Below are 57,671 nucleotides of genomic sequence, written 5' to 3' on the forward strand. Positions count from 1 at the left end.
AAAAATCAGTTGAATTTACGGAAGGCATTCAAACTGCTGGAAATGGAACAAAAAATTTAACTAATGGTGCAGGAAAACTTTCAGGTGGAATTGGTCAATTGAATGATGCCGGGAGTCAACTGTTATCTGCATCAAAAGATTTAAAAGCAGGGACAGATGCATTATACGATGGAATTAATTCAGCAAGTACAGGAATTTCAACAATCAATGGAAAATTACCTGAATTGATTGAAGGAACCGACAAAGTCAAGAATGGGATTACAAGTGTTCAGGCACAACTACCGAATCAATTGGCAAGTGGCTTGAGCAGTCAATTGCCGGCTCTTGTCAAACAATCGAGTATCGCTTCCGCAGATGAGATGGCAAATCAATTGGCAGACTTTATCATTCAATATCAACAACAACAATTGGCCGCACTGCAACCATTGATTCAACAACTCCCGCCCGAACAAAGAGAACAGTTGGCTGGATCCGTTGATCGAACAGCATTAGTGAACCAACTTAAGCAACAAATTATTGCCGGAATTAACAATAACAGTAGTTCAACAAATACGAATGAACTTACCGGGCAATTGGCTGCTCAAATTAAGGCGTCAACAGATCCGGTATTTAATCAGCTAACTGCCGGTCTTCAACAAGTACAGGAAGGTCAAAAAGCATTACAAACCGGTATTAGCCAGCTGGATCAAGGTTCACAGCAGCTAAAACAAGGTGCTTTACAATTAAGCAATGGCCAAAATCAATATTTATCAAGTTTTGGTTTATTTACGCAAAAATTAGGTGAAGCCAAAGCAGGTGCTGATCAATTAGCTTCAGGTGCCAATCAATTGAATGCCGGCATGGGTCAATTAGTTGATGGCTCCGGTCAATTAAGTTCTGGTGCAGGTCAATTGGCAGAAGGTTCCGTTCAACTTGCTGACGGTACAAATCAATTGCAAGCCGGTACCGATGAGTTGAATAAAAAATTAAGTGAAGCTGCTGATGAAGCAAGTTCACTGCATGCCAATGATAAAACGTATGATATGATGGCAAGCCCTGCAGAAGTTGACTCGGCGCATATCAATAAAGTACCGAATTACGGTACTGGTTTTGCACCATATTTTATATCATTAGGTTTATTTGTCGGTGCATTATTGTTAACCATTATTTTTCCATTGGTTGACTCGGCAGGAATTCCAAAAAATGGTTGGAGTTGGTTTGTAAGTAAATTGGCAGTAATGGTAACGATAGGAGTCATTCAATCGTTATTCATTGCAACGCTCGTTTTGTATGTCTTGGATATTGATGTACAAAATGTTCCGCTATTTTACTTATTTACGATTTTTACCAGTTTAACGTTTATAACACTAATTCAATTCTTAGTTACTTTGGGAGGCAATCCGGGACGTTTCATTGCAATTTTGATTTTGATTTTACAGTTAACATCAAGTGCAGGTACATTCCCGTTAGAAGTAATACCGAAAGCTGTCCAATTCTTTAATCCGCTTTTACCGATGACTTACAGTGTGAAAGGATTTAAAGCAGTCATTTCAAGCGGAGATTACAGCTTTATGTGGCAAAATGCCGGTATTTTAGCGATATATATTATTGGTTCGATGTTAATTTCACTCGGCTATTTTATCTGGAAATTTAATCAAAAATACAAAAACAATGAAGCCGAACATCATCACAGCTTAGCAGTTTAATAGAAAATAAAGGTCTTTCCATAAGAGAACAATATTTGTTCTTAAAGGAAAGGCCTTTTTTGATACAAGACCGTTAAAGCTAATGGAGAAACACTGATATTCAGCTCTATAAAAAATGATATATCAATTGAAGCGAGTGCTAATTGTTTAAACACTCATCGACAGAGAAACTAAAATAAGTCCAATCGGCTTTATTACACAAAATGAAGATGAAACAAACCCAAACCGTCCAAAAGACACTCCTCGACGCCCTTCATTGAAATCTACCGTTCTATCGTTTTTTATCTATATTTTATACTTTCGCTATACTGAAAAAAGCTGTATTAGACCAGCCTTTCAATCGAAATATTTTCGGTTCGTTTTAATGCAATCCATGTACGACCGTCATGTATTTGGATTGAAACCGGTTGTTGAAAGAATGCGGACAAATTTGTTTCCGTCAAAATTTCATCTGTTTGACCGGAAGCGATAACTTCTCCACTTCGTAACAAAAGAGTGTGTGTAAATACGGGCAAAATTTCTTCTACATGATGCGTAACATAAATGAGCGTCGGTCCCCCAGGTTCATTTGCTATTTTTTCAATAAATCTTAGAAATTGTTCCCTTGCTATTATATCCAATGCGGTACAAGGTTCATCCAAAATTAATAGCTCAGGGGATGCCATCAATGCCCGTGCAATTAGAACCCTTTGCTGTTCACCTTGAGATAATGACTCATAGTTCTGATTCATAAATTTTTCACAAGCTAATAATTTCATTAAATAATGGGCTTTTTCTATATCGTTTTCCTGTACCGTGTCATACAACCCAATCGATCCGAATTTCCCGCTTAATACAATGGATAATACCGAATCACTTGGCCGAAATCGCTGTTGAATGGAAGAACTAACCCAGCCGATTTTCTTTCGTAATTCCGGGATATTTGTTTGCCCAAAAGTTTGATCCAGTACACGGACACGCCCCTCTGTTGGCCAAAGGTATCCGTTAATAATTTTTAATAAAGTTGTTTTTCCCGAACCGTTTAAACCTAAGATACTCCAATGTTCCCCTCGAGTAACTGCCCAAGAAACATTTTTTAAAATTGTTTTTCCTTCTCTTTTAAGCGAAATGTTTTCCAGTGAAATCAATCGTAGTTCCCCCTGACATTTTTTGAAAATGGAAAATAGCAGAACTTATTTGTTTTGAATGTAAATAATTATAACAGAAAAATCGGGCGATAAGGCAATGGGAGATCCTTCGTTTTTGATTTTTTCACATTGGGCTCTCTAAGTTCTGAAATCATATTTCAACATAGTTGGAAAGATTAAATGACTATTTTTCTATGTATCTTTAAAAATTGGGAAGTCAAGCATAATAACAAGTAATTTGGCTTTCCAAAAATGGCAAGAAATCCTACAATAGGAATAGTTGGACCACTCAATCGACCAACAACCGGATAATGAAAATAATGAAACAAAGAAACGAATGAACTGTTTTTCTTGGAGAATTTTAGGGGATTATATTTATCCGAGGGGGAAATGACATGTGGAATAATACAGAAGTAACCAAAAAACTATCAATCAAATTTCCGATTATACAAGCAGGAATGGCCGGGGGGATCACGACTCCTGAACTTGTTGCCGCTGTATCAAATGCTGGTGGTCTTGGGATGATCGGGGCGGGTTATATGACTCCGGAAGAATTAGAGTCGAATATTCAAAAAGTAAGGGACTTGACTTCTAAATCCTTTGGTGTCAATCTGTTTGTCCCTGAAAAACCTGATGTCTTACAGGAGGAAATTGAAAGTGCAAATCAGCTGCTGGAACCTATCCGGCAAATGTTAGGAATCGAAAAAAAGAATGATGTTCCGCAAATCGATACCGCTGTTTTTGATGAACAGATTCAAATCGTCTTAAAATATGAAGTACCTGTTTGCAGTTTTACGTTTGGCATTCCTCAGAGAGAAATTATTGATAAATTAAACAATAACGGCATTATCACAATTGGAACAGCCACAACAGTCAAAGAAGCAATAATGAATGAAGCGGCTGGAATGAATATGATTGTGGTCCAAGGTAGTGAAGCCGGGGGACACAGGGGTAGTTTTGCAGAATCCTTTGACCATTCAATGATCGGAACAATGGCGCTTATTCCGCAAGTGGCGGATCAGGTTTCTATTCCTATTATTGCAGCCGGCGGTATCACGGATGGCAGAGGAGTTTTAGCTTCTCTAGTATTGGGAGCGAAAGCAGTTCAAATGGGGACAGCCTTTGTTACCTGTAAAGAAAGTGGAGCAAATGAACTGCATAAAAAAGCAATATTAAACGCTACCGAAGAACAGGCAGTCATCACTAGGGCATTCAGTGGTAAGCCAGCCAGGGGATTGAACAATGCGTTTATCAAAAAAATGAAAGAGCACGAGACTACTTTGCCAGCCTATCCAATTCAAAACATACTTACACAAGATATCCGGTCAGAAGCCGTAAAACAGAAAAATAAAGAGTTTATGGCGCTTTGGTGCGGACAAAATCCTCGATTAAGCAAAAATTTGCATGCTGCTGAATTAATTGAAATGATAACAAATCAAGTAGAGACCATTATAAATAAATTTTAATTAATAAATGGGTGATTATGGAAGCGGGATGGGTATTCAATTATGTAATATTATATGGTAAGATTTCAAAAACAAATAACAGTATACTTTTCCCTTTAAACCGATCATGCATCCCATCATATATATAAGGTAAACGAATATGGGAGTCGAATTCATTGGAAAAGGGATTGAAGGCTGGGGAGAAATGGTATCCGGTACAAAAACCCGTACGGTAGTAGCCGGTGCCTATGAAATAGCTGATAGAATTATTGGACGCAATCCTTTAGAAATTGAAAAAATTTGGCAAGAACTTTATCGGGTATTTTTCAGAGGCGGCCCAATTAACATGACGATTATTTCCGGTATTGAAATGGCGCTCTGGGATATTAAAGGAAAATACTACAATGCACCAATTTATGAGTTACTTGGCGGATCTGCCAGAGATAGAATTAAAGTATATTCGTGGATCGGCGGGGATCGCCCGGCTGATGTAGTAAAAGATGCACAAGATCGTGTGACCCGAGGCTTTGACTCCATTAAAATGAATGCAACTGAAGAATTACACTATATTGATTCTTTTAAAAAAATTGATGCAGTTGTAGAAAGAGTCGCTTCTTTAAGAGATACATTTGGAAACGACTTAAATATCGGTGTCGACTTCCATGGTCGTGTTCATAAACCAATGGCAAAAATTTTGGCAAAAGAATTGGAACCATATCGCCCGATGTTTCTGGAAGAAGTTGTTCTACCTGAGAACGAAGAAGGTTTTGTCGAAGTGGCAAAACATGTATCCACTCCGCTTGCAACCGGTGAGAGATTATATACACGCTGGGGCTTCAAAAATATCCTAAACAGCGGTGTTATTGATATTATTCAACCTGATGTTGCCTTAGCGGGCGGTATTTTAGAAACTAGAAAAATTATTGCGATGGCCGAAGCGTATGATATTGCCGCAGCACCCCATGCACCATATGGCCCAATTTCATTAGCTGCCACTTTACAAATAGATGTTTGCAGCCCGAACGTATTCATTCAAGAACAATCACTGGGAATTCATTACAATAAAGGCTTTGACTTGCTCGACTTTGTAAAGAACAAAGAGATTTTCCAATACAAAGATGGTTATGTTGATATCCCGACAAAACCAGGTTTGGGACTTGAAATTGATGAAGACAAGGTAAAAGAAGTATCTGCTGAAGGTCTTTATTGGACAAATCCTAACTGGAAAAACTACGATGGTACAAAAGCTGAGTGGTAAGCTCATTTAGGCCTAGAAAAATGATAAAAAGAATTTGAGAGAAAACGAATCCAATAAGGGTTCGTTTTCTTTAGCTAATAGGAAAGTATAAATTTTTCAATTTCTACTTTCCTAACGCATAAGTGCACTGAAAGACTTCGGTAGCATTACCTCGCAAGCGAAAATGTTTTTTCGCTGAACTACGGCTCTGCCATCGCCTTAAGGCTCGGCAGTCGCCGAGTTTTCTTTATAAGTTCAATTTTTGCTCAATATTTTTCCGTAAAACTTATCTCAATTCATTATAATGAATCTTAGGAGGTGTTAATGGATGAAGGTAAATTATCCGCTAAAAAGTTCTGCTGCAAATATAAAAGAAATAAAGGAAATCTTAAAACCATTTGGTGGGAGATGTGCCAAAATTGTAGATAGCACACTTGAATATCAAATAAAAGAAGAAAAGCAAGAAGAAGCGTATCGTATGTTAAAAGATAAAGGGTATATCGATTAAAATCAGGAACAATGTTCCTGATTTTAATCCAGTATAAGCGAACAATGCAATATTTTCCAAGTTTTTGAGTAGGATGCTCTCTTTTTCACAGCTACAAATTTTTTAAAGCTTCTTCAATCGTTGTATCTCCTGATATAATATCAAATGAACGGCGGAACGTGCTGTCTTCGTTTAAAACAGCGACTACTGTTTTGGCTACATCTTCTCGGGGGATTGCCCCTCTTTGGAGATTTTCCGCAAGCTGTACCTTCCCTGTACCCGGTTCGTTGAGCAATGCACCCGGGCGTACAATTGTATAATTCAACGAACTTGAAACGAGCATTCGGTCTGCATAGTGTTTGGCAACCATATAGGGTTTAATTGGACTGTCTATCCAACTTTCCCGGTTATGCGCTTGGATGGCACTGACCATTACATAACGATTTGCTCCAACTTTTTCTGCCGCTTCCATCGATTTTACCGCACCATCCAAGTCAACAAGCAATGTTTTATCCGGACCTGTTTTACTGCCGGAACCCGCTGAGAAAATAACAGCATCGCAGCCTTCCATTGCCTTTGCAAGATCATCCACATTGCTTTCTAAATTGGCTACGACGGAATCCACCCCTGATTGTTTAAAGGTTTCAGCCTGCTGTTCATTACGCACCATTGCCTTTATTGAATGTTCATTGCTCATCTGCAATAAATTTACGATATGTCTGCCCACTTGACCGTTGGCACCGATTAAAAATACTTTCATTCATATCTCCAACCTTTCAATAGAGTATAGGCACTTATATTATTTCAAAAGTTGATACCCATAATCAATCATGAGGCTTTATTCCGTCAAGCAGCAGCAAAATCCTCACAAGTTTTTAATATTTCACAAAATTAGGGTGGCAAAAAGACTTCCTTTTTATTCCTCATTTAAGCAATAGAGGCAGAAAGATGTATTTAATTATTTCACTTGCTTCGTTCTAGGCCGACTGATTCCACTTCTTATTTTCATCCGGTTAGTTATCTACCTAATTTTTTTTGACATTTTTTCTTAGCTAATAGGAAAGTATAAATTTTTGAATTTCTACTTTCCTAACGCATAAGTGCACTGAAAGACTTCGGTAGCATTACCTCGCAAGCGAAAATGTTTTTTCGCTGAACTACGGCTCTGCACTCACCTAAAGGCTCGGCAGTCGCCGAGTTTTCTTTAAAAAACTTAAAGCAATATTCACTACATTTATGATTACAACTGCGATGAATAAATAAAAACTAATTTCGTCTCCTGCATTTCCAGTTTCATCTGCAATCATACCGGATTGAAATAGTGTAATTCCCGATAAGATAATTGCAAATATTGAGAATGTGACAATATAAAAAGTAATTATTAGATTATGTACTGATTTTTTCTTTATAATAACTGTAAGCATTATTATAATGGAAAATAAGAGAATAACATAAAAGATTGGTCTTAAATGTTCAATAACCATAAAATTCCCCCCTGGCACATTTTATATAATTATACGATATAAAATGAATGTTTGCATTTGTTTTTATCTTTCTATCTAGTACAAAAAATTAATAGAGATATAAAACTATCCTAACCATTTCATAGATGGTTTTAAATATGACAACCTAAAAAGTTTATATGAAGTAGTGGCGAAATTTTCATTCAATGTAGATAATACACATGAGATCTAGTATAATATAGAAAGATTTCCATTGATTAGTAGATATCTTAAAGAAATAAGTAGGTAAATTGGAATATCATGTAAAAATCAAAAATGCTTTTATGTACCTCAAACAACTGGTAGGAAGAGAAATCGTCCCTGAAGATTAAGACAATAAAAATAGTACAAAGGTGCTTAAAAATAACAGAAAATTCCCTAATAATAGCCCAAATCTGTAACGTTAAATTTAGAAAGAATATGAAATGCAAAGAGATTTTCAAATTATCCTAAGGAGGATACCGGTGCCAAATGTGTATAATGAGGTGAGCCGATGGTTATAAGAAAGCGACGATGAACCTGTCCGAGGCTACTAAAAAAGTGTAAATAGATCAAAAAGGCGACGATGAACTTGTCTGCGGCCACTGAAAGAGTGCAATACTTTCCAGACAACAAAACTAGTCTTTGTTGTTGATAGTGATTTAGCCTAATATATTGCACATGCGTTATTCAGTGGCTTCAGCCTATCCCCACACCACTTCCATTAACCAATCTTTAATCTATCATCACGAGTTTTGCGAATTTTTCAAGCTGTGTTTGTATGCCCGGTGTTCGGTAATATTTTGCCGGCAATACTCCCTAAGACGAATCCAATCCCGCCAATGGTAATCCAGCCAAATCCGTCCGTTTGCAATGGAATCCATAATAAATATGGGTTAAATTCACCATTAAATATGGTCGAATTGATTATTTCCAACAAGCTAAATAATCCGACCATGATTATCGTTATCACGTAAACCGGCCGGGAATAGGAAGGTAGCCACGAATGTAAAATACCTAAAATCATTAAGGTAATCGCAATCGGATATAAAAATCCGAGAATCGGTACGGATACTTTCAAAATTTGTGATAAACCGAGATTTGCGACAACACCGCTTGCCACACATAAAAGCAAAACCCATTGAATGTAAGATATTTTTGAAAACACAGTTGTAAAATATTGCGCGCATGATGTAACTAACCCGATACAAACACTTAAACAAGCGACAGAAAATAGTATAGCTAATAGAACTGTTCCACCATTCCCTAACAATTGAGTCATTACGATTGATAATACGACGGCTCCATGATCAACTGTTCCCGGAAACAACGCTTTTGCACCCAAGTAAGCTATGATAATATAACAAATGGATAAAAGGACACCGGAAATAAGTCCGAACGAAATTAAATATTTTATTTGCAAGGAACGATTTGTAATTTTTTTGACAGTAAAAAGGTTTGTAAAAATAATTCCGTAAATAAATGCACAAAGTCCATCCATCGTTTGGTAACCATCCAAAAATCCTCTTATTACCGGATTTTCTTTGTAAGGAGAGACAGCATTTTTCAATGGTACTGCGTCCATAAATAAAGATTTGACAAAGACGGTAAAAATTAATATGAGTAAAATCGGGGTTAATATTTTCCCTACACGATCAACCAGTTTTGACGGTGATTTGGCAAACCAAAAAACGATGCTGAAAAAAATAATGGTAAAAACCAATAGTCCTACAGATGCTGCGGCACCAGTATGAGGTAAAAAAGGTTTGATCCCCATTTCATAAGCAAGACTTCCTGCACGTGGAATCGCTAATCCCGGTCCAATCGCTAAATAGATTGCCAATGGAAAAAGAAAGGCAAAGGTTGAATGAACTCTATTTGCTAAAATATCAGACGTTCCGGCATTGGCTATTGCAATAAACCCTAATATGGCTAACCCGGCATCAGAAATAATAAAACCGGTGACTGCTTGCCAAACGTTGTCACCCGCCGCATTTCCCAAATAGGCGGGAAATATTAAATTTCCTGCGCCAAAAAGCATTGAAAACAATGTAAAACCGAAAAATAGTATTTCCTTTTTTGTTAATTGCTTCAAACAGTCCACCTCAAACAAAATATTATACAAAAATAATATTAATTTTACCAAATCCCCTTCCGGATTTCAAAGGGACATCCTTGGACAACTTCATTTGGGTCATTAAAAAAGGGACAATGAACATGTCCCTTAAATTTTAAATTTTTCAATGAGCGATTGTAACGCTTCAGCCATTTTTGTTAGCGAGTTTGCTGCTGATGTGATTTCTTCCATTGATGCCAATTGTTCCTCTGTAGCGGAAGAAACTGCCATTGTTTGAGCAGAAGATGATTCGGATATTTGAGTAATCATTTTCATTGATTGTACAATTTGTTCCGAACTTGCGGCCATTTGTTGAACAGCTGATGATACTTCTTGAATTTGGACAGTAACATTATTAATCGAGCGCTCAATTTGTGCAAAGGAATTTCCGGCAGTGTTCACAACCTCAATTCCCGACAATACTTCCCCTTTTGCAGCATCCATTGATTGAACGGTTAAATTAGTTTCTTCCTGAATTGTAGATATTAATTGGTAAATTTGCTTTGCTGATTGTGCAGATTGTTCTGCCAGTTTCCGCACTTCTTCAGCAACGACAGCAAACCCACGGCCGTGCTCACCGGCTCTCGCTGCCTCAATCGCAGCATTTAATGCCAACAAATTTGTTTGAGAAGCAATATCGGTAATTACCGCAATGATTTGATTTATTTCTTTTGAACGTTCTCCCAGTTCACCAACTACTTTAGATAATCCATCTACGGTTTGATTAATTGTATGCATCTGCCTTACAGCTGTTTTTAATAAACGACCTCCCTCAGACGCTTTTTCTGATGCATCCATCGCACTGGAGGAAACAATTTGAGCATTATTTGCAATTTGTTGAATTCCAACAGACATTTCGTTAATGGTTTGTGAAGTTTCTTCCACATTTTGCACTTGTTTATCCATCCCGGCGGCAACTTCCTGCGTAGATTCCGCTACATGTTCAACTGCTTTGCTCGTTTGTTCTGCACTGGCTGTTAGTTCTTCCGCCGATGCAGCCACTTGTTCAGCATTTTTTTCGACTTTTTTTATCATTTCACGGAGACTTTTCGCCATTTGATTAAACGAATTTGCTAAATCGCCAATTTCATCCCGGTTTTTTACCTCAATATTTTCTACAGTGAGATCCCCTGATGCAATTTTTTTAGCAGATTGTGCTACGATTTTTACCGGCTTTGAAATAATGCGCCCCATATAGATGGCAATGAAAATACCAGATAACATAGCAATGAAACCTAAAATCAGCATTAATTGAATGATAAATTTTACTTCAGCAGTAGTATCATTATTTCCTTTGTCTAATAATTTTTGTTGATAATCTGTAAATTCTTCTATCTTTTTATCGAAATTTTCCATTATCTTTCGGCCTTCTGTAGATATCAGAGTCGTATATTCATCGGTTTTATTTTGTTCTTTTAGTTGAAATACCTTTTTACTGAATTGATAATATTCATCTTCAATTTGATTTAACTCACTTAAAAATTTCTTTGCTTTTTTGTGAGTAATGACATCACTCAAACTTTTACTCGTATTTAAATAACTTTCATGTGCCTTTTTAAAATTGTTTAAGGAAGTTTCATCTCCTAAAAGTAAATAACCGCGTAAACTAGACTGCTCTTTTTTTATTTGTATGTCCAAACTTTTTATCATAATGAGCTTGTTCGCTTTATCATTAATTAAGTCTGTATAATTTTTATCAACGGTATTGATTTGATAATAACTAACTCCTACTGTTATTCCTAATAAAAATAAAACCGCAAAAAATCCAGCAAACAGTTTTTTTCCAATTGTCATCTTCATTTTCAATTATCCTTTCTAAGTTGTATTTTAGTATGATTACAAGTTTTAGATAATTTTTTTCGGAGGTGATGATAACGATTCGAATGCATTTTTTCAATGAACTAAATAAATAGCAACATTTATAAGGAATTCAAGATGGATACTCAAATGAATCAAGTTTTTGCAGCTACGTGTATGAAGAAACAAGAATTTTCCTAAACCAATGTGTAATGAAATAGAATCATGAAAAAATTGACCAGTATAGTACCAATTTTCCCCTGTGAAAAATTATTTCCCTTTATGAAACTATTATATATTGAATAGAAAAATTTTACTATGATTCTTTAAATTCCTCTTCTTGACAAATTTTCTTGCTTAAACTTTTTACGGTTTAGAAAGAAGACAGGGTTTGTTAAAGTATTTTACTAGAAAAAAATACTAAAAAATAGATGACATGTTCACCAGAATAACGATATTATAATAAAAGCCAACTAAAGATAATGATTTTGAGACCGTATTTAATTTCCCGCTTGGCAGGATTAACCATGAAGACTCTTATATTACTAGGTTTCATTTTGGCTAATAATCGTTATAATAATTTTATAGGTTCTAGTTTAAGGTGAAGTAGTAAATAATAAACTCTTTCAATCATATATAAAATGCAAATATCGTCAAGCACTTATAGAGAAGCACGCAAAAATCAATGGGACGATCAACCTGTTCCCATCTCACTCGGAGGATAATTGAAAATATGAAAAGCTTTATTAAAACATATAAACACTTCTTTTGGACACTGTTATTATTACCGCTGTTATTTTGGTTTAAATATTTGGAGGCTACGAATATACCAAAATTCATAATCTATAGCCCGCTGGATGACTTAATTCCTTTTATCCCCATTTTTGTCATTCCGTATTTACTGTGGTTTTTTTATGTAGCTTTTGGGTTAATTTATACCGGACTTCATTCCAAAAAAGATTTTTATCGTATGCTTACTTTTATGGGTATTGCTATGGCCTTTTCTTATACGATTTATGCGATTTTTCCGCATGGTCAAAATTTAAGACCGGTCATTACCGGGAGTGATCCGTTTTCACTGCTTATAAAACATATTTATGAAACCGATACGTCAACGAATGTATGTCCAAGTCTCCATGTAATCAATTCCATTGCGACACATTCCGCGCTTCGACACTCGGAGGCATTTTCAAAAATAAAATACGGGAAACTCGCATCCGGATTAATGCTTGTATTCATCTGTATGTCAACGGTATTAATCAAACAACATTCAATTATTGATGTTGCAGCAGGCTTGGTTACTGGTTTAGTATTATATATGTTTATATACGTAATACCCGAGTTGAAAGAAAGAAAGTCCTATAAAAAAGATTTTTCTCCCTTTATGTAAAGAGTGCCTAATGTTTAGAGAGGTATATATGAAACTAATTTTTAGGTGGGATGTTTATGAATATTGACCAGCTAACGAAAAGTGAAATTAAAAGGATGTTCACAACTACAACCTATCAACGTGGGTTAAAATATTATAAATCCGGACGTGTCAGAAATCTATATTATGATCCGATTAATTATAAATGGTCGGCAGAGGTGAGAGGAACACATACCTATGAAGTGGAAATAGTAGATGATGATGGGATTAGCTATAATTGTGATTGCCCTGCTTTTTCTGAATATTGGGGTCCTTGTAAACATATTGCTGCTGTATTATTAAAAATACATGAAAGTAAAAAACGTGCCAATATCCCTGCAAAAATCAAATCATTATCTGATCTAAATAGGAGCAGTGAACAAGACAGACAAGCTCAATATATGAAGGAATTAACGAATTCATTCATTCAAACAATTTCCACCTTTTCACTGAATTTTGACCAAACCGTACAAAAAAATCGCAAACCATTGATGGTAGACTGGATTATTGAGGTGAAGAAAGGCTCGTACCGATTACCAAAAACTTTAGCGGTTGAAATGAAAGTCGGGTTAAACCGAACTTATGTAGTAAAAAAAATAAAAGAGTTTTTAAAAGCTGTGGATCAAAAAGTCCAATATTCTTTTACTGCCAAGTACTCTTATGATCCGATAGAACAAATGTTTACAGAACAAGATCAGGAAATTATCGATCTATTAATAGAAGCAATCAAATACGATGAACTCTATAAAGAAATATATGACCCTTACGATCAATCTTCCTATTCACGGGAAGAACGCAGTATTTCAATTCCGCCCATGCTCATCGACCAATTATTAGCAAAATTTGAAGGCCGGACGATTCATTTTCAAAAAGACAAACATGTATATAATCAAATAAAAGTCATTTCTAATCAGCACCCATTATCCTTGAAATTGGATAAAGGAGTTGACAATGGGTTTCAATTGGATTTGAGTCAACTGTTATCCTGGGAATTTTGGGATTTTTATGGATATATCTCAAAGAAAAACTATTTTTATAAAATTTCTCCGGAACAAGAAAAAATAATAGAAGAATTGAAAAATATGATTTCCAGGATGCGTACACCTATCCTTCCCATTGCCGATGATCAAATTGAACCGTTTGTTTCTCAAGTTGTTCCGGTTATTGAAAAGACAAGCAAACTGAAAATTACGGATCATGTGGCAAGCCAAATTGTCAAATTACCATTGCATGCGAAAATGTATGTGGACCGAATCGATAATATATTAACCATTTCGATTGAGTTTTGTTATGGGAAGCACAAAATCGATCCGTTTGTAGTAAATTCTGACCGGACAAATGGGCCAATCATTATGCGGCAAACCGGAAAAGAAGAGGAAATAATGGACATTATTGAATCTGCGTCTTTGAAATATAATCGAGCCGGATTATATGTTGAAGGGGAAGAAGGAATTTTTGAATTTTTATATGAAACATTGCCCCAGCTTGAAGAAAAAATGGAGATTTACTTAACACAGGCGGTAAAATCATTGTTATTACCGGAAAAAAGTACACCAACCGTGAATATTGATGTGAATTCAACCGAAAACTGGTTAGAAGTTGGTTTCGATATGGAAGATGTAAATCGCCAAGAGATTGAGCATATTTTGCAATCGGTCGTGGAAAAGAAACGGTATTATCGCTTAAACAATGGAGCATTCGTCAACTTGCAATCGGAGGAATTTCAAACCGTTCAGCAAATTGTTCATGAATTTCAAATAAATCCGCGCCAGCTTCAAGATGAAACAATACCACTGCCTATTTTCCGCGGCATTCAACTTGATGAAATGTTGCAAAACGATTTAGGGAGCGGGGCAAAATATGGAAATCAGTTTCGGCGTTTGTTGCATCATCTGAAACACCCGGAAGATCTTGATTTTTCTGTGCCAGATACACTACTGGCAGATTTACGTGACTATCAATATAATGGGTTTCAATGGATGAAGACACTGGCTGGTTTTAAACTTGGCGGTATTTTAGCCGATGAAATGGGGCTCGGTAAAACAGTACAAGCAATTGCCCTTATTTTATCATCTTTTTCAGAAAGTGAGTCGACCAAACCGGCTTTGATTGTTGCTCCTGCTTCTCTCGTTTATAATTGGAAAAATGAATTTCAAAAATTTGCGCCGATATTGGATGTTGCAGTAGTTATCGGTTTACCGCAAGAACGACAGGACATTTTGCAAAATGATCATTTACCACAAGTCCTAATTACATCTTATCCAACACTAAGACAAGATATTGATAAATACTTGGAAAATCAATTTAGTACATTTATTTTAGATGAAGCACAATCAATCAAAAACCATACAACGAAAACAGCAAAAGCGGTTCGGCAAATCAATGCAGAAACTTGTTTTGCTTTAACCGGTACACCAATTGAAAATTCCGTTGATGAACTTTGGTCGATTTTTCAAAGAGTCATTCCGAACTTTTTCCCGCCATTAACAAGATTTCGCCGAATCGAGCCTGAAAAAATTGCTAAGATGATTCGTCCATTCTTATTAAGAAGGGTGAAAAAGGATGTTTTAAAAGAGTTGCCGGATAAAATAGAGTCAATCAATTATTCAGATTTAACCAAGCCACAAAAGGAATTGTATCTTGCTTATCTTGAAAGAATCCGAACGGAAGCGGCTGAATCAATCCAGAAAAATGGCTTTGAAAGGAGTAAAATTAAGATTTTAGCCGGATTAACAAGATTGCGACAAATTTGCTGTCATCCGTCTTTATTTGTTGATAATTACCAAGGTGATTCCGGTAAGCTTGATCAGTTGATGGAAATGATTGAAAATGGAAGAGAAAATGGCAGGAGAATGCTTGTTTTTTCTCAATTTACTAGTATGTTAGCGATTATTCGGGAACGATTGGAACAAGCAGGTGTCAAGTTCTTTTATTTAGATGGTCAAACGAAACCGAAAGAGCGCGTAGATATGGTTGACTGTTTCAATGCAGGGGAAGGCGATGTTTTTCTAATTTCTTTAAAAGCTGGAAATACCGGATTGAATTTAACCGGTGCCGATACGGTTATATTATATGATTTATGGTGGAACCCGGCTGTTGAAGACCAGGCAGCAGGAAGGGCGCATCGAATCGGACAAAAGCGGGTTGTGCAAGTGATCCGTTTAATCACCCAAGGAACCATTGAGGAAAAAATGTATGAGTTGCAGCAAAATAAAAAGGAATTAATTGATACCGTCATTCAAGCCGGAGAAGAAGGCATTGCCAAATTAACAGAAGAGGATATTAAAGAAATTCTAAACTTATAGAGCACAGAGCAAAAATAAACAAACCACCTCACAACTAAAGTGAAGTGGTTTTATTTATGAAACAGGGTTTTCATAAGAAAGATCTCACATTTAACACACTAAAACCGTGCTCTTCTAATTTTTTGTATAGCACTTTTTCAGTCAATTTTGTTTTAACTTGAAGATTTCCAACTCATTTTTGGTTGTTTTTTGATAAGTGAAGTCAACAGTAGTCTTGATATCGGACATCTCTTCCTTTATATAGTTAATTTCTCCGTGCAGCTTATGAACATCAGTGGAAATGGCATCCAATTTAGCATCCGTTTCTTCTTGCCGGTGTATGACCGCTTTTAATAATTGTGTATTTTCATTTACCTGAGATTTAATGGTTTGGGCTTCACCTTTGATTGTTTGCATATCGCCTTTTAGGGTTTGGACTTCATCTTTAATTGTTTGCATATCGCCTTTTAGGGTTTGGACTTCGCCTTTGATTGTTTGCATTTCTTCTTTGATTGGTTTTAATGCTTCCTGAATGATTGATTCTAGCATTGTTTTTAATTCGTTATTCACTTCATTCCCTTCCCCTTTTCATAATAATTCCTCAAAAATGAAGGAACGGCATCCAGTAAACTGAAAACCGCTCAATACCCACGTCTTTATTATATCGGGAAAACAGGATTCGAACCTGCGACCCCTAGCACCCCATGCTAGTGCTCTACCAAGCTGAGCTATTTCCCGGTTTTTCATTTTTCCAAAAGTACTGCTGACTAATACTTATTATATAAAAAACGAACAATATATTCAATAAAAATTAAAGAAATGCAGTTCAACTCGATTTAGGTATAATTGAAATAGATGGATGATTCATAAAAGAAGGGGATGTTCATATGAGGGAATTAATCGGAGAATGCGTGTCTTGTGGTAAATATGTTTATTGTGAAAATGGGTTTTTCAATGGGGTTCACGAGGGTGGAAAATTATATTGTACTCGTTGTGGTCATGATTTAAAACAACAGGAAGACTGTAAAAATAATAGCTGAAAAACTTTTACAAACGATCAGAATTGAGCCTTGAATAAGAGGCAATTTCCTTATGAATTATGCAATATCTCGCCAAGGTGGTGTAATTTGAATAGAAAGTGGAAAAATAGCCAAAATATTGGTCAATAGAGATAAATTCTATAAAAGGATGATTCCATTGGATATTCGTATCGAACAATTCGATAAAATCGTAAAAATGATCGAAGGTGCACAAGCGGCACTTAATAAATACTTTTTTGATTATCGTATTTTTACTACTTTTGAATATTGGCTGATGATCTTCTTTCTTATTGCACCACTTGTACTTCTCTATTTTAAAATTGACAAAAGCAAACTATTTGAAATTTGTTTTTACGGATATAATATTCATGTTCTTTTCGGATATATCGATTTATATGGAAGAAATCTTGGATATTGGAATTATCCTTTCCCCGTCTTTCCGCCAATACCCGGTTTATCATTAGATACCAGCTTAGTCCCGGTAACATTCATGCTTGTTTACCAATGGACAATCAAACGCAAAAAAATTATTACATCTACAGTTTACTGACTGCGGTAATCTTTTCCTTCCTTTTCAAACCGGTTCTCGTTCGGATGGGTTTATTTAAACTGTATCAAGAAATTAATTTTATCCATCTTTTTATCAGTTATGTAATTGTTGTCTTTGTAGCAAAGTGGATGATGGATTTATTTTTATGGATAAGGAGGAAATACGCTTGAAACCATCAGTGGGACAAAAGATTTCCCACTGATGGAAGTTTTACCGACATAACCATTTATTAAGGAATGGTTTTATCAGCCCTCACAAGAACCATTTTATTCAATTAATTTCTTCTCGATTTCCTCGATTTCTACTCGAATTTTTTTGACTTCAGCCAGTCTGCTTTCTTCTTGAGCCGGATCTACATTTTCATCTGTCATTAATTGTGTGTATCGGAGTTGTAATTTTTCAAGCTTATTCATCATTAGCTGAACCGGGTTTGAAAATGTTTGATGCTTTTCCCATTCATGGTAACTACCGGGATAATAATCAACTTTCCCCTTTTTAATATACGCCACTTTATTGGCTACTTTCCTTAAAAGGTACGGATCATGGGCAACAAGTACAATTGAACCCGGGTAGACGATAAGAGCATTTTCAATCGTTTCTCGGGTTGGTATGTCGAAATAATTGGTCGGTTCATCCAGTACAAGTAAGTTGGCATTGGAAAAATACAGTTTTACAAAGGCAACCCGGCATTTTTCTCCCATACTTAATGTGCTGATTTTTTTAAAAACATCTTCGCGACGGAACAAGAAACACGCCAAAATCGTTCGAGCATCCGCTTGAGTAATATTCGGTATCATCAAAATTTCATCTAAAATAGAGTTTTCAAAATTTAAATTTTCCAGCTCTTGAAAGAAATAGCCAATCTTTAACTGCGGATTTCTTCTCACTTGGCCACAATCGGGTTCTAAAATACCTGCCATTAGTTGCAACAATGTGGTTTTCCCGCTTCCATTCGGGCCAACAACCGCCAATCGATCTCTCCAATTTAACTCCAAATAAACATTGGAAAAAATCGGCATTGTGCTATAGGAAAATGTCACATTAATCAGCTCAAGCATTTTTCTTCCGCCAAAATCATCAGATACAAAATTGGTTGAAATCGTTTTGGTCAGTTCCGGTTTATCAATTTTTTCCTTTTCCAATCTTTCCAATACTTTTTCTTTTGCTTTCATTTTGGTCGCTTGTTTAGCCGCCTTCTTTTGTGCATACGGATCACGTACACTTGCACCTGCATTTGCTTTATCATACCATTGTTTGTATTGGGTAATCGTTTCTAGCAGTTTTTTACGTTCCTGCTCCTGTTTTTCATACAACTTTTGCATGGTTTTGTATTCATGTTCTTTTTGCTGCTTATATGAGAAATAACCACCTGAGTATTTTTTTGTCCCACTTTTGGTCAGCTCATAGGTTGATGTGGCGACGTGGTCGATAAATTCCCGTTCATGGGAAATGAATAACACACTTCCTTTGAAATTTAAAAGCCAATCTTCAAGCCAGTGGATCGACTCGATGTCCAGATGATTCGTCGGTTCATCAAGAATGATTAATTTCGGTGATTGTAACAGGACTCTCGCTAGCTTCACCCGTGTTTTTTGTCCGCCACTTAAATTTGCATAGGGAAGATACCAAAGTGGTTCCGGGATGCCAAGTTGTTTTAACGTTTTTTCTACATTCATCTCCCAATCGTAACCATGGACGTCTAAATACTTTTGCAGCCGTTTGTTATATTCTTCAATCACCTGTAAGTCTTCCGGTTGTTCAGCAAGTAGTTGACTGTAGTGTGTCAGTTCGTTTTTGATAACTGCATTCGGATGGTTTGCAATGACGAAATCCATGACCGTTCCATTATCCCTCTGATTTTCTTGCACCATGTAGCCAATTTCTTTTTTATTTACGCCGTATTGGACATGCCCGGACTGAGCCGGGAGCCTTCCCAAAAGGACCTTGATGAGTGTTGTTTTCCCGATGCCGTTTTCACCGATCAGTGCAATTCGTTCTTGTTCTTTTATTTCAATGGAGACATTTTCAAATAATTTTTGTCCGGCAATTTCAACGGCCAGATTATTTGCCTTTAGTAAAAACATACAGATTCCCCCTATATTTTGCCAAACAAAAAAGGCACGAGGAACCTCGCGTCTAAAATGGACAAACCGAAGAAACCGGAATAGACCGGTTGAATATAAAAGTTTCCGAACGATTAGACATCAAATTAGACACAGGAATCCCGTTCTTTGCTGAATGGCAAAGTAAATTTTGCATATAAAATTAGTTGTGCAAAAAAGAAACGGAATGATCCATTGTGTTAATTTTGATGCCTCCTTTTACTTAGTTAATATTATTATACACTAAATTTTCAAGACATACGACAAAAATATGTGAAATAATGGAATTTTATTGTGAAATAATTTCAACTCTCTCATTGATGGAAGTTTCACATATACGAAAGCAATTTTGCACTAATTTGGACTATCTCGTTTTAAAATATTTTATTGATTTCTTTTAACCTGTATTTTGAATTTCCATTTTCTCCAAGTAAAACGCTCTGAATATTATAAGTGATTGCACTGTTAATGAATTTTTGTGCTTCATTTTTATCGGGAAGCATCTTTAGTAAAGCAAGGATATTTTTGATTTCATCGTCAATGCTAACGGTAATTAAATAATCTTGTACAGTTAAGTAGTAATTTTTATACATAATTTTTTCAAAAGGATCAATGCCAAATTGATCATAAACGACTGTTGCTAATTGATAATAGTAGTCGTTCATTCACATTACCTCCTTGTGCCATCTCACCGTTAGGAACTCGGCAGATTAATTTATGGATTTGTAACAACAGATTTTTCGAAAATAATGATTACCTTCATTATTAACCAAAAATTCACATACCATGCCATCACAATAACGATTATTTTCCAGCAAATTTGCATTTTCTCCCTCGAATAGATTTTCATGAACAAGACATGATATAGACGAGAACCAGAGAAGGAGTGAAGAAAATGAAAATGAAATGGTTCATAACAGGTGTTGCAGTTGCTTCTTTATGTCTTACAGGGTGTACAAACAATGACAATGCCGGCGACAATAACGATAATGGTACTCAATTTACCCAAAATACACGCAATAACAATAATGCAAGACCAATGAATGTGAAAAATAATACCCGTAACAATCAAAATGTAAAGACATCAAGAGCTGCTGAACGTGAAGTAGAGAAGTTGAAAGAAGTGGAAGATGCGCATGTTCTCATTACCAACAATAACGCTTATGTTGCGGTTAGACTTTCCAAAAATAATCGTGGAAATACCAATAATCAAGGAACGACAAATGTAAATTTTGACAATAATGGAAACGCAACTCGCAATGGGGCATTAGATGGTGATGGAAATACATTTATGGAAAACGGGAGAGTAAATCCGGACAACAATAACAATAATACAGATGATGGCACTATTAATGGAAATGATGATGCAGGAAATAAAAATGACAGAACTCAGACTGGACGAAATGCTGGTACATTTGCCGGTGACAATAATAGACAAAATACCGGTATCGGGTTCAATGGAAATAGAACAGGTCAAAATTTAGGTACAGGAACCGGCGGCAATTCTACCGGGCAAGATGTTGGTCCAGCCAATAATACGGGTCAAAATGGTGGTACAGGGATCGGTGGAAATAGAGCCGGTCAAAATGTAGGTACAGGGATCGGTGGAAATACGACCGGACAAAATATGGGCACACAAAATGGGGAAACAACGAATCGAAATGGAGCAAATAACAATGCAAACAATACCGCTCAATATAGTCCGGTATCCAATGCATTTGAACAAAAAATTGCCGATGCTGTTCGCCGGGCAGATGACCGAATTTCCCGTGTGTATGTTTCTGCAAATCCTGATTTCTATGATCGTGTAAATACGTTTGCAAATGATATGCGCACGAATAATAATAATAATGATGGTTTGTTTGACAGATTCAATGATATTGTCGATGACTTCTTCGGCACGGCCAATAATGACAGAACAAATACTCGATAAATCAATAATGAGGGAATGAAATATGAGAAAAAAAGACCAATTTTTAGCCGGAAACAAAATTACGAAAGACAATCAAATTTTTGGTACACCGAATAGTAAAGCAAGGGACGGAACTGGAAACTCACCAAATGATGATATCGGTCAGAAAAAAGGCCAGCGATTGTAACAAATTTGATAAATTAGAGCTTGGGTATGTACCCGAGCTCTAACTTATATTTGGCGACGAGATCAATTCTCGTCGTCGTATTATGTTTACGGGGAAATTGGATTATTCCATTTAGCTCTACCTAAAATTGATGGATTTAACGCGCCTATGTCACTAATGCCGATTAATCCTAGCGTAATGTCCAGATCAGCAATGATATTTTGCAATTGAAACATGTTTGTTCTTTGCTTGCAAATAAATTAAAGAAAGTACTGGTGCTTCACTATACTCAAATGGGATCGGAACAATGTCACCCTTTTTAATCAGATAATCCTGCCTCACCCAAAAATCGGTATAAATTCCAATGGCTAAGTCGTTAGCAATGATATTTTTAATGACATCATTATTATTTGAATATTTTCAGGAGTAGATTAATCGAAAAACTGCTTTAGAGGCGGATACCTATATGTTGTCGGCCTTTTTCTTTTTTAATTATTATTGATTTATAAAAAGATAGGAGAGAATCTTTGAATTAGTTATATTGTCTATGTCCAGAATCTCTGTTCTTTTTTACAGTCTTACTCCCGGACGCGTGGACCAATTATTTGTCACTGATAGCCGTAATTACGGCGGAAAGTGCCAATTTTTCGGCTCTAGGCATACCAATTCTTGATCGCTAACAAGTACAGTACTGGCTTTGAATATAGAAATCCAGCTAACAAACGCAAGCGAAAAATAATAGGGGGAAAGCGCCTCCATAATTGGCACGTTTTTTGCAAATTAAATAGTGAATGTTAAATTTTGAGGGGAGAGGTAGAAATGGATTCAAAAAATTTAATGAAAGCTGCAGTTGTCAATGAGTTCAAACAAGAATTGGAAATCAAGGAGGTACCGGTGCCGGAACTGGAATATGGGGAAATTCTGGTGAAAATTAAAGCATGCGGCGTTTGTCACACCGATTTGCATGCGGCACACGGTGATTGGCCGGTCAAACCAAAGTTACCGTTAATTCCCGGTCACGAAGGTGTTGGAATTGTAGAAAAAGTTGGTGAAGGGGTTACTTCCATTAAAGTGGGGGACCGAGTTGGAATTCCTTGGCTGTATTCAGCTTGCGGTGAATGTGAATATTGTTTAACAGGTAGAGAAACTTTATGTCCAAATCAATTAAATGCAGGTTATTCTGTTGACGGCGGCTATGCAGAATATTGTAAAGCACCGGCTAATTATGTCGTTAAAGTTCCGGAAAATTTAAGTTTTGAAGAAGTTGCACCGATCTTTTGCGCAGGGGTAACCACTTATAAGGCATTAAAAGTATCTGAAGCAAAGCCAGGGGACTGGGTAGCGATTTATGGAATTGGCGGTCTTGGTCATGTTGCCCTGCAATATGCGAAAGCAATGGGGTTCAATGTCATTGCCGTTGATATTCAAGATGATAAATTAGAGTTGGCAAAAGAATTGGGTGCGGATTTAACCGTCAATGGTATGAAGACAGATCCGGTTCAGACAATCAAAGATCAAGTTGGCGGCGTACAAGCAGCTGTTAGTGTTGCGGTTACGAAAAAAGCATTCGAGCAAGCTTATCATTCGGTAAAAAGAGGCGGAACATTAGTTGTTGTTGGTCTTCCTAATGACGAACTGCCAATTCCGATTTTTGACACGGTATTAAACGGGGTTACGGTAAAAGGTTCTATTGTGGGAACGAGAAAAGATTTACAAGAATCTCTTGAATTTGCGGCACAAGGAAAAGTACGGACAAATATTGAAGTGCAGCCACTTGATAATATAAATGAAGTATTTAAACGGATGGAAGATGGAAAAATTAATGGACGTGTTGTATTAAGTATTTCATAATATTTTGAAAGCGTTAACACTGGGGGTTATTCCCCCGGTAAAAAGGGGAGGGAATAGAATGCAAAATGTAAATACAAAAGGAGTAAAACTATCTCCTAGATTAGAACAATTTTTAAAATCAGAGAAAAAGCTTTATATAAATGGAGAATGGGTGAATAGTCAATCCGGAAAAACTTTTGAAACCGTAAATCCAGCGACAGGAGAAAGGTTGGCAAATGTTACCGAGGCCGGTCCGGAAGATATCGATTTAGCGGTTAGAGCTGCAAGGGAGGCATTCGATCGTGGTCCTTGGTCAAGAATGGGAACTGCTGAAAGAAGCCGCTTAATTTATAAACTGGCTGATTTAATGGAAGACCATAAACAAGAGTTGGCACAGTTAGAAACTTTGGATAACGGAAAGCCTATTCGTGAAACGTTGAACGCCGATGTTCCATTAGCAATTGAACATTTTCGCTATTATGCCGGCTGGGCAACGAAAATTGTCGGGCAAACCATTCCGGTACAGGGGAATTATTTCAACTATACCCGACATGAAGCTGTGGGTGTTGTCGGTCAAATTATTCCGTGGAACTTCCCGTTACTTATGGCTGCATGGAAGCTTGGTGCCGCTTTAGCAACCGGTTGTACTGTTGTCTTGAAACCCGCTGAGCAAACTCCATTATCGGCTATTTATTTAGCCAAACTAATCGATGAAGCTGGATTTCCTAAAGGCGTCGTTAATGTAGTACCGGGCTTCGGGGAAACAGCAGGTGCACCACTTGTCGAACATCCGTTAGTCGATAAAGTTGCCTTTACCGGATCAACGGCTGTCGGGAAAATGATCATGCGAAAAGCCAGTGAAACATTAAAACGCGTCACGTTGGAACTGGGCGGGAAATCACCGAATATTGTCTTGCCTGATGCTGACTTATCAAAGGCAGTTCCGGGTGCGTTAATGGGTATTATGTTTAATCAAGGGCAAGTATGTTGTGCCGGTAGTCGTTTATATGTTCAAAAAGGTTTATACGATAATGTGGTAAGTGATTTAGTAAGTTTGACAAAAGACATTCAACAAGGAAACGGCTTGCTGGAGGATACAACGATGGGGCCGCTTGTATCCAGTGAGCAACAAAAACGGGTGAAAGGATATATTGATAAAGGGGTTGAAGAAGGAGCAGAACTGTTAAGCGGTGGGAATATCCCTTATAGTCAAGGTTATTTCGTTGCACCGACAATTTTTGCCGACGTAAACCATTCTATGACCATTGCGAAAGAAGAAATTTTTGGTCCTGTTGTCGCAGCCATGCCCTTCTCCGATATAGATGATCTGATTGAAAAAGCGAATGACTCTCACTACGGGCTTGCTGCTGGGGTTTGGACGCAAGATATTAAAAAGGCTCATTATATTGCACATCGCTTAGATGCAGGTACGGTTTGGGTCAATTGTTATAATGTCTTTGATGCGGCAAGTCCTTTTGGCGGTTATAAACAATCCGGAATCGGCCGGGAAATGGGAAGCTATGCGTTAAACAATTATACAGAAGTGAAGAGTGTCTGGATTAATATGGAATAAAGTGAATTATTATCAGGGGATCTTCAACCTAGGTGAGTTGCACCAATCGGACGCATGCAGGTAGCCGGTCCCCTATTTTTCTTCTTTGTAAACTTGTTACTACTCGTTAAGGTGGAATAAATCAGATCGTTCTCAGAACCTGATTGTATACTTTGTCAGAATAGGTTTCAAGATTTGGATGTCTTGAAACCTGTTCGTGTTTTTAGTGCTGTCATTTTTCATTAAGTAAGTAGCGTAATTTTCTCATTGTAATTTGCAGTCTTTTTGCCGCTTCTTTTCGATTTCCTTCAACATCTTTAAGCGTTTTCATGATAAAGGCTTTCCCCACATATGCTTCTAGATCCTTGACCTGGTCGAGAATCTCTTCTAAACTTATTTCTTCTTTTTGATTAAAAACTGTGAGAACTTGATTTGTCCAACGATGAAGATAACTTTCAAGTTCGCTTTCTTCACTTTTTTTACTTATTGTTCTTCCTATATTCGGGTGTGAAGAGATAGCAAAATAGGATATCGGCAAGTCACCAGGTGTAATAACGGCTTGATTTGAATCGGTTAAAGCTACAACTCTTGTAACAAAATTGGCTAACTCACGAATATTTCCGGGCCAATCATACCTTTGCAAATAGGCCAGAGCATCATCTGAAAAAGTAATATTTGAATTAGGAAAGCGTTGTAATAGGTGTTCGATTAGGTACGGAATATCCTCTTTTCGCTCACGAAGCGGTGGGATTGTTAAATGAACGACATTTAATCGATAATACAAATCTTCTCTAAATTTTTTGTTTTTCACGGCTTCTTGGAGGTCTTCATTCGTTGCTGCAATGAGTCTCGTATTTGTCCGGAAAATTTTATCGCTTCCAACAGGCATAAATTCTCGTGTTTCCAACACCCGTAACAATTTTACCTGAATTGAACGAGACGCTTCTGCAATTTCATCAAGAAACAATGTACCTTGACTGGCGATGGAAAATAATCCTTTCCGTTGTTGAGTCGCTCCGGTAAAGGCTCCCTTTTCGTGACCGAACAACTCACTTTCTAATAGTGATTCGGGAATGGCACCGCAATTGACCCCGATAAAAGACTCTTGGCTTCTTGGGCTTGCATGATGAATAAATCTGGATAAAACTTCCTTGCCTGTGCCTGTTTCCCCTTCAATTAACACATTCACATTTTTTTGAGCCACCTTGTAAGCTGTTTTCAGTAGTTGCTCCATTTTTTCACTTTTGCCGGTAATAAAGCCGATTTCATGGGCGATGCTTTTTATAGTTTCGTGTGCAGTTTTATCATTATCTTCCAGTAAGCTGTCTATTTGTTTTTCCAATAAGTCAATATCATCAAATGGTTTTTCAATATAATCAGAAGCACCGAATTTTATTGCTTCCACAGCTGTTTTTATCGTGCTGTACCCGGTCATAATAATGGCCTTACAGCGAGGTTGGAACTTTTTTAGTTGTTGTAAAAGGGTTAGACCATCCACATCAGGTAATTTTAAATCAATCATCGCGGCATGAAATTTTTGTAAGGAAAAATTAATTGAAAAAAACTCTTTTCCACTATTTACAACTTGTACCCGATATCCTTTCGCGGTAAAAAGGCGGGACAAAAAATTACCAATCTCGATTTCATCATCGATAATTAATAAATTGATCACATTTTCACCTCAGTTCCTTGAGAAGATTGAACAGGTAATTTTAGTGTGAAAGTACTTCCTTTATTCAGTTGACTAATCACATCGATGAAGCCGCCGTGTTTTTTGGCAATTCCTAAACTAACCGATAATCCTAACCCGGTTCCGCTTTTTTTCGTTGTATGAAACGGGTGGAAAATGTTCGATATCCGTTCTTCTTCAATTCCGATTCCATTATCTTTAACAGTTAAATGAAGTTCGTTATGCTGATAAGAGGTTTTAATTGTTATTGCCTTTTCTTGTCGTGATGTTTGTTCCAAGGCATCTTTCGCATTTAATAGTAAATTGATGATGATTTGTTCAATCTGAGTCCGGCTGCCCTCAATTAAAGGTAAATCCGGTTGTAAATGAATATGAAATTGAATTTGATTTTTTTCAAATTGATATTTTACTAGATTTAGTACTTGACTGACCGCTTCATTTAAAGATACAGGTTCAAAAATATACTCGTCCTGTCTTGAAAAAGTTAGAAGACTTTTAATGATTTGCTTGCAGCGATCACCGCATTTTTTTATATCGTAAAGGAGAGAAAAGACCGGATCTTCTTTTGAAAAATCTCTCAATAACAACTGGGAATTTCCTAAAATGGCTGTTAACGGGCTGTTCAGTTCATGGGCAATCCCTGCAGCCATTTCGCCAATCGCAGCCAATTTTCCGGAATGAATCAACTGTGCTTCCATTTTTCTTTTTCCTGTTACATCTTTGATATAAGCAATAACACCGTATAAATTATTTTCTTTATTATGAATCGGATAGCTATATACTTCACAGATTGTTTGATCCGGGTAATTTAATTCCAAATAACCGGCTTTTTGAGCGTTAAATGTATCGATAATTAATTGTTTCAATGATGGTTCATTTATTAAAAGGTTCGTTTTTTTCCGAATTTGATAAAAATCATTTGCCGCGTCATTATATTGTAAAATATGTAAATCTTTATCAAACACAATGATCATATCATCAACTGCTTTAAATGTGTCTTCCCATTGTTGTTTCGCATGTAAAACTTCACCGTATAATTGAACGTTTTCAATGGTTATCGCCAAATGATCGGTCAGTTGTTCAAGAAAGGACAGTTCATCTTCGTTCCAAATGGTTTGATCCGTACGCCCCATACACAAGACGCCGATTTTTTTATTTTTACTGTAGATGGGAAGTACTAAAATCGTTTGTAAATGAAGTGCTGCTAAATGTTTTTTTTCATAGAAATGAATGGGTGAGCCGACTAATTCCTGTAAAATTATTTTTCTTTCATTTAACGCAGTCCAATAAAGAGAATTATGTTCAAAAATGGTCGAACCGATTTTTACACAGCGGCTGTCTTTAGGGTAAACATTGACGAGAACAAGTTTGTTGTTTTGTAGTAAAGATATGCTGATATGGTCAAAATCGATGAGCATCTGCAATTTATCAATCATATTTGATAAGATATTGTCTAACGGCATATCAACTTTTATACTTTTCATTATTTCGTTCATGATTTCTAATTGTAAATTTTTCTTTTCCAATTGTTCGACCGTTTTCTTTAGCTCCGTGTAGTAATTTTTTTTAGAAGATTTTATTCCTGTTAACTGGGCAATCATTTCTTGTTTTTCTTCAAGCATAATCGTTCACCGCCTTATAAGATGTTTTCCAACAATGTTTTCACTTGAATAAAATCCATATCGCGAGGATTTGTAATCATACAAGCATCTTCTAGTGCGGTTTGACTAATCAGGTTGATCTCATCTTCAGTTATGCCAATATTCCTTAACCTTTTCGGAATTCCAATATCCTCTGATAATTGATTGACAAATGCAACGGCTCGATTTCCTGCCTCACGCTGTGTTAACCCCCTTGTGTCAATGCCCATGATTTCAGCGATCTCTGTAAAACGTTTCGGCACGGCAATAAAGTTAAAATCCATAATATGCGGCAAAAGGATGGCATTGATTTCCCCATGCGGAAGTGGAAATCGGCCACCAATGGCGTGTGATATGGCATGAGCAGCACCTAAAATCGCATTGGAAAAAGCAAGTCCGGCTTGTAAACTAGCCATAGCCATGGCCTCTTTTGCTTCCATATTCGTTTTTGAGGCGACGGATGGGCGTAAATAATTTGCGACAAGGTAAAGTGCATTTTTAGCTTGCACATCGGTTAATGGTGTCGCGGCAATACTGACATAAGCTTCAATCGCATGTGTCAGCACATCCATTCCCGTTGAGGCAGTTAATGCACTATCCTTTGTCATTAAAGTAAAAGGGTCGATGATGGCAATATCAGGTACTAACGTTTTCGATACAATGGTCATTTTTCTTTTTCGCTCGGAATCAACGATAATGGAAAACTGTGAAACCTCTGAACCCGAACCGGCCGTTGTCATAACCATGACCATGGGAGGGAGCGGTTTTTCAATTTTATCAATTCCCTCATAATCACTAATTTTTCCACTGTTTGTCGCCAGTATTGCGATTGCTTTCGCTACATCTAAGACACTGCCGCCACCGATTCCGATAATGGCGTCACACTCATTTTCCCGAAAAACAGACACACCTTTCACAACTTCAGTATCTTTGGGATTCGTTGTTATGTCTGTAAAAGTGGCATAAGGTAAATGACTGTCTTTACATATTTGAATAATTTTTTCCAGCCAACCGGCGTTCGCTACCCCTAAATCACTGACAATAAGTACTTTTTTGGCTCCTAAACGAAGGCACGCTTCACCGACTTGGCTTATTGCATTAGAACCGAAAATGATTTCAGGTGTTACAAATTTTTTAATATGCATAAATACCACCCTATTAGAATTTTTATCAAAATATTTTTAAAAGAATTTCGATTTTAAGGAGATTAGTATAATCCTGTTTTTGAAAGAGCCTTCATTTCCGGTTAGGATTCATGTGATCTTATAGAAAGTATATCTTCTGACTTGTTTTAAAGTCAACAATATTAGAAATATGAAATTTTGCAGGTTTTTCGAATATGAAAATTCTCTGCTTTAGCGGTAGGAGTTGTTAAAAACGGGGTACATATAGCTGTCTATAAAAAGGAGAGAGAACTTGATTATAAGAACTAGCTGAAAAAGCGGACAACAAATGTATCGTCCGCTATTTTCCGGGTTAACTAAAAAGATCTTCTAAATATTTTCTTGCAGAAGCTTCATCTTGCAATGCCGAGGCTTCTCGTTGTTCATCCTTCTTTAACTTGGCTAAAGCTTTTTCTAAAACTTTCTCGGCATCTGCTTGAGGGATTACAACGACACCATCTGCATCACCGACAATAATGTCACCGGGGGTAATGGATACGCCGCCACAGGAAATCGGAACATTTATTTCCCCAGCGCCATTCTTAAAACTTGCCGCTACAGTTGTCCCTTTAGAAAACACGGGAAAGTTAAGGGAACGGACACCGATTAAATCCCGAATAACACCGTCAACGATAATACCGGCAATGCCAAGTTTTTGCGCCAAACTCACAACAAAATCTCCGGCAACTGCCCGATAAGATTCCCCTTTTGCATCTACAACGAGGACATCTCCGGGTGAAGCTTCCTTGATTGCTTTCAAAACCATTGTGTTGTCCCCGGCCGGAATCTTTACAGTAAATGCCCGGCCAGCAACTTTATATGAATCTTGCAATGGTTTAATGGATGGATCCAAATTATTCATGCCATTTAATGCATCAGAAATACAGGTGGTCGGTAGATCATAAAATTGTTTCATCCATTTTTCCAATTTTGGTAACCTCCTAATTATTTAATCCTATATTACTATTATAAATTTACATGAAAAATAATGAAAATTAAAATAGAAAAAAATTATAAAAGAAGATAAGCAAAAGAAATGGTTTTGAATATGATGTATCCAAAAAATTGTTGCCTTTTAGGTACATACCTAGCCATAAAAAAAACCTTTGCATACCTTGTAATTGAATAGCTTAGGTTGATTCATTATTTTAATAATGAATGGCCTATAAAATAAGAGGAGGATGCGTATATGCATAATGAAATCAGTTCCCCTTATATAAATGGGGGAGAAGAAAGAATCTTTGGGAGACCATTTGGTTACGGCAGACCATTTTGGTCGGGTAGACCGTTTTGGTATGGCAGACCTTTCGGATATGGCTTTGGCGGTCCGTTTCTTGGCGGTGTTTTAGGTGGCCTTCTGGGTAGTACACTGGTAGCACCATTTACTTTTGGTTCCCCTTATCCCTTTGGATACGGTGGGTATCCATTTTATCCGTATTGGTAATTTCAAAACTCGGATATATAAATGAACGACGGAAATGGCAGAGTGGGCTTGTCCAAAAAGGCTAATGCATGCCTATTGGCAGCCCTTGTTTAAGGATAGTATCTTCTGGGGAAGGTAAATTGTTCGGGCTATCGCTGTCCATTCTTAGCCTGATTTTTTTGCTTCTTTTGATAGGTTAACCAAGCGGTTTTTAATGAAGCATATAAACCAATTGCCGCAGAACCATAAAAGCCACCCATAAAGATTCCTGCCCACAAATCTTTTCGATGACTAATAAAAATTGAAATCAAATAACCCAACACGGTAGCAATAGTAGGAAAATATTTCCTCGGGATGGGAAAAACTTTAAATAGTTGAGTTAGAAGGACAATTGATGGAACTGCAATCACGCCATCCCAAAAATTTGTATGTATCTCTGGAAAGTTCATAAAACCGTTCCTTTCTTATTTGCCTAAAAATAGTATTGGAAAAAGTTGAGTAACTATACTTGTAAAAATATTTAAAAAAGAAATTTTGGAGAAATTTTGAGAAATACGTTGCTTACAAAAATACATATTTTTTTCATTTTAGAAGGATATGGAGTTTTTAAATAAATATTTATAAATACTGAAAGTCTGAAGTTAAAAATTGCCAAAAACAGGTTTTTAATAATTTGGTATCCAACAGGTTTTACAAAAAATTTCTCATTAAATATAGGACATTAGTTTTATAGAAAATTGATTGGTATAAATGAATAAACAATTAATTTTAAATTTATAATGTTTATGTCGACATATAGTACTTACTCCTCATTTATATTACAAAACATTAACAAAGTCCTATAAATCTACCAAATTTCTACAATTATAGGTATAATAATAATAGGATCTAAAGACTAATGAGAAATGGCCGATATAAAGAAAAAGGGGGGTATCCATTGAGTAATAAAAAAGTAATCATGTCAGTAACAGCAAGTGCAGCAATTGCCTCTGCTCTACTTGGTGCTAATGAAACAGAAGCAGCAACTTATAAAGTCCAACGCGGGGATTCTTTATGGGCAATTGCACAAAAGTATAATGTTAGTGTGACTCAGTTGAAAAGTTTGAATCAATTAACATCTGATGTCATCTATCCAAACCAAGTTTTGGAAACAGGGAGTAGCGAAACTAGTCAAACTACTCCATCAAGTTCTACGAATCAACCGGTTTCAACAGCAGCAAGTACATACACGGTCAAGAGTGGCGACACCTTGAGTAAAATTGCTTTACAACATAACATTTCGTTAAAAGACTTAATGGCATGGAACAATTTAACTTCTTCATTAATTTATCCTGGGAATGTACTTGTCGTGAGCGGTCAGGGACAATCGTCAAGTTCCAGTAATCAGAATCAGAATTCCGCACCACCATCCAATCAAAATCCAGGTACACAAGGTGGCTCCACAATCACTTATACGATTAAAAGCGGCGATACCTTAAGCGGCATTGCTTTTAAATATAAAGTTTCCGTCCAAGATTTAATGGCATGGAATAATTTAACGACCACCTTAATTTTCCCGGGTAATACTTTAACTGTCAAAAATGCTCAAACATCAACGGATACAAGTTCAAATTCAACTTCTAATTCGAATCAAAATGGCTCGGCTTCTTCGGATTATACCGTTCAAGCAGGGGACTCTTTATGGAAAATTGCAAGTAAATTTGGAGTTAGTGTCGCTAATTTAAAGAGCTGGAATAATTTGAGCTCTGATGTGATTTATGTAGGTCAAAAATTAACCATTCAAGGTTCAGCGGGATCTGGTGTTTCCAATAATTCCGGAAGTAACACATCTACTAATACCAATGGCAGTTATAATGTTAATACGCTAGTCAGCGTAGCAAAAAGTTTACTCGGAATCCCTTATGTATGGGGTGGCACTACGCCAAGCGGTTTTGATTGCAGTGGCTTTATTTATTATGTTTATAAACAATCCGGTAAAGATATTAAGCGTTATTCGAGTGAAGGATATTTTGATCGTTCGTATTATGTAAACAATCCGGAAGTTGGCGATCTTGTATTCTTTAAAAATACATATAAAGCCGGCATTTCTCACTTGGGCATATATTTGGGGAACAATCAATTTATTAATGCAGGTTCCGACGGCGTGGAAATTGCTAGTCTAGACAATCCTTATTGGAAACGCCACTTTGACAGTTTTAAGAGATTTTATTAATATCTTTCCTTTCAAAATAATAAAATCAGTAAAGAGACCTCATTTCTTTTTAAAATGAGGTCTTTCGCTGTAGCGGGAATTTAAATGAGGGTAGTTAGTCACATCCGTGTTTGAAGGAAAATGAGGTGGAGGCTAAACTTAACTGGAGTGTTTTATGATGTTATCCCCACATTTTCATTAAGTCATTTGTTACTAAAATTTCAATTTCTCCGCTACCTGAATAAATCGATTTCACTTTAGCCAAAATCCGTTTACTCAAGGCGATTTTTGGTCTTAATTCCTCAACAATTTGTTCCGGTAACCAGCCAACGATATTTCCATTACGATTATAGACAGCAATGCCATTAAAACTTTTTTCGCTATCTTCTATTATTTCATCGATAATATAGAGCTGCTCATTTATTTTTAAATTAGTGATTGGATCATCAGCATTATTCGAGGGTTTTAATAATTTGAAGGTCGTATTTATATATGGCTCGGTAAGATTCCAACCGCAATGATTACAAATCTTAATTAAGTTGTTTTTATTAACGTAACTATACTTCTTACAACGTGGACAAGTCATAAACGTAAAATTTTCCTTATTATTCGTTTGATAATGTTTATGCGTGGAAGAATTGGGTTGGCTGGTTGACGGTCCATGTCGACTTTTCTTTTGATCGTACAATAGTATGCTAACAAAAATGATTAACATAGTTATAAAAGTAGTAATCCACATCATGGTTCTCACCTCCTTATATGCAATTTATAAAAAATTATTTCCCTAAAAATGTGAACTTGTAGGGGGAAGCGCTTCCATTTCTATTATTATTATATCATATATTAACGTAAATTTGTATCGGTTAACCTAAAAATAAAGGGGACTTACCAAGCATTTAATTAGGTAAAAATTACATAACACTTATTAATTAAATTCACAAATTATCCAAAAATCAAGATTGCCGCGAAAAACTTTTACTGATATACTAAGAGCAAGAAATGTTTGTGAAATATTTCACAATTAGTGTTTTCTAGAATGACAGCCCAATTTTATGATGAGGTGATGATCATGCAAATTACAATGTCTGAAAAAGTTTTCAATTGGTACAAAGAAGAGTTATCCTTAAATCAGGGAGATTTTGTACGTTTTTATATTCGTTACGGCGGTTTTAATTCTTTTATTAGCGGCTTTTCACTGGGAATGGATAAAGATATACCTGAACGTTCCAATATTCAACTGGAAAAGGACGGTGTTATTTTCTTTATTGAGGATGAGGATATTTGGTATTTTGATGATAAAGATTTAGTTATTGAATTTAACGAAAAATTAGGAGAGCCGGAATTTCGACAAGCAGTGTAAAATATATGGATTAAATCAGACCGGCGTGGCATAAGAAAATCTATAAATCCAATCGTATTCCTCTGGATTTTCATTTCTCCAGCTTTTCCTAATGAAAACATTCCTCCAAAGGTTAGTATATCTGACCAATCCACCTTTCAGACAGGTGGTTTTTTTAGCTAATAGGAAAGTAAAAATTTTTCAATTTCTACTTTCCTAACGCATAAGTGCACAAGGAAAGCTTCGCGGGAATACATCGCAGCCGAAAAAATTTTATATTTTTTCGGTGACTAGAGAAGCTTCGGTAGCATTACCTCGCAAGCGAAAAAATTTTTTTTGCTGACTACGAATTTGCCCTCACCTAAAGGATCGGACACCCAAGTTTTCCTTATACACCTGAAAATAATTATGTACTTACTTCTATTATGTAAATAGTCATAGTATGATAAAACTAATGAATCTAGCCCATAGTTAAACATAAACGCCAATTCTATCGTATAATCTAACGTAATGTGGAAATAAAAGGAGAATTCATTATGCAAGGGGTAACCAAACAGAATATTATTGTCACGTCCTTAATTATTGCTACTTTCTTAACAGCCATTGAAGGGACAATTGTTAGTACTGCTATGCCGAAAATTGTTGAGGATTTAGGCGGGAGCAGCTTATATACTTGGGTCATCTCTGTTTATTTATTGGCCACGGTCATCAGTACACCTATTTTTGGAAAATTAGCCGATCTATATGGTCGGAAAATTATGTTTCAAATTGGAGTTGTCATTTTTTTACTTGGATCTACTTCATCCGGTCTGTCACAAACTATGGAACAACTTGTTATTTTTAGGTTGATCCAAGGAATTGGTGCAGGTGCGCTGGCCACTATTCCAATGACGATTATTGGGGATGTTTTTTCATTTGAACAACGGGCAAAAATTCAAGGATGGATCAGTAGTGTATGGGGCATTTCAGGGGTCATTGGTCCAATTGTCGGCGGTTTTATCGTGGATGCAATTTCTTGGCATTGGATTTTCTTCATGAACTTACCGTTTGGAATCATTTCTTTAATTCTTTTACAACAAGCGCTCCATGAACAATTATCAAAGAAAAAACAAATAATTGATTATGCTGGAATTATTACTTTTACAATCAGTATGACGGCTTTTTTGTTGGCCCTTAACATCGTAAAAGTAGAAAAACAAATGACAACGAATTTATTTTTTTGGTTGCTCATTTCGCTCGTTTTCATGTGTCTATTTCTTTTTATTGAGGCAAAAGGAAAAGAACCGATGCTGCCACTTTCTTTATTTAAAAACAGATTTATCACAGTTTCCAATATTGCCTCATTTTTTATTGGCTTTATTTTAGTAACGGTCACCTTTTATATTCCTTTATGGGTGCAAGGGGTAAGCGGGTTAAACGCCACTTTATCCGGAATCGCTATGTTGCCGATGTCCATCACATGGATGATTGGTGCGATGATAACCGGCAAACTTTTTGAAAAAATAACGGTAGCTTCTATAGCGATTATTGGGAGCACCATGATTATTTTTGCTTGTATCGGTCTTGTATTCTTTCAAGCAAATACAATAATTCCTTGGATGATGGTGACAACAGGAATTTTAGGCATTGGTTTCGGCCTGTCCAGTACGCTTTATACAGTTGTCGTTCAATCAGCAGTAGAGTGGAATTTTCGTGGTGCAGCGATGGGTACCATTAATTTAATGCGGAATCTTGGTCAAACGATTGGAATTGCCGTATCCGGTTTATGGTTAGGTGAAGAATTACATGGTAGTCAATTAGCGGAAAGTTTACATCATGTCTTTTTCTTTTTAGTTATACTCGCAATATTGACATTCTTATTTGCAATGATGTTAATTGGTAGAAAACTAAAACAAACAACACATTAATCACCGACATGCTTAAAACGATTGGAGACTTTTTTACATTTATAGACGAGTGAAGGAGTTAAACATAAACATGCTTGAAGAGATTGATTTTAACATCCGGGACATAAAGGCGAATAAATGAAATTTGTTTGAAGAGATTGCAAAAAATGGCGTTCGGGGAAGGAGTAATTTAACTTTTTACGGCAAGTCAGGAACTCCTGTTTTCGGGCCAGCTAAAAAACACTGCCCCATTCATACCGGATGGGGCAGGTAGAATTAATTATTTCACCTGTTTATAGTTTTTATGATTGACAACCGTTTTAACTGGCTCGCCTGTTTTTGGATTTATTCCAAGCTGGATAATGACAGAGTTCTCTTTAACAATCAGAACTTCTCCTTTTTTTCCTTTATAACGTCCTCTCTTAACTTCAACCATGTCTCCTTCCTTTGCCTTTTTCCGTTTTCCTTCAAGATTCCCCTTTGTTACCGTTTCTTGTTCCATTTTATTCCCTCACTTTTGCAGATTCTAAGGCTAGTGGCTATTTATTAATATGACCAAACATTGGATAGTTCATGATAAGTTCATCGGATTAAAAAAGCACTAACATGAAAATTTTCCATGATAACATGAAATAGGGTGTAAGTATTTCAATGGTTCTGCCGGTGGTAAGGATGTCAAGGCGGAGATGAGTATAGAACGTGGAACTACTATTTCAACTCAAAATAAAAATTTAAGAAAAAGTAAATTAGGTATTGAATTAGAACTAATGTTTGGTATATAATAAGAACAAAGGTTCGTTGTGGGGTGATATGATGAGAACTTTACTTTTGAATGCTGCAAAAAGCGGAGAAAGACTTGAAATGATTTACCTTTCCGAAAAAAATATCATAACACATAGAATTATTACAGTTAGAAGAATTGGAGAAGAACATTTCCAAGCTTATTGCTATACAAAAAGACAAATTCGTACTTTTAAAATAAAAAACGTGCTATCAATTGTTCCATTAAGAAGTCGAAAACGGGCAAATTAGTTGGAAATTAAGGGCTTAAGATCCAGACGCACAAGCATGTTGGGAAGAACAGGGAATGTTTCGAGAACTCAATCTGCTATATCCAGTGGCTGTCCAATTATGTTAACGGTAGAATTAAGTTGTAGCTTTTTTAATAAAATTGGATTAGAAAAGGAGACTTAATAGTTTTGAATGGAAACTGTATTAAATTTTATCAATTCGGTCATCCAAAAGATGTGTTAAGAGTTGAGTCTAAAAAGATTGAACCACCTAGAGAAAAAGAAGTACTTGTTCGAATGTTGGCTCGCCCTATCAATCCTTCTGATCTAATACCAATTAGAGGGGCATATTCACATCGGATTTCTTTACCGAATATTCCCGGTTATGAAGGTGTTGGTATTGTAGAAGAAGTAGGTCCTTTTGTTTCTAAAAGTCTTATTGGAAAACGTGTTTTGCCTTTACGTGGGGAAGGGACTTGGCAAGAGCTTGTTAAGACAACAGCAGAGTTTGCAGTACCCGTACCGGATTCCATTGATGATTTCACGGCAGCACAATTGTATATTAATCCAATTACAGCATGGGTGATTTGTACGGAAGTTTTGAAATTAAGGCCCAATGATGTTTTACTCGTAAATGCTTGTGGATCTTCAATTGGTCATATTTTTGTACAATTATCAAAACTTTTAGGCTTTCAAATAATTGCAGTCACTCGAAATAAAAAATATACAGAAGACTTGCTTCATTTTGGCGCGTCATATGTTATAGACACTTCTGCTTTTCCACTTTATGAAACCGTTATGGAATTAACAAATGGAATGGGTGCGGATGCTGCGATTGATTCCGTGGGAGGTTCATCCGGAGACGAATTGGCATTAAGTGTTCGCCCAAATGGGAAATTTATTACTATTGGTCTTTTATCAGGGAAACAAGTAAACTGGGCGGATATTGTAAATAAAGCAAAAGTGAATGCGAATATTTTTCATTTGCGGAATTGGAATCAAAACGTCTCGGTTGAGAAATGGCAGGAATCTTTTTATCATCTAATAGGTCTCGTCACTGATAAAAAGTTATCATTGAAAGGGGGAGATTCAAAGTATGATCTGTTGGAAGTAAAAAAAGCGATTGATGTTGTTGAATCTTCTAAAATAACGAAAGGAAAAGTTTTTTTAACCAGTCATTGGGATAATACCTCTTTGATTAGCATCCAATAAGCTTTTAAAAAAAAATTTACAAAAAATAGGTATTAACCGCATGTAGTGAAACAAAAAATTATACTCTGTTCACCATTTTCCTCTTTTCATATTTATTAGGCTCGCAACATAAAGTACTTTATGGAAGGAGGGACCGAAGATGGAGCGAAAATTGCCGAATTTTTCATCAGCCAATTTTTTAAAACGCATTTCCTTGATACAGTGAACTTTTATGCACCACGATGTATAGACAAAGTTTTCGGGGGGTATATCAACTGCTTTCTTGATGACGGAACAATTTGTGATTATGAAACGAAACAGCTTGTCGGTCAAGCAAGATTTGTATTTATTTTCAGTGTGGCATCGCTATTGAAGCCTGATCAAGCGTACAGGAAACTGGCGGAGCACGGCATTTCATTCTTGCAGAGTCACCAACGCGATCACAAGCATGGCGGGTATTATTGGAAATTGAAAGGACGGTCCGTATCTAATTCAGCGAAAAGAGCATATGGTCATGCCTTTGTTTTGTTAGCCGCAGCGATGGCAACCAAGGCAGGCATATCATCCGCTGTTCCTATGATTGCTGATACATTTGATATATTAGAACGCTATTTTTGGAGGGAAAAAGAGGGGCTTTATCTTGATGAAATCTCAGCCGACTGGTCCGAAATATCTCCTTATCGCGGACAGAATGCCAATATGCATCTATGTGAAGCGATGATGACGGCATATGAAGCAACCGGGAACAAGCGTTATTTTGAGAGGCTATACAAAGTATATTTGAATTTTCATTTATGATGGACTTTGATTTTGACAAATGTTATACAATTACAAAAAGCATTTGGGAAGAACTAGATCTTGATGAAAAAAAATACATAGAATGAAGATGAATTTATCAAGGGACTAAAATTTTTTCTCAGTCCCTTAAAACTGCTTTTTAATTGGAATGTTGTACATTTTTTTGGATAATCTAATTTCTAATTGAATTTTGTTGCTTTTTGACAGTTGAAAATATAGTATCCTCGAGATCGGATATTTCTTCCCTTACGAAATTAAGTTCTTCATAAAGTTTATGAACGTTATGGAAAGGGCAACCGCTTTAGCGCCGGTTTCATCTTGACCACGAATCGAATAGCCAGTATGATGGGGGTTGTTTCTGTCAGTTGTACTTGCATGAGTTTTGTGTTTATTTTTTTCTTCATTTTGGTCAACACTTTTTCTTCAATGTGCTAATTCTATTTAGGAATCTTCTAACTTCGTTTATATATCCTTCATTATCATTTGTTCAATTGCCTTATACTTGTTTTCTTTATTGTTTTTGTTATAGTTTTTATTGGTTTTTTATCCGATTGAGTTCCAGTTCTTGTTGTGCGGTTTTTTGAAAGGTAGGGCAATATCTGATTCGAGACGGTTAAGAGTATCTTTAAAACGTTGCGTCATCTCTTCACGTGTCCCTTGTTGCCCGGTCTGGATGACTTTAAGTGATGTTTTTGTTTCTGTGCGGAATTCTTTCAGTTCAATTTCAATACCGTTCACTTGTTTAACCAAATCTTTTTGTCCAGCTTCAAAATGGGTAAATTTTCTTACCAAATCTTTTTGTCCAGCTTCAAAATGGGTAAATTGTCTTACTAAATCTTTTTGTCCGGTTTCAAGATCGCCGAAGCGTTGTTCAAGGCCATTAAAGCGTTGTTCAAGACCACTGAATCGTTGTTCAAAGCCACTGAGTCGTTGTTCAAGACCACCAATTCGGTTATTCATATTTTTTAACTCTTCAAATATTTGTTCAAGTAATTTCTCGCTCAATTATATCATCCCCTTCCTCAATTTTACCAATTCATCCCCGTATAGTTCTTCATCTTCCACTAAAAACATTTTTTTCAATTTGTTCAGTTTTAATTACTTGCAGATAAAAGGAACAACAGTTCGTGTTTTTATTATAACAAGGTTAATTGAAAATTGCAACTAAAAAATTCAAAAATAATGGCATGCATCATTCATTAAAATAAGGTACTCTTCAGTACATTATACAATAAATAATCGTGCGGAGGTGGGGGAGAATTAGTAGCAACCAAAAAATTAATGTAGGGATTAGTTGACCCGAATCAAAATTACAATCGATACTGTTAAATTATGGAAATTAGTTAAAAGTGTTATTGTAAACATTCTTTTCTTTCATTACACCAACAAGAAGGGGTTCGTCACCAAAAAGAGCATTGTTTTAAAAAAACAGTATTTAGAGTATTTTCTGCCATGTGATACACATAATATTTACAATAGAATAGGTTTTTTCTTCCTTTAAAAGTTTGTGATTAGCACCCAAAAAGACTTATGGAAAGATTTACGCCAAGTACAGTTATAGCTATATTTATCAATACACAATTTATTGTAATTTAGCGATAGTCTTTTTGGAAAGGGCTTTTTGGGTGGTAACTAGGTACTGAAGACCTAGTTTAGTCATAATTTATAATTCCTTTTAAAAAATCTATCTTTTTAAAATCCTTATTATTGTTTTTGTCTGTTCGATAGCTATCTTTAGATGAAGACTCGTAAACACATAAATATTGCTTGGGATTTAGTAAATAAAATTTTACATCCTCTCTTTGATGTATTTCTAATTCCTCTAGTTGGATTCCTGCAAATTCTGGTAAGGTGTCAATGATACCAAACTCTACCGATAAACCATCTTTAGAGAATTCATGTTCATGTAAATCAATTAATCTATATCCCATGGATGTCATTACGTTCATTATTTCATCCCATTTAAAAATAGACAATTCAGGTGGTACTTCCCATCCCCTTTTATCACCAGGTACGTGAATATCTAAATCTTGTGATTCCCACCAGCTTTTTCCTGTTATAACTTCTAAACCAACTGATCCCATTAACATTGGAATAATATCAAGATCATTTAGTTTTCTTGCAATATTTATAAACTCATTAAACTTATAGTTATTCATTTGTTTCTTCCTCCATTTATCAATATTCCCAAAAATATATGAACAATTGGATTGTATTTTAACATATTTCTCCTATGGAAACTTTTTTATTTTTTGTTTACTTTTCAAGGAATGTACATTCTTATTTTTCAAGCAATGAATTTGGTAAAGTTTTTTTGTAAATAGTGAGGATAAAAAATAAGTTTATTATGCTTTTTTGCAAAAATTTTTTTAAGATGGAAGATATACATTGAAAAATGCAATATATATATTATATAATGGAATATATAAATTACATAGATGGGAGGGTTTTAATTTTTGAAAAACAATCTCAAAGTAGCCCGTGTTCAAGTCAACCTCACGCAACAACAATTAGCTGAAAAGGTAGGTGTTACCCGTCAAACAATTAGCTTGATTGAAAAAGGAAAATATAATCCAACACTAAAATTGTGTCTAGAAATTTGTTATGCGGTTAATAAAACTTTAGATGAAATATTTTGGATAGAAAGGGAAAGTGATAAAATTGCAAAAAATTAGAGATGAACGTTTAAAAATGAAAAACCTGCAAAATATACGGACTGCATATATTCTTCAAACAATTGGAATCCTCGGTATTTTGGCATATGATTGGATAACAAAAGGAATAGAGGGAATGACCAAAAATCCATTATGGTTTGTATTTATTCTTACAGCTGTAATATCGGCATTTTTATCGTTGGATATTAGTGTAGCACATGAAGATTCGGAAAAGTCGCCTAACAAAGGGTTAATCGTCTCACTTGCCGTTTTAGTACTAATTAGCTTTTGTATTGGCTATTTGAACACTTTAGGTGAAGAACTTAATCTTAAAAATGGGTTTATTTTAGGGGGGGTTGTTTTTATTTGTGGACTCATTCCCATTCTATACATTTATTATTTAAGAAAAAAAAGCAACGATGAACATTCAGATGAAGAATAATACAACTGTTCGATATATTTGTTGCAAAGAGTAGCTTTAGGTGGAAGCGAAAGTTCTCTTCAAATCGTATATTAATCAAGTCACAAATAAAAAATGGAGTTCGAAAGTTTTGGAGTTCGTAATCTGTTTTTTAGTTATTTATTTTTCTTAAATTGCAATATTAAATGCAACGCTTTTTGAAATACTTGTTAAACCGTGTTAGATTAAGGATCTAAGCTTTGTTTAGTGTTACTGGGACTATTAAATGGGCAACTTTACATGGAGGGGCAGGCATGATAGCCTTGTAGGCACAGTCAGCTCCCTATCAGCTGGCTTCCTGGCTGGGAATCATGCCTGCTGGAGGCTCCATGTCAAGTTGCTAAAGCCGTTATTCAGATTATAAAGAAGCCAAACGGGAAAGTTCTTCCTGGAAACATTCTTCTGGAGTCTTATAACCCAGAATCCTCCGAGGTAGGCTGTTACACCAGTTTTCTGCATAGGTAATGGTCACATCGGATACAGAAGAAATGGCTTTTCCTTTTGGAATAAAACGTCGAATGAGACCGTTATGTCTCTCGTTTGTCCCTCTTTCACTAGAGCAATAGGGATGTGTGAAATAAACGGTTGTCTTCTCATCTTGGACGGATAGGCTTAGCTCCGCAAATTCAGAACCATTATCTGAGGTAATGGTTTTCAAAATTTGATGAAATGAAGTGCCATATTTATGGCGCAGTTGTTTGATAATGGTATTGATAGCTTGGCTGTTCTTACCGTCAGCTCTGAATATGAGTTCTTTACGAGTTTTACGTTCTGTTAGCGTAAGGAGAACTTCATCCTTTTTGTCTTTTTTGCCAATGACGGTATCGATTTCCCAGTGTCCAAATTCTTGCCGTTGTTCAACTTCTGCTGGTCGTTCTTCAATACTTTGGCCAAGGATACGCTTATTTTTACGTATTCGTTTGGTCTTGGTATTACGTCTCAACTTCATTGGTAAATCGATATTTTTAACAGCGATTAGCCCTTTATCAATGTAGTTATAAATCGTTTTTGTACAAACAATCTGCTCACCGTAAGTAGAATGAAGTTTGGCGTGTCCACAAGCCGCATCAGGAGACCAGTCGTCATCTAAGATTTTCTTTTCAACAAATTGAATAAAATCAATGGCTGAATCTAGTTTTAACTTGGCACCACATGCTTTGCGGTTATTCTCGTATCGTATTTGAGCGGTTTCTGGAAAATAGGCTTTATAGTAGGTCCTGTCTGATTTCATTTGTTGAACCATCCCACGTTTCAACTCACGACAGACGGTGCTTTTATGGCAACCAATGACATCCGCTATTTCTTGTAAAGATTTACCTTCGTTGTGTAGAGCCGCCATTTGACCACGATCAAAGGCAGTTAGATGTTTAAAAGTGCGTTTATTTGTGGTAGACTTAGTTTGAACCATAGATAACCCTCCATATGATTGTGTTTTAAACGACCACTTAATCATAACACGGATTTATCTATGGTTTTTCTTTTTTTTACCGTTGCATTTAATTTTACAACTAACCGTTATTTATTTTTTGCCATTAACAGGATTGTGGATGAAAAATCAACGGCTTTTTTGTTACATTTTGGGTTTTATTGGAAAAAAGGATTTTTGATAAAAGGGGGAAGTTACGTTGATTTTTTGGTACAAGAATAGGTGTATGTCAAAGAACAACGGTATAGGGAGAAAAAATTACTGGAAGATGAATGGCATATTTCTTTGTCTTTTCAAACTTTTTTGGTCTACCACATTATCAATCATATCCAAGAAAAATGTAATTGAAGTAGTGATCCCGACTCGGTTCGAACCAGCGACCCCCACCCTGTCAATGAAAGCTCTTAAGTTGGATGTATTCCAAAATATTTTGAAGAACCATTATTTGTCGGTTATTCTAATCAACTATTTCCGATGTAGAACGGGGTATTTCAGGTTTTCCGAGACATTTTCACCCGCATTTCACCCTAACTTTAGAAAAATGCATAAGAAAGGCAGGAAGGAAGATAAACAAAAAAGACATAAACCCTAATGGAATATGCCTTTTGCTTTAGTGATCCCGACTGGGTTCGAACCAGCGACCCCCACCCTGTCAAGGTGGTGCTCTCCCAGCTGAGCTACGGAATCATAATTTTTCTGTCAATCACATTAAATAATATAATGGAAACAAATAAAAAAGTCAAGGATGTTTTGTTAACTTTTTTTAGTGGAAACATTTTTATCTTGGGGAGAATGGCAGTTTTGAAAGCCTTATTCGTATGAATTTTCCATTTTCTTATATGGTTGGAAAGATGCCTTTGATGAAGAGAAGGGGAGGGCGCACCTTTGATGAAAACAATCTATTCAACAAAAGGAGAAAGTTTGAGAGGCAGGTGTCCGAGTAGTCATTTTATTCGGACACCACCAAGAAAATTATGTTTGAAATGAAAAAAGCTTACCTTTACCCTTCCTTCATGGTTTTACTCATATTCTTTTCCTTTTTACGATTCTTCAAAAAGGCAATTACCAGCAAAATGACGGGTATTCCTATTTGAAATGGAATGTGTATGTGAGGGGGAACAAATTTAAGTCCCTCATTAATATGTTCTTGGTAATTACTTGCGATCGTTTGTGACAAAAACAACACGATTAAACCAAATGGATAGACAATTTTTTTATGATCTTTCAAATGAAATAGATCGGTAGTCGCTATAACAGCTACATAAAAAAAAATAACGATCTTAAAAAACGCTCCAATAAAGGCAGCAAAGATGAAAAAGATATCAAGACGCTCGATAAAGTTTCCAATACTAATATATTGAATCGTTGATAAAAGCGGAAATTGAGTGTTTTCAAATAAAGGAACTGAAAGGACAGCTACGTTAATTGCCGCCGTTATACTCAAATTTATACCGCTAAGTAAAATTGCAAAGGAACCTAAAAAGCGACCGTTTTTTGAATAATTCAAATAAGGGAAAAGGTATGTGAAAGCAATCATTTCACCAAATGGAACAAATGCAGTTTCTAAGATGACCACTCTCAATATTGTCCCCCAGTTATTCCTAAGAACAGGTTTTAAATTTTCCAATTCAATTAAACCTGAAACAAGAATTAGGATCAATCCGGTGATTGCAAATAAATACATTAGGGCAAAATTAATTTCCGCAGTTCGAGCAATCACCTCAATCCCTTTTTTTACGGCGAAAACACAAAGGATAATCATAATCGCATTAACGATAAAAAGTGGTGTCTGCGTATAGGCTACTGCAACTAATAGTTCTCCAAAATCACGAGTGACTCTGGCACATATATAAGTAAAATAAATAATGTAAAAATAGCCGAGGATGCTTCCAAGAAATTTACCAACAATTTTTTTGGAATAAGAAGAAGGAAGTTCATTCGGATAATAGGTGTAAATTTTGTAATTCACATGGTAGAAAAGAATACCGATCAATGATCCGAGTAAAATGGAAAACCATGTATTTTGTTTTGCATTACTACCCAATGAGATGACAAGTGACGTCCCCATTTCAAAAAGTAAAATCATAACAAAAAATTGATAGCTGCTCAGTTTTGCGTTTTCCATGTTTAGTCATTCCCTTTATGCTCATATAAAAATGGTTTTGAAATTAAATACGTTCTCCTTATGAAGGCATTGACTTCTACCTTTACCTCTAAATTTGGGAAAATCTCCTCATTCCAGACATCTTCAACTTTTTTCCAATAATCCTCATCAACGTGGCTTATTTTTTCTCCAAATCCGAATACATCGGCTTTATGTTTTTGAGCAAATTGGATAGAGTTTTCTATTTCTCTCTTAATTTCTTTTCTCAATGCATTTTGTACTTTAATCAGTTCTTCGGCTTTTGAAAGGTCTAGAAATGTGTCAGCTTCTGTAATACCTCCTTCCGCATCAATATGGACGGTAATATGAGGTTTGTTGTTCTTCACATTTGCCGAAACTTTAGATTTAGAAAGATTAATGGTTATGCCAAATGCATCCTTCTTATCTTTCCAGTCAACAGCCATAACTGTTGATTGAATATTGTTTAGTATCCAATTAATCCCTCTGGCAGTTTTTCCCTCCGCCCATGTGATTAATTTGTCTCCTTTAAAAATGCCTATTCCATCAGCATTTAGCGGGGCTAATGGTCGGGAAGATTGAATATTTGCATCTTGCTTTCCCTTTTCTTTGTCTCCTTTAAGGACAAATCCGCTAACCACTGCTTGCTTACTTTTTGAATAAATGGTTGGAACAAGTTCGCCAACAGTAAGATGGATATCTTCTCCCCATCGACTTTCAGAAAATTGGAGCGTCTTATCAATTTTATTTGCCGGAATTTGATCAAGTGGTGTCAATGTTTTTAAAATTTGTTCTGCTGTTGAATCTTTGGCTATTACTATAGTAGCTGTAGGACGAAAATCCGGGTTCCTAATGGAAATGTCGAGTATGTCAGTTAAGCCATCTCTTGCAACTTCCTCACCAATCATTAACACATTGGTATGGGCAAAATATAACTGTCTGGAAACATGCTGGGAGGCCGCTCTGGCAGCTTCTAACAAATTATCTCCTTCGCTTTCATAAATCGTAATGGCAGGACCTGATAATCCGCTTGTTTGTTGGTTGCCGGCTATGTTTTTTGGATTGACAAATTGGAACGTCATATTATAGCGTTTATCTTGCCCGTAATCAATTCCGACTGCAGCGATAATTCCGATATCTGTTAACTCACGGTGATTCCAACAGCCGGCCAGCAATATAGTTATGCATATAAAAGCAAATAAGTTTAAACGTTTTGTCATTCTCTCACCTACGATCCGTTATCTTCTGGTGGACGGGGTTGTTGGTTATCTCCTTGGCGAATAATATTTTTTTGACTAATTAGTTTTGGACGGGATTTCATTTTCCAAAGCGGGATACGAATGATTGTATCGCCCATATTTTTAATCATAAGAGGTGCTAATGGTTCCATATAAGGGACGCCAAAAGAACGTAAACTACATAAATGCAATGTCATCATCATGAGTCCCGTGATAATCCCGTAAAATCCCATTACCGCTGCTAAAGTCATTAATCCAAAGCGAATAACACGGGTTGATATTGCCATTGAAAATGAAGGTGTTGCAAAATTGGCGATGGCTGTTATGGATACCACAATAACCATCGCAGGAGAAACAATTCCTGCCTGAATTGCCGCCTGACCGATAACGAGAGCGCCGACAATGGAAACAGCTTGACCGACCGCTTTTGGTAATCGTACTCCTGCTTCTCGTAAAATTTCAAAAGTTGTTTCCATTAACAAAGCTTCAACATAGGCTGGGAAGGGAACCGCTTCGCGCTGAGCGGCAATAGCTATAATTAGTAAGGTTGGAATCATTTCCTGATGATATGTTGTAACTGCCACATATGTTGCGGGTCCGACAATGGATATAAAAAAAATTAACACACGTAAAAAGCGAAGACCTGTACTAATATCAAAGCGGGCATAATAATCATCTGCAGCTTGAAAAAATTCAATAAACAATGCCGGTACAGTCAGCACAAATGGCGAACCGTTTACGATAATCGCTATTTTCCCTTCCATTAAATTCGCTGCAACGATATCCGGTCTTTCCGTATGATAGACTGTCGGAAATATTGTATAGGTTTTTTCTTCAATCAGTTGCTCTATAAAGCCGGAATCCGGTACTTGGTCGATATCAATTCGTTTTAGTCGTTTCCTTACCTCTTTCACAATCTTTTCGTTGGCAATGCCTTTCATATACATAACGTTGATATCTGTTTTCGTTACTTTACCGATTTGAAAGGACTCAATCCATAAATTGGGATTTTTAATCCGTGAACGTATTAGTGATGTATTTGTCCTCATGGATTCCGTAAATGCTTCTTTCGGACCGCGAAGGGATACTTCATTTTTCGACTCCGAGACTGCTCTTTTTTCTCCACCTCTTGTGCTGGTTGATAGTGCTTTTTCTACACCATCAATAAAGATAATGGTTTCTCCTGATAATAATTTTCCAAATAAATCGTTCCAATCATATACGGAAGTGACATTCGTAATAGGAAGTAATTTTTTTTCAAGATAATCGAAGCTTTTTTCAATAGAAACAGCTTCTTGTAACGAATAATCATTCAGTAACGTATGGATAATCGATTCATTTACGGTTTTGTCATCAATCAATCCGTCAACCATAACCAAGGCAGCTTTAATAGGTGGATCATCCGCTAAATCAATTTGCCTAATAATAATATCTGCACTATTTCCGGTTGTATTAAGGATAGTTTGTAAGTTTTTACTTAAATCGTTATTTAAAAATCGGCTAGAAATATCGCTTGCTTGTCCACTCGTATCTTTTGTGGCCGGTTGATTCTTTTTCTTCTTTTTTTTGGGTTTTGCAAATAATTTTGAGACGAGACCCATCACAAGTTACCTCCTAGATGACAGGACGTTTTATGATTGCGTTTATCCAGTAACAGCCCCACCATAGACTGGGTTTACAAAGAAGATGATTGCTCAATTGCTACAACTAACCATCAGTTGGGATGAAGAAATTCGCCACTTCTCGAAGTTTCACTTTATCCCGCACAAACGGTCACTAATCTTCCTGCTAAGGCTTAATAAATCAAGGATGTAAAGGAGGAGGATAAGTGTCCGTAAGTGCCCGATTGGTTCAACTAACCAGCAGTGGGGATGAAGAACCCCCACTGCTGGAAGTTTCACTTTATTATTTGTAAAAATTGGATGATTATGCAAAAAATATTTTAATGTTGGCGTTTTGCTGCATCTTAAGTGTAGGATAAATTGCGAAAAGAGAGGAATGATAAATCATAAATGCATTCTTAATCGGTTGGTGATGAAATGAAAGAATTAGGTATCGTTTTATTTATTTTTATTTCACTTATTATTTTATCGATAGGTATAGATTTTTTTTTAACGAAGGGTGATTTGCATGAAATAATCATAACTGCTGTAAATCCTTTTCGCGTTATGGATATTCCCGAAATGGTTATTATGATTTTGTTTATTCTACGATATTTTCTCGAAAAAGCAGTAGAGTTGTGGAAAAAGATTAAAAAATATGGGGTAGACGTCGGTAAAGTGAATCGGGAAGGGAACTAGTTGCCTTCTCGATTTTGGCTTCAAGTACAATGACTTATTTTCATCTCGTTACAGCCACAACCAATAAGTAGTGGGGATAAAGCCAAACTGCTGGAAGTTTCACTTTATCCCGCACAAATGGGCAATAATCTTCCTCCTGTAGAATAATAAGCGAAATCAAGATGTAAAAGAGGAAGATAAGTGCCCGATTGGTTCAACTAAATCAGTGGGGATGAAGAAAATCCCCACATCCGGAAGTTTCACTTTATCTTTGTGATTTTCGGTAACCTGCGTTCACAGCTTCCTGTTCCGTACAAAACAATTCCTCGGCTTTTGTTATGTCATAATATTGGCCGCCGGGTACATGATAGATTTTTTCACTTTTTGAGTTAATATTTCCTTTGATTGGATTTTGACAATCTATATTTGTATTAGTTGAAGATTGATTTTCCCCGGTTTCCTCTTGAATAATATACCCATTATCAGTGACATAATCTTCAATCGACCAGATGCCAAGTTTTGCTTCTTGTGCTTTTTTCTGAATCGCATAAAATTCATCAACATAGCGAGTATTTGGCGGAAATACAGCCACTCTTGCCAAGCCTTTTTCTAATAATAATTCATTAAACATTTTACCATCGATATAGACATAGGCTAAAATTCGACCGTACTGATCCCGTTCTTGGACATCCAGTTCCACTTGTACATTTTTTCCTGCTAGCATTTCTTTTGTAAATGCCGAAGCTTCAGGTCCAAATGGTTGGACCGGTTTTGTCGGATGTTTTGTTTCGGGTGTGTCGACAAGAACGAGACGAACCCGTTCTTCCTTTCCGTTTTCAAATTGAATATCCATTGTATCGCCATCGACAACATTCATTACGTTCCCATTAAAACGGTTAACCTGGCTATTATCTACCGAGTCATTTTCAGCACTTTCTGGAGCTTCTTGACTCGGATTTTGTTGATCTTCCTCAATTGCCGTTGTTCCAATATCTGAATTTTGATCAGGTTTTGTAGTCGAGTCTCGGCTGGTGTTCTCTTCTGCACATCCGGCTAATAAGAAGAAGGTGAGGAAGACCAGAATAATTTTTTTCATGTTAAAAAACTCCTTCATATTCTTTCCTTAACATATAATAACATAAAAATCCCCATTGCATTCTTGTGCTTTCAACGGTAATATTTTTTTGTATGAAAATTTTTGTTACGTGAAGAAAAAGTTTTTAGATAGGAAGGAATTATACAAATGGAAAATTTTATAGATGAAGTGAAATCGCGGCGGACGTTTGCTATTATTTCCCACCCGGACGCCGGAAAAACAACGTTGACGGAAAAACTACTTTTATTCGGTGGTGCCATACGGGCGGCAGGGACAGTAAAAGGAAAGAAGACAGGTAAGTATGCAACAAGTGACTGGATGGAAATTGAAAAACAACGGGGAATTTCCGTTACATCCAGTGTTATGCAATTTGATTATCATGGTTTTCGCGTTAATATTTTGGATACCCCCGGGCATGAAGATTTCAGTGAAGATACGTATCGAACCTTGACAGCTGTCGATAGTGCTGTTATGGTTATCGATTCTGCGAAAGGGATTGAGCCGCAAACCATTAAGCTTTTTAAAGTATGTAAAATGCGGGGAATTCCGATTTTTACTTTTATTAACAAATTAGACAGGGTCGGAAAAATGCCGCTGGAATTGATTGCTGAGCTGGAAGAAGTTCTCGAAATTGATGCATATCCAATGAATTGGCCGATCGGAATGGGAAAAGAATTTCTCGGGATTTATGATCGCTTTTATAACCGGATTGAGCAATTTCGGGTTGAAGAAAATGATCGCTTTTTGCCGTTAAATGAAGAGGGTGAATTGGCTGTCGAACATCAATTACAACAATCAGGTTTATACGAACAAGTATTGGAAGAAATTGAGTTGCTGAATGAAGCAGGAAATGAATTTTCAGAGGAAAAAATATTAAATGGAACTTTAACACCGGTATTTTTCGGCAGTGCGCTGACAACTTTTGGTGTACAAACCTTTTTAGAAACTTATTTGAAATTTGCTCCCGAACCGCAGGCAAGACCTTCTGATATCGGCCCTATTGATCCTTTAAAAGAAAGTTTTTCGGGATTTGTTTTTAAAATTCAAGCGAATATGAATCCGGCACACCGCGATCGCATTGCCTTTGTCCGGGTTTGTTCCGGAAAATTTGAACGTGGTATGACCGTAACACTGGCACGAACAGGAAAAACGTTGAAATTATCCCAATCTACGCAATTTTTGGCTGATGACCGTAGTACGGTAGATGAAGCGGTAAGCGGCGATATTATCGGTTTGTATGATACAGGGATATTTCAAATTGGCGATACGATTTTGGAAGGAAAACCAATTTTTCATTTCAATCCGTTACCGCAATTTACACCGGAATTATTTGTTCGGGTTACAGCCAAAAATGTCATGAAGCAAAAGCAATTTCATAAAGGGATTCATCAACTAGTTCAAGAGGGAGCCATCCAATTATTTAAAACAAAATATGAAGAATATATTCTTGGCGCAGTAGGGCAATTACAATTTGAAGTGTTCGAACATCGAATGAAAAATGAATACCATGTCGATGTGAACATGGAACATATTGGTTCGAAAGTTGTTCGTTGGATTGAAGGCGATACGGTTGATGAAAGACTGAACAGTTCTCGAAGTATGCTGGTGAAGGATCGTTATGATCGAAATGTGTTTTTATTTGAAAATGATTTCGCTCTTCGCTGGTTCCAAGATAAGAACCCGGACGTGAAGTTATATAACCCGATGGATGATGAAAAATAAGGGTTCGGTAGACGACAAAAAGCAGCAGTTATTTTTCGCTTGTAACTATTTACAATATGTTGGACGTAGTATGGTAATAGTGAATTTTTATTTAAATGAAAAAATTGTTGCTATCTAACAAAAATCAATTTATAATAAAAACATAAATATCCTTATTCACATTGTAATTAAGAGTGAAAAACATATATACTCTTTCTTGTAAAGGGGAGTAGCGTAAAGGGGAAATCCTGAAACAAAGTCGTCATTTCGTAGCGTAAATGCTTCCGGCTTTGTTGGCATATAAAAGTGCTACGCAAGACCTTTGCTGACTTTTACTTATAAGTTAAAGTTGGCAAAGGTCTTTTTATGTTTCCAAATCTTTTTTTACAGAAAAAAACGATGAAGGTACAAAATATGGATGGAGGGGATTCAATGGATATTTCAATTTTATTAGAATATGGTTGGGTTTTATTGGTACTGATTGGCTTAGAAGGAATTTTGGCAGCAGATAATGCAGTGGTTATGGCTGTTATGGTGAAACATTTACCCGATAAACAACAGAAACGGGCCTTGTTTTACGGTTTGCTGGGTGCTTTTGTTTTTCGCTTTGCCACATTGTTTTTAATCTCTTTTCTCGTTGACGTATGGCAAGTTCAAGCAATCGGTGCGCTTTACTTGTTATACATTATGATTCATCACTATATCAAAAAGCGAAAAGAAACCGATAAAGTGAAAGTAACTGCGGGAAATAAACAAAGCGGATTCTGGGCAACCGTCGCAAAAGTAGAATTGGCAGATATTGCCTTTGCGATCGACTCCATGCTTGCTGCCGTTGCATTGGCGGTAACATTGCGGCCGGTTGGTGACTTTACTATCGGCGGGATCAATGGCGGTCAATTTATGGTTATGTTCATGGGCGGACTGATTGGTCTCATCATTATTCGATTTGCTGCAACATGGTTTGTTAAATTACTCAATCAGTACCCGACTCTTGAGGATGCCGCATTCCTCATCGTTGGTTGGGTAGGTGTGAAATTGGCTGTCCATACGTTGGCGCATCCGGGTGTAGCGATAATAGACGAACATTTTCCGGAATCAGGCCTATGGAAAACGATCTTCTGGGTTGTCTTGCTTGGGATAGCTGTCGGCGGTTATTTCATTTCTAAGAAAAAAGGATCTGTGGCACAAGAAGTGGAGAAACGTAAAACAGAAAAACCTCAACCGAAAGCCGAATAATTGCGTACTTTTTTGAAAACAAAAGAATCAGCTTTTGTTACCATGAATAGGTAAACAGTAGCTACTGATAACATATGAACAAATTGAAAGGCCCATCCGTTTATTGAATGGGCCTTTCTTTTTTTCCAAGTTTTATTCATTTTTGTTAGAAAGTTGTGATTGTGCTTGCTGGACGAGACGTTTCGTGATTTCACCGCCAACAGATCCGTTTGCACGTGATACAGTATTTGCGCCAAGTTGAACTCCAAACTCTTCAGCAATTTCATATTTTACCTGGTCGAGAAATTGCTGAACACCAGGTACTAATAATTTATTTGAGGAACGAGCCATGTTATTCACCACCTTTTTTCCGATTTATTTTTAGTATGGATCGGTTAAGTGGGAACATTTATGGCAAGTTTTGACTACCATTCTTAAGTTAGATAAAATAAGGTGATACATACTGTTTTAAACTGTATAGTTTCCATTATGAACAATAGTTTTTACTTGAAAGGGACTTTTAAATGCGGGAAAAATTTCAAACTTTAATGAACAACTTACGACCTGCCCAAATGATTGTCGGCTATTATATCATCGTCGTTATCATTTCCACACTGTTATTGTGTTTACCGGTGGCTATTAAGAACCATGCACACTGGACGTTTATGGATGCCCTTTTTACGGCTGTCAGTGCTGTAAGTGTAACCGGATTGACTACGGTAAATTTTGCCGAGACGTTTACAACCACCGGACTTTTTATCCTTATTTTTATTTTACAAATTGGCGGTGTCGGTATCATGGCTTTAGGCACCTTTTTCTGGATCGTATTAGGGAAAAAAATCGGGCTAAGGGAACGGCGATTAATCATGACCGACCAGAACCAAATGAATCTATCCGGACTCGTCCGCTTGTTGAAGCAACTGCTTGTCGTCTTTATTATGATTGAATTAATGGGTGCACTTATATTAGGAACATACTATTTGAATTATTACCCAACTTGGCAGGAAGCATACTTGCATGGATTATTTTCTTCGGTCACGGCTACAACGAATGCTGGATTTGATATTACCGGATCTTCATTAATTCCTTTTGCCAACGATTATTTTGTTCAATTTATCCATATGGTTTTAATTACTTTAGGTGCCATTGGATTTCCGGTTTTAATCGAAGTTGTGAATTACTTTAAAAAGAGGAAAGAGACCTTTCATTTTACTTTGTATACAAAAATCGCAACACTTATGTATTTAATCTTGGTTCTATTCGGGGGTCTCGGCTTTTTATTGTTTGAGTGGAATCATTTTTTACATGATAAAATCTGGCATGAATCATTGTTTTATGCGTTTTTTCAATCGGTATCAACAAGAAGCGGTGGGCTTGTAACACTTGACCTTACGGATTTGTCGGATGCCACTTTAATGTTATTGAGTTGTTTAATGTTTATTGGTGCTTCTCCCAGTTCGGTTGGTGGCGGTATTCGTACAACGACGTTTGCCATCATTATTTTATTTCTTTATCATTATTCCCGAGGAAATCAAGCAATAAAAATATTTAAAAGGGAAATTCATGAAGGGGATGTTGTAAAAGCTTTTGTTGTATCCATTTTTGCTGTAATGGTTTGCTTTGGTTCAGTTGTCTTATTATGCTTTACTGAAGATGTTCCGGTAATCACCCTAATATTTGAAGTTTGTTCGGCTTTTGGAACTTCCGGTATGTCGCTAGGGATTACCGCTGAGTTATCGAACATTGGAAAAATTATCATTATGTTGCTTATGTTTATTGGTCGTGTCGGTATTTTGACATTTTTATTAATGATTGGTGGGAAGGAGAAAAAAGAAAATTTCCATTATCCGAAAGAACGGGTGATTATTGGCTGATTTAATCGTGTGACTGATAAATACCGGTTCCATTAGACCATGAAATTTATGGCTGGATGTAGACGTGTGACCGAGTATATGAAAATAGATAGGCGCTTGGAGGATATCATGCTACTTCTATTATTATTAATTTTACTGTTCGTTTGTCAATTTTTTTTAAGGACAAAAAAGGGGATACTCTTGGGATTTAGTCTTCTCCTCGTAGTCTTTTCGCTTTTTCTAATAAATTTTGTCAAGGATGGAAAATTTGAGTATATTGCTAATGCAATTGGAATCAACAATAGTCAAAATCAAAGAGAAGAGGAAGTATTGAATGAGTTTTCCATTGTAAAAATAAAGGGATCAGTCATTATTGATGCACCTTTGATTAAGCAATACCCGGAACTTCCAAGAGGATGTGAAGTAACAAGTTTGGCTATGTTGCTTCAATTTGCCGGTGAAAATGTTGATAAAATGACGCTGGCGAATGAGGTGAAAAAGGATCCGACCCCTTATTCCGTCTCAGGAGGAAAGGTGTATTTCGGAAATCCACATGATGGTTTTGTTGGCGATATGTATAACTTACAAAATCCGGGTCTCGGTGTTTTTCATGAGCCGATCCGAGAGTTGGCGGAACAGTATTTACCGGGGAGAATTATCGATATGACCGGTTCCGACTTTGAAAAATTAAAGATTCCGTTATCCGCAGAACAACCGGTTTGGGTCATTATAAATACCGCTTATCAAAAAATTTCCGAGGATCTGTTTCAAACATGGGAAACGCCATCAGGTGCGGTAAAGGTGACGAGTAAAGAGCATTCCGTCTTAGTCACAGGATATGATGATCAATTTATTTATTTTAATGATCCATTGACAGGGATTAAAAATAAAACAGCACCCATCCAAGATTTCAAAGAGGCATGGGTGCAAATGGGAAGTCAGGCAATAACCATATTACCGTTTGAATAAGTATTTGAAAAAAGAACATGTGAATTAACTTTCCTATGCTTTATCTATCCAAAAAGGCAGTAACAAGATGGATGATTCCTGTTACTGCCTTGTCTTTTGTCGTGGACATTAATTCGCTTTTACCGGACTTTTTTCACGTAAGACTTCCTGTTCAAAGGAATATTTTTTTTCAATATAAATTTGGTGCCAAAGCATAAACATTAAAACAGTCCAGATTTTCCGGCTGTAATCGCCTTTTCCCGCACAATGGGCATCCAGTAAATCGAGCACATACTTTTTGTTAATTAAATGATCTGTATCACTTTCCTTAATTAAATTTTTTGCCCAATCGTTCATTTCATTTTTTAACCAATGGCGGATTGGAACAGGAAAGCCAAGTTTTTTTCGATCTAAGACATGGTCAGGAACAATCCCTTCAACTGCCTTCCGTAAAATATATTTTGTTGTTCCGTTGGCTGTTTTTAAGCTTGATGGGATTCTTGAAGCGACCTCAAAAACAGCTTTATCCATAAATGGGACGCGTAATTCCAATGAATGGGCCATCGTCGTTTTATCCGCTTTTAACAAAATATCGCCGCGAAGCCATGTATGGATATCAATATGTTGCATTCGTTCTACCGGGTCGTTACCTTTATTTTCTTCATATAAAGGGCGTGTGATATCAAGATAATTAATATTTGGATTGTACACATTGAGCAGACTCCGCTTTTCTTTTTCAGTGAACATTTTTGCATTACCGATATACCGATCTTCCATCGGTGTTACACCGCGTTCAATAAAGCTCTTCCCACGCATCCCCTCAGGCATGATTTGTGCAATTAATTTTAAAAATGATTTTAAAAATCCGGGCATTCGGTTAAACACCCTCAGCGATTGTGGCTCACGGTATATATTATAACCCCCGAACAATTCATCAGAACCTTCTCCGGAAAGGACAACAGTCACATATTTACTTGCTTCCCTGGCGACAAAATAAAGCGGTACACAAGCCGGGTCTGCTAACGGGTCATCCATATGCCACATAATTTTCGGTAACTCTTTCATATATTCTTCCGGTGTAATAACATAGCTAATATTTTCAACACCGATTTTTTCCGCCGTTTCTTTT

Annotated in this window: 49 protein-coding genes and 2 tRNA genes (1 of these 51 running past the window's edge); 25 read left to right on the forward strand and 26 right to left on the reverse strand. The window is 36.4% G+C overall.

What is annotated here, in order from left to right; translation table 11 throughout:
- On the forward strand, window positions 1–1,685 hold a 1,685-nt coding region (locus BT1A1_RS06560), incomplete at its 5' end, for a YhgE/Pip domain-containing protein (protein WP_034769349.1).
- 323 nt (window positions 1,686–2,008) lie between these two features.
- Here BT1A1_RS06560 and BT1A1_RS06565 read toward each other — a convergent pair.
- A complete protein-coding gene (locus tag BT1A1_RS06565) occupies window positions 2,009–2,812 on the reverse strand; it encodes an ABC transporter ATP-binding protein (RefSeq protein ID WP_034769350.1) in 804 nt (267 codons plus the stop codon).
- Window positions 2,813–3,207: 395 nt separating this feature from the next.
- Between BT1A1_RS06565 and BT1A1_RS06570 the strand changes: the two genes are divergently transcribed.
- From BT1A1_RS06570 to BT1A1_RS06580, 3 genes are all read left to right on the forward strand, one after another.
- The gene (locus BT1A1_RS06570; RefSeq protein WP_034769351.1) at window positions 3,208–4,278 is read left to right on the forward strand and encodes an NAD(P)H-dependent flavin oxidoreductase; all 1,071 of its coding nucleotides are present in this window, start codon (window positions 3,208–3,210) and stop codon (window positions 4,276–4,278) included.
- A 139-nt stretch (window positions 4,279–4,417) separates the two neighbouring features.
- Entirely contained in the window at window positions 4,418–5,515 is a 1,098-nt protein-coding gene (dgoD, locus tag BT1A1_RS06575) for a galactonate dehydratase (RefSeq protein ID WP_051989045.1), read from the forward strand.
- Between the two features lie 307 nt (window positions 5,516–5,822).
- Window positions 5,823–6,002: a hypothetical protein gene (locus BT1A1_RS06580; protein WP_034769352.1), complete on the forward strand. Its 180-nt coding sequence runs from the start codon at window positions 5,823–5,825 to the stop codon at window positions 6,000–6,002.
- Between the two features lie 91 nt (window positions 6,003–6,093).
- On the opposite strand, the gene BT1A1_RS06585 is transcribed toward BT1A1_RS06580, so the two are convergent.
- The 4 genes from BT1A1_RS06585 to BT1A1_RS06600 form a co-directional block, all read right to left on the reverse strand.
- Window positions 6,094–6,741: an SDR family oxidoreductase gene (locus BT1A1_RS06585; RefSeq protein WP_034769354.1), complete on the reverse strand. Its 648-nt coding sequence runs from the start codon at window positions 6,739–6,741 to the stop codon at window positions 6,094–6,096.
- 415 nt (window positions 6,742–7,156) lie between these two features.
- Window positions 7,157–7,465 (reverse strand): hypothetical protein, encoded by a 309-nt coding sequence (locus tag BT1A1_RS06590; RefSeq protein WP_034769355.1) that lies wholly within the window; start codon window positions 7,463–7,465, stop codon window positions 7,157–7,159.
- Window positions 7,466–8,228: 763 nt separating this feature from the next.
- Complete coding sequence (gene brnQ / locus BT1A1_RS06595; RefSeq protein WP_034769360.1) at window positions 8,229–9,557, reverse strand: branched-chain amino acid transport system II carrier protein; 1,329 nt, start codon at window positions 9,555–9,557, stop codon at window positions 8,229–8,231.
- A gap of 129 nt (window positions 9,558–9,686) precedes the next feature.
- Window positions 9,687–11,378 (reverse strand): methyl-accepting chemotaxis protein, encoded by a 1,692-nt coding sequence (locus BT1A1_RS06600; protein WP_034769363.1) that lies wholly within the window; start codon window positions 11,376–11,378, stop codon window positions 9,687–9,689.
- A 730-nt stretch (window positions 11,379–12,108) separates the two neighbouring features.
- Here BT1A1_RS06600 and BT1A1_RS06605 point away from each other — a divergent pair.
- Together BT1A1_RS06605 and BT1A1_RS06610 are read left to right on the forward strand one after the other, a co-directional pair.
- Entirely contained in the window at window positions 12,109–12,765 is a 657-nt protein-coding gene (locus BT1A1_RS06605; RefSeq protein WP_034769365.1) for a phosphatase PAP2 family protein, read from the forward strand.
- Window positions 12,766–12,821: 56 nt separating this feature from the next.
- Complete coding sequence (locus BT1A1_RS06610) at window positions 12,822–16,088, forward strand: DEAD/DEAH box helicase (protein WP_034769367.1); 3,267 nt, start codon at window positions 12,822–12,824, stop codon at window positions 16,086–16,088.
- 141 nt (window positions 16,089–16,229) lie between these two features.
- On the opposite strand, the gene BT1A1_RS06615 is transcribed toward BT1A1_RS06610, so the two are convergent.
- Window positions 16,230–16,637 carry a hypothetical protein gene (locus BT1A1_RS06615; RefSeq protein WP_034769369.1) on the reverse strand — a complete coding sequence of 136 codons (408 nt, stop codon included), beginning with the start codon at window positions 16,635–16,637 and terminating at the stop codon, window positions 16,230–16,232.
- Window positions 16,638–16,731: 94 nt separating this feature from the next.
- Window positions 16,732–16,805: transfer RNA gene (locus BT1A1_RS06620), tRNA-Pro, on the reverse strand.
- 459 nt (window positions 16,806–17,264) lie between these two features.
- Here BT1A1_RS06620 and BT1A1_RS06625 point away from each other — a divergent pair.
- Window positions 17,265–17,657 (forward strand): hypothetical protein, encoded by a 393-nt coding sequence (locus tag BT1A1_RS06625; protein WP_231553305.1) that lies wholly within the window; start codon window positions 17,265–17,267, stop codon window positions 17,655–17,657.
- A 266-nt stretch (window positions 17,658–17,923) separates the two neighbouring features.
- Here BT1A1_RS06625 and abc-f read toward each other — a convergent pair whose 3' ends face one another.
- A complete protein-coding gene (gene abc-f, locus BT1A1_RS06630) occupies window positions 17,924–19,741 on the reverse strand; it encodes a ribosomal protection-like ABC-F family protein (RefSeq protein WP_034769370.1) in 1,818 nt (605 codons plus the stop codon).
- Window positions 19,742–20,133: 392 nt separating this feature from the next.
- Window positions 20,134–20,424 carry a hypothetical protein gene (locus BT1A1_RS06635; RefSeq protein WP_034769372.1) on the reverse strand — a complete coding sequence of 97 codons (291 nt, stop codon included), beginning with the start codon at window positions 20,422–20,424 and terminating at the stop codon, window positions 20,134–20,136.
- A gap of 230 nt (window positions 20,425–20,654) precedes the next feature.
- Between BT1A1_RS06635 and BT1A1_RS06640 the strand changes: the two genes are divergently transcribed.
- The 4 genes from BT1A1_RS06640 to BT1A1_RS06650 all read left to right on the forward strand — a co-directional run bounded on the left by BT1A1_RS06640 (window position 20,655) and on the right by BT1A1_RS06650 (window position 25,240).
- Window positions 20,655–21,692 carry a YhcN/YlaJ family sporulation lipoprotein gene (locus tag BT1A1_RS06640; RefSeq protein WP_034769374.1) on the forward strand — a complete coding sequence of 346 codons (1,038 nt, stop codon included), beginning with the start codon at window positions 20,655–20,657 and terminating at the stop codon, window positions 21,690–21,692.
- 22 nt (window positions 21,693–21,714) lie between these two features.
- A complete protein-coding gene (locus BT1A1_RS19065) occupies window positions 21,715–21,858 on the forward strand; it encodes a hypothetical protein (protein ID WP_176458970.1) in 144 nt (47 codons plus the stop codon).
- Between the two features lie 816 nt (window positions 21,859–22,674).
- Window positions 22,675–23,688, forward strand: a complete 1,014-nt coding sequence (gene adhP, locus BT1A1_RS06645) for an alcohol dehydrogenase AdhP (RefSeq protein ID WP_034769559.1) — start codon at window positions 22,675–22,677, stop codon at window positions 23,686–23,688.
- A 58-nt stretch (window positions 23,689–23,746) separates the two neighbouring features.
- A complete protein-coding gene (locus BT1A1_RS06650; RefSeq protein WP_034769376.1) occupies window positions 23,747–25,240 on the forward strand; it encodes an aldehyde dehydrogenase family protein in 1,494 nt (497 codons plus the stop codon).
- Between the two features lie 211 nt (window positions 25,241–25,451).
- On the opposite strand, the gene BT1A1_RS06655 is transcribed toward BT1A1_RS06650, so the two are convergent.
- From BT1A1_RS06655 to BT1A1_RS06670, 4 genes are all read right to left on the reverse strand, one after another.
- Complete coding sequence (locus BT1A1_RS06655) at window positions 25,452–26,891, reverse strand: sigma-54-dependent transcriptional regulator (protein ID WP_034769381.1); 1,440 nt, start codon at window positions 26,889–26,891, stop codon at window positions 25,452–25,454.
- Entirely contained in the window at window positions 26,888–28,531 is a 1,644-nt protein-coding gene (locus BT1A1_RS06660) for a sensor histidine kinase (RefSeq protein WP_081912295.1), read from the reverse strand. Before BT1A1_RS06660 ends, BT1A1_RS06655 begins: the two co-directional genes overlap by 4 nt.
- A gap of 14 nt (window positions 28,532–28,545) precedes the next feature.
- Complete coding sequence (locus BT1A1_RS06665; protein WP_034769383.1) at window positions 28,546–29,694, reverse strand: iron-containing alcohol dehydrogenase; 1,149 nt, start codon at window positions 29,692–29,694, stop codon at window positions 28,546–28,548.
- 331 nt (window positions 29,695–30,025) lie between these two features.
- Entirely contained in the window at window positions 30,026–30,640 is a 615-nt protein-coding gene (locus tag BT1A1_RS06670) for an RraA family protein (RefSeq protein ID WP_034769384.1), read from the reverse strand.
- Window positions 30,641–30,901: 261 nt separating this feature from the next.
- On the opposite strand from BT1A1_RS06670, the gene BT1A1_RS06675 reads away from it, so the two are divergent.
- Window positions 30,902–31,156, forward strand: coding sequence for a hypothetical protein (locus tag BT1A1_RS06675; RefSeq protein ID WP_034769386.1), 255 nt, complete (start codon window positions 30,902–30,904; stop codon window positions 31,154–31,156).
- A 128-nt stretch (window positions 31,157–31,284) separates the two neighbouring features.
- On the opposite strand, the gene BT1A1_RS06680 is transcribed toward BT1A1_RS06675, so the two are convergent.
- Window positions 31,285–31,584, reverse strand: coding sequence for a hypothetical protein (locus BT1A1_RS06680; RefSeq protein WP_034769387.1), 300 nt, complete (start codon window positions 31,582–31,584; stop codon window positions 31,285–31,287).
- 488 nt (window positions 31,585–32,072) lie between these two features.
- On the opposite strand from BT1A1_RS06680, the gene BT1A1_RS06685 reads away from it, so the two are divergent.
- Window positions 32,073–33,347 carry a C40 family peptidase gene (locus tag BT1A1_RS06685; RefSeq protein ID WP_231553306.1) on the forward strand — a complete coding sequence of 425 codons (1,275 nt, stop codon included), beginning with the start codon at window positions 32,073–32,075 and terminating at the stop codon, window positions 33,345–33,347.
- 160 nt (window positions 33,348–33,507) lie between these two features.
- Here BT1A1_RS06685 and BT1A1_RS06690 read toward each other — a convergent pair whose 3' ends face one another.
- Window positions 33,508–34,068: a hypothetical protein gene (locus BT1A1_RS06690; protein ID WP_034769388.1), complete on the reverse strand. Its 561-nt coding sequence runs from the start codon at window positions 34,066–34,068 to the stop codon at window positions 33,508–33,510.
- A 327-nt stretch (window positions 34,069–34,395) separates the two neighbouring features.
- Between BT1A1_RS06690 and BT1A1_RS06695 the strand changes: the two genes are divergently transcribed.
- Window positions 34,396–34,686 carry a HesB/YadR/YfhF family protein gene (locus BT1A1_RS06695; protein WP_034769389.1) on the forward strand — a complete coding sequence of 97 codons (291 nt, stop codon included), beginning with the start codon at window positions 34,396–34,398 and terminating at the stop codon, window positions 34,684–34,686.
- Between the two features lie 515 nt (window positions 34,687–35,201).
- Window positions 35,202–36,572 carry an MDR family MFS transporter gene (locus tag BT1A1_RS06700; RefSeq protein WP_034769391.1) on the forward strand — a complete coding sequence of 457 codons (1,371 nt, stop codon included), beginning with the start codon at window positions 35,202–35,204 and terminating at the stop codon, window positions 36,570–36,572.
- A 259-nt stretch (window positions 36,573–36,831) separates the two neighbouring features.
- Here the strand turns inward: BT1A1_RS06700 and BT1A1_RS06705 are convergent, their stop codons facing one another.
- Window positions 36,832–37,053 carry a DUF2187 family protein gene (locus BT1A1_RS06705; protein WP_034769393.1) on the reverse strand — a complete coding sequence of 74 codons (222 nt, stop codon included), beginning with the start codon at window positions 37,051–37,053 and terminating at the stop codon, window positions 36,832–36,834.
- Between the two features lie 311 nt (window positions 37,054–37,364).
- On the opposite strand from BT1A1_RS06705, the gene BT1A1_RS06710 reads away from it, so the two are divergent.
- The 3 genes from BT1A1_RS06710 to BT1A1_RS06720 all read left to right on the forward strand — a co-directional run bounded on the left by BT1A1_RS06710 (window position 37,365) and on the right by BT1A1_RS06720 (window position 39,550).
- Window positions 37,365–37,583 carry a hypothetical protein gene (locus BT1A1_RS06710; protein WP_034769395.1) on the forward strand — a complete coding sequence of 73 codons (219 nt, stop codon included), beginning with the start codon at window positions 37,365–37,367 and terminating at the stop codon, window positions 37,581–37,583.
- Between the two features lie 167 nt (window positions 37,584–37,750).
- The gene (locus tag BT1A1_RS06715; protein ID WP_034769397.1) at window positions 37,751–38,773 is read left to right on the forward strand and encodes a zinc-dependent alcohol dehydrogenase family protein; all 1,023 of its coding nucleotides are present in this window, start codon (window positions 37,751–37,753) and stop codon (window positions 38,771–38,773) included.
- Window positions 38,774–38,893: 120 nt separating this feature from the next.
- Complete coding sequence (locus BT1A1_RS06720) at window positions 38,894–39,550, forward strand: AGE family epimerase/isomerase (protein WP_231553307.1); 657 nt, start codon at window positions 38,894–38,896, stop codon at window positions 39,548–39,550.
- A 543-nt stretch (window positions 39,551–40,093) separates the two neighbouring features.
- Here BT1A1_RS06720 and BT1A1_RS06725 read toward each other — a convergent pair.
- Window positions 40,094–40,555 (reverse strand): hypothetical protein, encoded by a 462-nt coding sequence (locus tag BT1A1_RS06725; protein ID WP_034769402.1) that lies wholly within the window; start codon window positions 40,553–40,555, stop codon window positions 40,094–40,096.
- Between the two features lie 647 nt (window positions 40,556–41,202).
- Window positions 41,203–41,709: a nucleotidyltransferase domain-containing protein gene (locus BT1A1_RS06730; RefSeq protein WP_034769404.1), complete on the reverse strand. Its 507-nt coding sequence runs from the start codon at window positions 41,707–41,709 to the stop codon at window positions 41,203–41,205.
- Window positions 41,710–42,006: 297 nt separating this feature from the next.
- Between BT1A1_RS06730 and BT1A1_RS06735 the strand changes: the two genes are divergently transcribed.
- Together BT1A1_RS06735 and BT1A1_RS06740 are read left to right on the forward strand one after the other, a co-directional pair.
- Window positions 42,007–42,225 (forward strand): helix-turn-helix transcriptional regulator, encoded by a 219-nt coding sequence (locus tag BT1A1_RS06735; protein WP_034769406.1) that lies wholly within the window; start codon window positions 42,007–42,009, stop codon window positions 42,223–42,225.
- Complete coding sequence (locus tag BT1A1_RS06740; protein ID WP_034769409.1) at window positions 42,212–42,646, forward strand: hypothetical protein; 435 nt, start codon at window positions 42,212–42,214, stop codon at window positions 42,644–42,646. Before BT1A1_RS06735 ends, BT1A1_RS06740 begins: the two co-directional genes overlap by 14 nt.
- 376 nt (window positions 42,647–43,022) lie before the next feature.
- On the opposite strand, the gene BT1A1_RS06745 is transcribed toward BT1A1_RS06740, so the two are convergent.
- The 5 genes from BT1A1_RS06745 to BT1A1_RS06775 form a co-directional block, all read right to left on the reverse strand.
- Window positions 43,023–44,072: an IS30 family transposase gene (locus BT1A1_RS06745; protein WP_034769412.1), complete on the reverse strand. Its 1,050-nt coding sequence runs from the start codon at window positions 44,070–44,072 to the stop codon at window positions 43,023–43,025.
- 632 nt (window positions 44,073–44,704) lie between these two features.
- Window positions 44,705–44,777, reverse strand: a tRNA-Val gene (locus BT1A1_RS06760).
- 313 nt (window positions 44,778–45,090) lie between these two features.
- The gene (locus tag BT1A1_RS06765; protein WP_034769415.1) at window positions 45,091–46,215 is read right to left on the reverse strand and encodes a GerAB/ArcD/ProY family transporter; all 1,125 of its coding nucleotides are present in this window, start codon (window positions 46,213–46,215) and stop codon (window positions 45,091–45,093) included.
- A 2-nt stretch (window positions 46,216–46,217) separates the two neighbouring features.
- Window positions 46,218–47,432: a Ger(x)C family spore germination protein gene (locus BT1A1_RS06770; RefSeq protein WP_034769416.1), complete on the reverse strand. Its 1,215-nt coding sequence runs from the start codon at window positions 47,430–47,432 to the stop codon at window positions 46,218–46,220.
- A gap of 8 nt (window positions 47,433–47,440) precedes the next feature.
- Entirely contained in the window at window positions 47,441–49,051 is a 1,611-nt protein-coding gene (locus BT1A1_RS06775; RefSeq protein ID WP_034769419.1) for a spore germination protein, read from the reverse strand.
- Window positions 49,052–49,489: 438 nt separating this feature from the next.
- Here BT1A1_RS06775 and BT1A1_RS06780 point away from each other — a divergent pair, with 438 nt between their 5' ends.
- A complete protein-coding gene (locus tag BT1A1_RS06780) occupies window positions 49,490–49,750 on the forward strand; it encodes a YczF family membrane protein (protein WP_034769421.1) in 261 nt (86 codons plus the stop codon).
- Between the two features lie 244 nt (window positions 49,751–49,994).
- Here the strand turns inward: BT1A1_RS06780 and BT1A1_RS06785 are convergent, their stop codons facing one another.
- Window positions 49,995–50,825, reverse strand: coding sequence for a thermonuclease family protein (locus BT1A1_RS06785; RefSeq protein WP_051989047.1), 831 nt, complete (start codon window positions 50,823–50,825; stop codon window positions 49,995–49,997).
- Between the two features lie 147 nt (window positions 50,826–50,972).
- Between BT1A1_RS06785 and BT1A1_RS06790 the strand changes: the two genes are divergently transcribed.
- Together BT1A1_RS06790 and BT1A1_RS06795 are read left to right on the forward strand one after the other, a co-directional pair.
- Complete coding sequence (locus tag BT1A1_RS06790) at window positions 50,973–52,547, forward strand: peptide chain release factor 3 (protein ID WP_034769425.1); 1,575 nt, start codon at window positions 50,973–50,975, stop codon at window positions 52,545–52,547.
- 411 nt (window positions 52,548–52,958) lie between these two features.
- Window positions 52,959–53,762 (forward strand): TerC family protein, encoded by an 804-nt coding sequence (locus BT1A1_RS06795; protein ID WP_034769426.1) that lies wholly within the window; start codon window positions 52,959–52,961, stop codon window positions 53,760–53,762.
- Between the two features lie 132 nt (window positions 53,763–53,894).
- On the opposite strand, the gene BT1A1_RS06800 is transcribed toward BT1A1_RS06795, so the two are convergent.
- Complete coding sequence (locus tag BT1A1_RS06800) at window positions 53,895–54,092, reverse strand: alpha/beta-type small acid-soluble spore protein (protein WP_034769427.1); 198 nt, start codon at window positions 54,090–54,092, stop codon at window positions 53,895–53,897.
- A gap of 173 nt (window positions 54,093–54,265) precedes the next feature.
- Between BT1A1_RS06800 and BT1A1_RS06805 the strand changes: the two genes are divergently transcribed.
- Window positions 54,266–55,615, forward strand: a complete 1,350-nt coding sequence (locus tag BT1A1_RS06805) for a TrkH family potassium uptake protein (protein ID WP_034769428.1) — start codon at window positions 54,266–54,268, stop codon at window positions 55,613–55,615.
- A 108-nt stretch (window positions 55,616–55,723) separates the two neighbouring features.
- A complete protein-coding gene (locus BT1A1_RS06810) occupies window positions 55,724–56,563 on the forward strand; it encodes a C39 family peptidase (RefSeq protein ID WP_081912296.1) in 840 nt (279 codons plus the stop codon).
- 108 nt (window positions 56,564–56,671) lie between these two features.
- Here the strand turns inward: BT1A1_RS06810 and asnB are convergent, their stop codons facing one another.
- Window positions 56,672–57,671, reverse strand: partial view of an asparagine synthase (glutamine-hydrolyzing) gene (gene asnB, locus BT1A1_RS06815; protein WP_034769429.1) — the 3' portion only. Its footprint extends 902 nt past the window's final position; only the last 1,000 of its 1,902 coding nucleotides appear in the window; its start codon lies beyond the right edge, outside the window; it ends in the stop codon at window positions 56,672–56,674.

The sequence above is a fragment of the Caldibacillus thermoamylovorans genome (assembly GCF_000751775.1).
GTDB lineage: Bacteria > Bacillota > Bacilli > Bacillales > Caldibacillaceae > Caldifermentibacillus > Caldifermentibacillus hisashii.

Coding starts and splice junctions, on each gene's coding strand:
- BT1A1_RS06570 (WP_034769351.1), top strand. CDS start 3,208: ATGTGGAATAATACAGAAGTAACCAAAAAACTATCAATCAAATTTCCG.
- dgoD (WP_051989045.1), top strand. CDS start 4,418: ATGGGAGTCGAATTCATTGGAAAAGGGATTGAAGGCTGGGGAGAAATG.
- BT1A1_RS06580 (WP_034769352.1), top strand. CDS start 5,823: ATGAAGGTAAATTATCCGCTAAAAAGTTCTGCTGCAAATATAAAAGAA.
- BT1A1_RS06585 (WP_034769354.1), bottom strand. CDS start 6,741: ATGAAAGTATTTTTAATCGGTGCCAACGGTCAAGTGGGCAGACATATC.
- BT1A1_RS06590 (WP_034769355.1), bottom strand. CDS start 7,465: ATGGTTATTGAACATTTAAGACCAATCTTTTATGTTATTCTCTTATTT.
- BT1A1_RS06600 (WP_034769363.1), bottom strand. CDS start 11,378: ATGAAGATGACAATTGGAAAAAAACTGTTTGCTGGATTTTTTGCGGTT.
- BT1A1_RS06605 (WP_034769365.1), top strand. CDS start 12,109: ATGAAAAGCTTTATTAAAACATATAAACACTTCTTTTGGACACTGTTA.
- BT1A1_RS06610 (WP_034769367.1), top strand. CDS start 12,822: ATGAATATTGACCAGCTAACGAAAAGTGAAATTAAAAGGATGTTCACA.
- abc-f (WP_034769370.1), bottom strand. CDS start 19,741: ATGTTTTTACTAAAGGCAAATAATCTGGCCGTTGAAATTGCCGGACAA.
- BT1A1_RS06635 (WP_034769372.1), bottom strand. CDS start 20,424: ATGAACGACTACTATTATCAATTAGCAACAGTCGTTTATGATCAATTT.
- BT1A1_RS06640 (WP_034769374.1), top strand. CDS start 20,655: ATGAAAATGAAATGGTTCATAACAGGTGTTGCAGTTGCTTCTTTATGT.
- BT1A1_RS19065 (WP_176458970.1), top strand. CDS start 21,715: ATGAGAAAAAAAGACCAATTTTTAGCCGGAAACAAAATTACGAAAGAC.
- adhP (WP_034769559.1), top strand. CDS start 22,675: ATGAAAGCTGCAGTTGTCAATGAGTTCAAACAAGAATTGGAAATCAAG.
- BT1A1_RS06650 (WP_034769376.1), top strand. CDS start 23,747: ATGCAAAATGTAAATACAAAAGGAGTAAAACTATCTCCTAGATTAGAA.
- BT1A1_RS06660 (WP_081912295.1), bottom strand. CDS start 28,531: ATGCTTGAAGAAAAACAAGAAATGATTGCCCAGTTAACAGGAATAAAA.
- BT1A1_RS06665 (WP_034769383.1), bottom strand. CDS start 29,694: ATGCATATTAAAAAATTTGTAACACCTGAAATCATTTTCGGTTCTAAT.
- BT1A1_RS06675 (WP_034769386.1), top strand. CDS start 30,902: ATGCATAATGAAATCAGTTCCCCTTATATAAATGGGGGAGAAGAAAGA.
- BT1A1_RS06680 (WP_034769387.1), bottom strand. CDS start 31,584: ATGAACTTTCCAGAGATACATACAAATTTTTGGGATGGCGTGATTGCA.
- BT1A1_RS06690 (WP_034769388.1), bottom strand. CDS start 34,068: ATGATGTGGATTACTACTTTTATAACTATGTTAATCATTTTTGTTAGC.
- BT1A1_RS06695 (WP_034769389.1), top strand. CDS start 34,396: ATGCAAATTACAATGTCTGAAAAAGTTTTCAATTGGTACAAAGAAGAG.
- BT1A1_RS06700 (WP_034769391.1), top strand. CDS start 35,202: ATGCAAGGGGTAACCAAACAGAATATTATTGTCACGTCCTTAATTATT.
- BT1A1_RS06705 (WP_034769393.1), bottom strand. CDS start 37,053: ATGGAACAAGAAACGGTAACAAAGGGGAATCTTGAAGGAAAACGGAAA.
- BT1A1_RS06710 (WP_034769395.1), top strand. CDS start 37,365: ATGAGAACTTTACTTTTGAATGCTGCAAAAAGCGGAGAAAGACTTGAA.
- BT1A1_RS06720 (WP_231553307.1), top strand. CDS start 38,894: ATGGAAGGAGGGACCGAAGATGGAGCGAAAATTGCCGAATTTTTCATC.
- BT1A1_RS06730 (WP_034769404.1), bottom strand. CDS start 41,709: ATGAATAACTATAAGTTTAATGAGTTTATAAATATTGCAAGAAAACTA.
- BT1A1_RS06745 (WP_034769412.1), bottom strand. CDS start 44,072: ATGGTTCAAACTAAGTCTACCACAAATAAACGCACTTTTAAACATCTA.
- BT1A1_RS06765 (WP_034769415.1), bottom strand. CDS start 46,215: ATGGAAAACGCAAAACTGAGCAGCTATCAATTTTTTGTTATGATTTTA.
- BT1A1_RS06770 (WP_034769416.1), bottom strand. CDS start 47,432: ATGACAAAACGTTTAAACTTATTTGCTTTTATATGCATAACTATATTG.
- BT1A1_RS06775 (WP_034769419.1), bottom strand. CDS start 49,051: ATGGGTCTCGTCTCAAAATTATTTGCAAAACCCAAAAAAAAGAAGAAA.
- BT1A1_RS06780 (WP_034769421.1), top strand. CDS start 49,490: ATGAAAGAATTAGGTATCGTTTTATTTATTTTTATTTCACTTATTATT.
- BT1A1_RS06785 (WP_051989047.1), bottom strand. CDS start 50,825: ATGAAAAAAATTATTCTGGTCTTCCTCACCTTCTTCTTATTAGCCGGA.
- BT1A1_RS06790 (WP_034769425.1), top strand. CDS start 50,973: ATGGAAAATTTTATAGATGAAGTGAAATCGCGGCGGACGTTTGCTATT.
- BT1A1_RS06795 (WP_034769426.1), top strand. CDS start 52,959: ATGGATATTTCAATTTTATTAGAATATGGTTGGGTTTTATTGGTACTG.
- BT1A1_RS06800 (WP_034769427.1), bottom strand. CDS start 54,092: ATGGCTCGTTCCTCAAATAAATTATTAGTACCTGGTGTTCAGCAATTT.
- BT1A1_RS06805 (WP_034769428.1), top strand. CDS start 54,266: ATGCGGGAAAAATTTCAAACTTTAATGAACAACTTACGACCTGCCCAA.
- BT1A1_RS06810 (WP_081912296.1), top strand. CDS start 55,724: ATGCTACTTCTATTATTATTAATTTTACTGTTCGTTTGTCAATTTTTT.